The organism is Nonomuraea sp. NPDC003560, from assembly GCF_042878785.1.
Taxonomy (GTDB): domain Bacteria; phylum Actinomycetota; class Actinomycetes; order Streptosporangiales; family Streptosporangiaceae; genus Nonomuraea.
The window spans coordinates 111252-167864 of sequence record NZ_JBIAOF010000011.1; the positions used below are offsets into that span (position 1 = coordinate 111252).

A 56613-nucleotide genomic window follows, 5' to 3' on the forward strand; every position below is an offset into this window, starting at 1 on the left:
CGTCTCCACCCGCACGTGGGAGGTCGTCGACGGCCGGGTCGAGCGCTACGAGGGCGGCTACGCCGCGTACGTGCTGGCCAAGGCCGAGCGGGCGCGCATCGCGCAGGCGGCCGAGGAACGCCGCCAGAACCTCATGCGCAAGGAGATCGCCTGGCTGCGGCGCGGTCCGCCCGCCCGCACGTCCAAGCCGAAGTTCCGGATCGACGCCGCGCAGGCCCTGATCGCGAACGAGCCGCCGGCGCGGGAGACCGTCGAGCTGATGCGGTTCGCCGCGGCCAGGCTCGGCAAGACCGTCTACGACCTGGAAGACGTCACCCTGCACGCGGGCGGCCCCGGCGACGGGCCGCTGGTGCTCGATCACTGCACGTGGCAGTTCGGGCCGGGCGACCGGATCGGTCTGATCGGCGTCAACGGGTCGGGCAAGTCGTCGGTGCTGCGGTTGCTCGCCGACGGCGTCCAGCCGGACTCGGGCCGGGTGATCCGCGGCAAGACCGTACGTCTGGCGCATCTGTCCCAGGAGTTGACCGAGCTCGACCCGTCGCGGCGGGTGCTGGAGTCGGTGGAGGAGATCCGCAAGTACCTCCAGCTGGGCAAGCGGGAGTGGACGGCGTCCCAGTTGCTGGAGCGTCTGGGCTTCAAGGGCGACGCGCAGTGGAAGGTCATCGGCGACCTGTCCGGCGGCGAGCGGCGGCGGCTTCAGCTGCTGCGCCTGCTGATGGACGACCCCAACGTGCTGCTCCTCGACGAGCCCACCAACGACCTCGACATCGAGACGCTCAACGAGCTCGAAGACCTGCTGGACGGCTGGCCGGGCACGCTGATCCTGGTGAGCCACGACCGCTACTTCCTGGAGCGGGTGACCGACCGGTGCGTGGCCCTGCTGGGTGACGGCAAGCTGGTGATGCTGCCGGGCGGGGTCGACGAATACCTCGAACGCCGCAGCGCCGGCACGGCGGTGACCGCCCGGATCGGCAGCGCGCCTGCCCCGGCGTCCGGTGCTCCGGCCCCGGTCGCGGCGTCGTCGGGCGCGCAGCCGGAGACCGGGCTGTCGGCCAAGGAGGAACGCGAGCTCCGCAAGGAACTCAGCCGCCTGGAACGCCAGCTCGACAAGCTCGGCGACCAGGAGGCCCGCCTGCACGCCGCCATGGCCGAAGCAGCCAGCGACTACGCCAAGCTGGGCACCCTCGACGCCCAGCTCCGCGACGTCCTGGCCCAGAAGGACACGGTCGAGGCGGAATGGCTCGAAGTGGCCGACCGCCTCGGCGACTGACCCTCGCCACGCTCTCGCGCGCGAGGGTCCGCGCCGGTTCGACGGCCACGGGAGAGGCGGCGTCGGCAGACTGGCCCGTCGGCAGACCGGCCCGGCGCGGTCGCCGGTGCGGGCCGCAAGGCAGTGGCCGACGTGGCGGCCTCAGTCGCCGGGCCTCCGTCGCCGGGCCTCAGTCGCCGGGCGGCCGTGGCCCTGAGGTCCCCGAAATGGGTGCCGCCCGCCGGAAGAGCGTGCGTAAAAGCTCGTAGAGGGGTTATTGGGGGGAGTCGAAGGGGGCGAGGAGCAGGCGGAGGAGGGCGGCGAGGGAACGCTGGTCGGCGGGTTGGAGGCCGGAGAGCAGGTCGCGCTCACGCCGCAGCAGGTCGGCGAACGCCGCGTCCACCCGCGCCACCCCCGTGTCCGTCAGCGACACCAGCACGCCGCGCCGGTCCTCGGGGTCGGGCCGCCGTCGCACCAGACCCGCCTGCGCGAGCCGGTCGATGCGGTTGGTCATCGTCCCGGACGTCACCAGTGTGGCCCGTAGCAGGGCCCCGGGGCTCAGCTCGTACGGCTTCCCGGCCCGCCGCAACGCGGTGAGCACGTCGAACTCCCAAGGTTCCAGATCATGTTCGGCGAACGCCGCCCGCCTGGCGCGGTCGAGATGTTTGGCCAGCCGTGACACCCTGGAGAGGACCTGGAGGGGCTCGACGTCGAGATCGGGCCGCTCGATCCGCCATGCCGCGACCAGCCGGTCGACCTCGTCATCCTGTGGCGTCATGACACAGAGTCTACTGTCTTGACATCGAGATATCTCTCTCGATATCAATTATCTCTATGTCAAGAGATATCTGGGACCCGGTGACCTACGCCGTCTACGCCGACGAGCGGTCGCGGCCGTTCATCGAGCTGATATCCAGAGTCGGTGCGGTGGCTCCCGATTATGTCGTGGACGCGGGCTGCGGCAGCGGCGAACTCACCGTCATGCTGGCCGAACGCTGGCCGGACGCCACCGTCGAGGGCTTCGACGCCTCGCCTGCGATGATCAGCAAGGCTCGCAAGCTCACCGGCTCGGTGCATTTCGCCGTGGCCGACGTCGACACCTGGCACCCCGACCGCCCCATGGACGTGATCGTCTCCAACGCCGTCCTGCAGTGGGTGCCCTCCCACCACGGCGTGCTCGAACACTGGCTGGAGGAGCTGGCCCCCGGCGGCTGGCTGGCCTTCCAGGTGCCGGGCAACTTCGACGCCCCGAGCCACGTCGCCATCCGCGAGCTGTGCGCCTCCCGCGCCTGGTCCGACCGGCTCAGCGACCTCAACAGGACCAACCCGGTGGACGACCCGATCCAGTATCTCGACTTCCTCAACGACGGCGGCTGCCAGGTGGACGCCTGGGAGACCACGTACGTGCACCTGCTCCAGGGCGAGAACCCGGTCCTCGACTGGGTCTCCGGCACGGCCCTGCGCCCGATCTTCGACCGGCTCGACCCGGCGGAGCAGCGGCGGTTCAAGGCCGACCTGGCCGGGCCGCTCGCCGAGGCCTACCCGGCCAGAAGCTACGGCACCCCCTTCCCCTTCCGCCGAATCTTCGTAGTCGCCCAGAAATGACCGGGGCCCAGAAACGACCGGGCCCGGAAACGACCCGTGGAGACCCAAAGATGACGATCAAATCCCTGCACCACGTCCAACTCGCCGCGCCCAAAGGCAGCGAGCCCGAGCTGCGCGCCTTCTACGGCGACGTGCTCGGCCTGCGCGAGGTCCCCAAGCCGCCGGAGCTGGCCAGACGCGGCGGCGCCTGGTTCCGCGGCGACAGCGTGGAGATCCACCTCGGCATCGAGGACGACTTCAGGCCCGCGCGCAAGGCCCACCCGGCGTTCCTGGTCGAGGACCTCGACGCCTACGCCGCCAGGATCCCCGGCGCGGTGCCCGACGACCTCTTCCCGGGCTACCGCCGCGTCTACGTCACGGACCCCGTGGGCAACCGCATCGAGCTCCTGCAGGCCGTGTGATGTTCACCTGCAGGTGGCATCATGGTCCGATATCGGACACTTGTGAGGTGCAGTGGGCATCGAGATCGAGGACAAGTTCGACGTTCCGACCGACTACACGATCCCGGACCTGAGCGGCCTGGCCCAGGTCACGGGCCCGCGCAGTCATCAGCTCGTGGCGCTCTACTACGACACGGCCGACCTGCGGCTGGCCGCGCGCGGCGTCACGCTCAGACGCAGGCGCGGCGGCGACGACGCGGGCTGGCACCTGAAGCTGCCCAAGGCCAGGGGCGTGCGCCAGGAGATCACCTGCCCGCTCACCCGCAGCACCAAGGTCGTGCCGCCGGAGCTGGCCGAACTCGTCCGGGCCTACGCCAGGGGCGCGGAGCTCCAGGTGGTGGCCGAGCTCGACACCCGACGCAGCGTCACCCTGCTGCACGACGGCGGCACCCGGCTGGTCGAGATCGCCGACGACCGGGTGAAGGGCACCGACCACCGGGACGGCAAGGTGCTGCGGTGGCGCGAGGTCGAGGCCGAGCTGCTGGCCGAGGATCGGCGCGACCTGCTGGCCAAGGTGGGCAAACGGCTGCGCAAGGCCGGGGCGAGCCCGGCGGGCAGCGCCAGCAAGCTCGCCCGGCTCCTCGAACCCGCCCCGCCCGCCAGGGCCGCCACCGAACCCGGCACGGCGGGCGAGACCGTCATCGACTACCTGTCGGGCCAGGTCGCCGCCCTCCTCAGCCAGGATCCGCGGGTGCGCAGGGCCGAGGAGGACGCCGTCCACCAGATGCGGGTGGCCTCGCGCAGGCTGCGCAGCGCGCTCAAGGCGTTCAAGTCGGTGGTGACCGGCACGGAGCAGGTCCAGGAGGAGCTGCGCTGGCTCGGCACGGTGCTCGGCGAGGCCCGCGACCTGGAGGTGATCAGGGCCAGGTTCGCCGGGGAGCTGTCCGGCCTCGCCCCCGAGCTGGTCACCGGCCCCATCCAGACCCGGCTCGGCGCGGACCTGCGCGTCCGCGAGCAGGAGGCGTACGAGCGCATCAAGGACGCGCTCAGCGGCGACCGCTACTACACCCTCCTGGACGCCCTCGACGCCCTGATCGCCACGCCCGAACTGGGCAAGGCCGCCGCCAAGCCGGCGAAGGACAAGCTCACCGCCCTCGCCGCCGCCGGCTGGGACCGCGTGACCAGGGCGTACGAGGTAGCCCAGGCTACTGAGGACCCCGGACGCCGCGAGATCGCCCTGCACGACGTCCGCAAGGCGGCCAAACGCGCTCGATACACCGCCGAAGCCCTCGAACCCACCCTCGGCAAGGGCATGGCCAGGCTGGCCGAGCTGGCCGAGAACGTCCAGGAGGTGCTGGGGGCGCACCGGGACGGCGTGGTCGCCCAGGAGACGCTGGCCAAGGAGGCCGAGGGCGCCCGGCAGGCGGGCGAGGACACCTTCACGTACGGGCTGCTGATCGGGATCGAACGCAACACCGCCGAACGCGCCGAGGCCGATTTCCCCAGAGTCTGGGCGGAGACCGTGAAGGCGGTTAAGAAGGTTCTATGACGAACCTTCCGGCAATACCCTTCGCGCGCAGCGACCCCCTCGACGTTCCGTCGGCCTACCGGGAGCTGCGGGCGAGGGAGGGCATCGCGCGGGTGCGCACCTCGGTGGGCGACGAGGTCTGGCTGGTCACCGGCTACGAGCAGGCGCGCAGGCTGTTCACCGACAGCCGGCTGGGACGTTCCCACCCCGAGCCCGAGCGGGCGCCGCGCGTGTCGAACTCGGCCCTGCTCGGCGGGCCGCAGGGCGAGGCCGCCACCGAGAAGGCCGACCACGAGCGCCTGCGCAGGCTGTTCGCGCCCTCCTTCTCGGCCCGGCGGATGAGGCGGCTGGCCGGCGAGGTCGGCGTCCTGGTCGAGGAGCGGCTGGATCGCCTGGCCGGGCTGACGCCGCCGGCCGACCTGCATGCCGAGCTCTCCTTCCCGCTGCCCGTGCTGGTCATCTGCCGGCTGCTCGGCGTCCCGTACGAGGACAGGGAGTACTTCAGCGGCGTGTCCGCCCGCATGGCCGACCTCCAGGACGAGGCGGCCGGCGTCGCGGCACGGGCGGAGCTGAGCGCCTACATGGCCGGGCTGATCGCCCGCAAACGGCACGAACCGGCCGAGGACGTCCTGTCGGACCTGGCGGGCGAGCTGGACGACGACGGCAAGATCGCCGAGCTGGCCGCCGGTCTGCTGTTCGCCGGGCACGAGACCACCGTCAACCGCATCGACCACGGCGTGCTCCTGCTGCTGGCCAACCCCGGCCAGCTCGACCTGCTGCGGTCGGACCCCGGGCTCGCGCCCGCCGCGGTCGAGGAGATCCTGCGCATGGCCGTGCCGAGCCTGCACGGCCTGCCCAGGTACGCCCACGAGGACATCGAGATCGACGGCCGCACGATCCGCCGCGGCGAGGCCGTCGTCCTCAACACCGGCGTGGCGAACCGGGACGAACAGGTCTATCCCGATCCCGACACCTTCGTCATCGGCCGTCCTCCGGCCGACCCGCATCTCGCCTTCGGGTACGGCCCGCGGTTCTGCATCGGCGCGAGCCTGGCCAGGGTGGAGCTGGAGGCGGTGTTCAGCCGGCTGTTCCAGCGGCTCCCCGGACTGCGCCTGGCCGTCCCCGTCGCCGAGCTGCCGCGCAACGAGGGCAGGATCACCCAGGGGTTCGCCCGTCTGCCGGTCACCTGGTGAGCCGTCAGGTCGCGTAACGCTCCACGCCGACGACGTGCCCGCCGACCCGGTGCAGCACCGCGAACGCGCCCTTGCGCAGGTGCACGTCCTTGCCGCTCAGCGCGTGGATCAGGTGTGGCAGGACCTTGCCGTGGCTGCACACGGCGGCGGGCACGGCGAGGTCGCCGACCAGTTCCGGCGTCTTGTGCGGGTCCTGGCCCTCCTCGCTGAGCAGCGGCTCGGTCCTGATCTCGGCCCTGATCTCGGCCGCGTACGGCTCCAGCGTCTGGACGCACCGCCGGCTGGGCGAGCTGACCAGCAGCTCGGGCCGGTACGCGGGCAGCGCGGTGGCCAGGGCGGCGGCCTGGGAGCCGCCGTGGTCGTCCAGCGGGCGCAGCGCGTCGTCGCCGTCCCACCGGCTCCTGGACCCGGCCGTGGCGTGCCGGACGAGCACCAGCGGCACGGTCGCGAGCGGCGCGGCGGCCAGGGCGCGCAGCAGCCCGGCGTCCCACTCGTAGGTCAGCAGCTCGCGAGCCCGGTCGACGGGCAGCCAGCGCAGCCCGTCGACCTCGTCGCCCGGCTCGAAGCCGGCGTCGGAGGCGACCCGCGCCGTCCAGTAGTCGACGCGCTTGAGCCGGCCGCCGCTGAGGTAGTGGATCGGCGGCAGGGCCCGGCCCAGGACGGCCGTCAGGCCGGTCTCCTCGGTGACCTCGCGCAGGGCGGCGGCGATGACGTGCTCGCCGCTCTCCAGCTTGCCCTTGGGGAAGGTCCAGTCGTCGTAGCGCGGGCGGTGGATCACCGCCACCTCGGGGCTGCTCTCCGCGCCCCTCCAGACCACGGCTCCGGCGGCCCGGAGCAGGTCAGTCGTCAACGGTCCTCCATCGCCTGGTGCCCACGAGATGGCTCTGCAGGTCCTCGCCCTGGTGGCGGATCCAGGTGCCGTCGGAGTTGAGCCACCACGCGTTCGTGGTGTCGGCCATGGCCAGGTCCATCAGCTCGATCAGGTACGCCTTGTGCTGCTGGGAGGTCACCTTGACCAGCGCCTCGACCCGGCGGTCGAGGTTCCTGCGCATCAGGTCGGCGCTGCCGATCCACACCTCGGGACGCCTGCCGAGGCCGAACTCGTACACGCGGGAGTGCTCCAAAAAGCGCCCCAAAACCGACCTTACGCGGATATTTTCGGACAGATTGGGGATTCCGGGGCGAAGGATGCAGATTCCGCGCACCCACAGGTCCACCGGCACCCCCGCCCTGGACGCCCGGTAGAGCGCGTCGATGATCGGCTCGTCCACCAGCGAGTTCGTCTTGATCCTGATCCGCGCCGGGCGGCCCGCCTGCTGGTGGGCGATCTCCCGGTCGATCCTGGCCAGCAGGCCGCTGCGCATCGAGTGCGGCGCGACCAGCAGCCGGCGGTAGGCCGAGTGGTTGGAGTAGCCGGTCAGGTGGATGAACAGGTCGGTGACGTCCTCGCCCACCAGCGGGTCGGCGGTGAGCAGGCCGAAGTCCTCGTACTGGCGGGCCGTCTTGGGGTTGTAGTTGCCGGTGCCGATGTGGCAGTAGCGGCGCAGCTCGCCCGAGGGCTCCTGCCGTACGACGAGGGCCAGCTTGCAGTGGGTCTTCAGGCCGACCACGCCGTAGACCACGTGGCAGCCGGCCCGCTCCAGCTTCCTGGCCCAGGAGATGTTGGCGTGCTCGTCGAAACGGGCCTTGATCTCCACGACCACGACGACCTGCTTGCCCGCCTCGGCCGCGTCGATCAGCGCGTCGACGATGGGGGACTCGCCGCTGGTCCGGTAGAGGGTCTGCTTGATCGCCAGCACCCGAGGGTCGGCCGCGGCCACCTCGATGAAACGCTGCACGCTGGTCGCGAACGAGTCGTACGGGTGGTGCAGCAGCACGTCGCGCTCGCGCAGGGTGGAGAAGAGGTCGTCCTCGGCGTTGATCACCTCGGCCGGCACGAACGGGCGGAAGCTCAGCTCGCCGCGGTCGAGGTCGGCGATGGCGTGCAGGCCGGTCAGGTCGAGCGGGCCGGGCAGCCGGTAGATCTCGTGCGGGGCCAGCTCCAGCTCCTCGATGAGCGGGGCCAGCACCTCCGGCGTGATCGTCTCCTCGACCTCCAGCCGCACGGGCGGCCCGAACCGCCGCTTGAGCAGCTCCTTCTCCAGCGCCTGCATGAGGTTCTCGGTGACGTCCTCGTCGACGTCGAGGTCTTCGTTCCTGGTGACGCGGAAGACGTGGTGCTGGAGGATCTCCATGCCCTTGAACAGCTGGCCGAGGTGCGCCGCGATGACGTCCTCCAGCGGCACGAACCGGTCCTTCGACGCCGGCACGAACCGGGGGAGCTGCGAGGGCACCTTCACCCGCGCGAAGACGGTGTGGTCGGTGATCGGGTTGCGCACCAGCACGGCCAGGTTGAGGCTGAGCCCGGAGATGTAGGGGAACGGGTGCGCCGGGTCGACCGCCAGCGGCGTCAGCACCGGCCTGATCCGCTCCCTGAACAGCTTGCGCAGCTCCGTGCGCTCCTCGCGGCCCAGGTCGTCCCACCGGACGATCTCGATGCCCTCGGTCGCGAGCTGGGGGCAGACGCGGTCGTGGAAGGCGGCGGCGTGCCGCTTGGCCAGGGAGTCGGCGATCGTGGCGATCCGGGCCAGCTCCTCGCGCGGCTTCAGCCCGCTCTTGGTGCGCAGCAGCAGCCCGGTGGCCATGCGCCGCTTGAGGCCGGCCACCCGTACGCGGAAGAACTCGTCCAGGTTGCTGGCGAAGATGGCCAGGAAGCGCACCCGTTCGAGCAGCGGGATCGACGGGTCCTCGGCCAGTTCGAGGACGCGCTCGTTGAACTGGAGCCAGCTTTCCTCGCGGTTGAGGAACCGCTCCTGTGGCAGGGGCAGGTCGTTTCCCGATTGCAGCGGTTCCGCGGACATATGGCCTATATTGCCCCGATTGGTTGAACGGAACGTTAACGTAGCCGCAACGAACTCACTCTGGCTGTTCGGCCTGCTCCAGGCGTGCGGCGCGCTCGGCGAGCCTGGCCTCCCGCTGACGGATCTTCTCCTCGCGCTCGCGGGCCTTCTCCGCCTCCTTCAGCAGCCGCTCGCGCTCCTTCAACTCTCGTACCCGGGCTTTCTCCGCGTCACGCAACTCTCGCTGGCGAAGCTTCTCGGCTTCCTTGAGCTCCTTCTCGCGGGCCTTCTCGAATTCGCGCAGATCCTTGTCGCTGACGCGCGGTTTGGCGGCGGCTGCGGCCTGGTTGCGGGTGGCCACCGAGATGACCGGGCTCGGGTTCAGCCCGGTCAGTCCGTTCCACGCCAGGTTCACCAGGTGCGCGGCGACCTCCTCGCGGCCCGGCTTGCGCACGTCCAGCCACCACTGGCCGGTCAGCGCGACCATGCCGACCAGCATCTGGGCGTACATCGGAGCGAGCTTGGGGTCGTAGCCGCGGCCGGCGAACTCGTCGGCCAGGACGTCCTCGACCTGGCTGGCGATCTCGCTGATCAGGCTGGCGAACGTGCCCGTGCCCGAGGCCGCGTGCGAGTCGCGCACCAGGATGCGGAAGCCCTCGCTGCTCTCCTCGATGTACTGGAGCAGGGCCAGGGCGGCCCGCTCCAGCTTGATGAGGGAGTGGGAGGCGGCGAGGGCCGAGGTGATCATGCCCAGCAGCTTCTGCATCTCGCGGTCGACGACGACCGCGTAGACGCCTTCCTTGCCGCCGAAATGCTCGTACACCACAGGCTTCGACACCTGCGCGGTGGCGGCTATCTCCTCTATAGAGGTCCCGTCGAACCCCTTCTCGGCGAACAGCGTGCGGCTGATCCGGATCAGCTGCTCTCTGCGCTCTCTACCGGACATGCGCCTGCGAGATCGGGGTTCCGTCACGGGTTCCATAATGACGGCCACGGACGAATGGCCGTTCATCGGCTGATTCTCGTCAGGCAATGCGCTTCGCCGCCAGGCGTTCTGGCGTCGGCCAGCGCACGTCGTACACCCAGCCCGCCCGTTCGAACAGGCGGATCAGGCCGGCGCTGAGGTCGATCTGGCCCTTGAGCGCGCCGTGCCGGGCGCAGGTGGGGTCGGAGTGGTGCAGGTTGTGCCAGGACTCGCCGAAGGACGGGATGGCCAGCCACCAGACGTTGCGCGACTTGTCACGCGTCTGGAAGGACTCCTCGCCGAAGACGTGGCAGATCGAGTTGATCGACCAGGTCACGTGGTGCAGCAGGCCGATGCGGATCAGCGAGCCCCAGAACAGCGCGGTCAGGCCGCCCTGCCAGGACCAGGTCAGCAGCAGGCCGAGCACGCCGGGCAGCAGGACGGAGACGAGGGCCAGCGTGGGGAACCACTTGTGCAGCTTCTGGATGTCCTCGTCCTTGCACAGGTCGGGGGCGTACTTCTCGCGGTTGGTGCGCTCGCTCTCGAACAGCCAGCCCATGTGGGCGTACAGCAGGCCCTTGGACATCGACCTGAAGCCGGGGCCGAAGCGCCACGGCGAGTGCGGGTCGCCCTCCTTGTCGGAGAACTTGTGGTGCTTGCGGTGCGTGGCCACCCAGTCCAGCACGGACATCTCCAGCGACAGGCTGCCCGCGATGCCCATCGCGATCTTCAGCGGCCGCTTGGCCTTGAACGAGCCGTGCGTGAAGTAGCGGTGGAGCCCGACGGTGACGCCGAGCCCGGAGACGACGTAGAAGACGAAGGCGATGACGATGTCCGTCCAGCCGAGTCCCCATCCCCAGGCCAGCGGGACCGCCGCCGCGAGCGCGACCAGGGGCAGTCCGACCACGAGTGCGAACGTGATGATCTCTGCCCTGGACTTCGGTTCTTCTTCGAAGTCGGGCTTCGGGGCGGGGGAGGAACGCTCGGCGAGAACGGTCATGGGCTACCTCCAACGACATGTATGAGGATGATTGTCCAGGCTACGCCACCGTAACCTACGCCATCGTAAGTAAGGAAGCCCTAAGTGTGGATGTCGCTTAGCTGACGGCCGGCGCGCCCAGGTGAGTGGGTTTCGTGGCTTGCGGCTTTTGGGGTGGTCTGTTATATGGCCAGCGCGCCGACTACCCCCGCGTGTCCCCGGTATTCGCGGCACTGGAGATGTGCGAGAGAATTGGGGGCGCATACGCCCGTGCGGGCTCGGTATCGTAGGGCTGTGTGTCGGACGCCACGGCGTCCGGTCCGTCCCGGATCGTCTAATCGGCAGGACAAGTGGTTTTGGTCCACTTTGTAGGGGTTCGAGTCCTCTTCCGGGAGCCTTGACAGCCATCCCGCGACTCCCCGCGCGAGAGAGTTCCGAACCGGGCAGGTATCCTCACGGTGTCGGGAGGGTTGCGGCGCGGTAGCCGCGCCGACGACCCTGATCCGTCCAGTCACAGGGAGCCTCAGTCCGTGAGTGTGCCGCGCCCGGCAGCCGTCATCGTCCTCGCCGCGGGCGAGGGCACCCGGATGAAGAGCCAGACCCCGAAAGTCCTCCACGAGCTGTGCGGCCGCGCGCTGGTCGACCACATGCTCGCCGCCGCCCGCGACCTCGATCCCGAGCGGCTCATCGTGGTCATCGGCCACGCGCTCGAACAGGTCGGCGGTCATCTGGCCGCCACCAGCCCCGACGCGCGCGCCGTCGTCCAGCGTGAGCAGCGCGGCACCGGCCACGCCGTCCGCACCGTGCTCGAAGAGGTCGGCACGATCGCCGGCACGATCCTGGTCACCTACGGCGACGTGCCGCTCATGCAGGCCCGCACGCTCGCCACGCTGCTGGCCAAGCACGCCGCCGACGGCAACGCGGTCACCGTGCTGACGGCCGAGGTGCCCGACCCGACCGGCTACGGCCGGATCGTCCGCGACCCCTCCGGCGCCGTGCTGGAGATCGTCGAGGAGAAGGACGCCGACGACGAGCAGCGCGCGATCAAGGAGATGAACTCCGGCATCTACGCCTTCGACGGCCTGCTGCTCGCCGACGCCGTCAAGCGCGTGTCCACCGACAACGCCCAGGGCGAGGAGTACCTCACCGACGTCCTCGGCATCCTGCGCGGCGACGGCCACCGGGTCGGCGCCTGCGTGGCCGCCGACTACGTCGAGGTCGAGGGCGTCAACGACCGCGTCCAGCTCGCCTTCGCCCGCAAGGTGCTCAACCAGCGGCTGCTGGAGCAGCACATGCGCGCCGGCGTCACCGTCGTCGACCCGGCCACCACGTGGGTCGACGTGGGCGTCGAGATCGGGCCCGACGCCGTCGTCCACCCCGGCACCCAGCTCCACGGCCGCACGGTCATCGGCGCCGGAGCCGAGGTCGGCCCGGCCACCACGCTGACCGACACCCGCGTCGGCGAGCGCGCCGTCGTGCGCAACGCGGTCTGCGACGGCGCCGAGATCGGCCCCGAGGCCAACGTCGGCCCCTACGCCTACCTGCGCCCCGGCACCGTGCTCAGCCGCAGGTCGAAGGCGGGCACGTTCGTCGAGATGAAGAACACCAAGGTCGGCGAGCGCTCCAAGGTGCCCCACCTCACCTACGCCGGCGACGCCACCATCGGGGAAGACGTCAACATCGGCGCCTCCACCGTCTTCGTCAACTACGACGGGGTCGACAAACACCACACCACCGTGGGCGACGGCGCGTTCGTCGGCTGCGACACCATGCTCATCGCCCCCGTGACGATCGGCGAAGGCGCCAACACCGCGGCCGGGTCCGTGATCGTCAGCGACGTACCCCCAGGGGCGATGGGCGTGGCCAGGGCGCGACAGCGCAACATCGAGAAATGGGTCCTGCGCAAGCGCGCGGGCACCAAGTCGGCCGCCGCCGCCGAACGGGCGCTGGCCGAGCGAGCACAGCAGGAGAACGAACAGTGACCAGCATCAAACAGCCGGGCGAGAAGAACCTCATGCTCTTCTCCGGCCGGGCCTATCCAGAGCTGGCCGAAGAGGTCGCCGAGCACGTCGGCGTCTCACTCACCCCCACCAAACTGATCGACTTCGCCAACGGCGAGATCTACGCCCGCTACCTGGAGTCCGTCCGCGGCTGCGACGCGTTCGTGATCCAGAGCCACACCGGTCCCATCAACAAGTGGATCATGGAACAGCTCATCATGGTCGACGCGCTCAAGCGGGCCTCGGCCAAGCGCATCACCGTGGTCATGCCGTTCTTCGGCTACGCCCGCCAGGACAAGAAGGGCCGCGGGCGCGAGCCCATCACGGCCCGGCTGATGGCCGACCTGTTCAAGACCGCCGGCGCCGACCGGCTCATGTCGATCGACCTGCACACCTCGCAGATCCAGGGCTTCTTCGACGGTCCCGTCGACCACCTGTTCGCGATGCCGGTCCTGGAGAGCTACCTGAAGAACAAGCTCGACCTGGAGAACACGACCGTCGTCTCGCCCGACACCGGCCGCGTCCGCCTGTCCGAGCGCTGGGCCGACACCCTCGGCACGCCCCTGGCCTTCATCCACAAGCGCCGCGACCTCGACGTGGCCAACTCCGTGAAGGTCAGCGAGGTCGTCGGCAAGGTCAGCGGCCGCACCTGCGTGCTGATCGACGACATGATCGACACCGCCGGCACGATCTGCAAGGCCGCCGACGCCCTCTACGAGCAGGGCGCCACCAACGTCATCGTCGCCGCCACCCACGCGGTCTTCTCCGACCCCGCCGTCGACCGGCTGAAGAACTCGCGCATCTCCGAGGTCATCGTGACCAACACGCTGCCGCTGTCGGAGGCCAAGCGGTTCGACAAGCTGACGGTGCTCTCGATCGCGCCGCTCATCGCCCGCGCCGTCACCGAGGTCTTCACCGACGGCTCCGTCACGAGCCTGTTCGAGGGCGACACCTGAGCGAGTAAGCTGTACGGGTTGCGCTCGTAACGCCTTCCGCTAGGGCGGGTGAGGGGGAGCGCGCCACAATCCGATCTCTGCATCCCTAGGAGATGTCATGTCTGAAGTACGTATCGCCGCCGAGCCGCGCACGGTGTTCGGCAAGGGCGCCGCCCGCAAGATCCGCCGCGCCGACAAGGTGCCCGCCGTCCTCTACGGGCACGGCATCGACCCCAAGCACCTGACCCTGCCCGGTCACGAGGTGCTGCTGGCCCTCCGCACGCCCAACGTGCTGATCCGCCTCCAGGGTGACGGCGTCGACGAGCTGGCCCTGCCCAAGGGCGTGCAGCGCGACCCGATCAAGGGCTTCGTCGAGCACGTCGACCTGCTCCTGGTCAAGCGCGGCGAGAAGGTCACCGTCGAGATCCCGGTCACCACCACCGGCGACGTCAACTCCGAGGGCCTGCTCGACCAGCAGCTCGTCTCGGTGGCCGTCGAGGCCGAGGCCACCCACATCCCGACCGGCGTCGAGGTCGACGTCGAGGGCATGGAGGTCGGCACCGTGATCACCGCCGCGCAGCTCGACCTGCCGTCGGGCGCCACGCTGGCCGCCGACCCCGAGGCCGTGGTCCTCCACGTCATCGCCAAGCCGACCGAGGAGCCCGCCGCGGAGGCCGCGGAGGCCGCCGAGGGCGAGACCGCCGAGGCCGAGGGCGAGGGCGAGAGCGCCGAGGCCGCCGCCGAGTAAGCACGTACCGCGAAAACGGGGGTGGCGCGAGGCCGCCCCCGTTCCGCTGTAAGGGGAGCGCACATGGACCGCTGGCTGATCGTCGGACTGGGCAATCCGGGGCCCGAATACGCGGGTAACAGGCACAACGCGGGCTTCATGGTGCTCGACGAGCTGGCCGCGCGGGCCGGCGGGCGCTTCAAGGCGCACAAGAGCAGGTCCGAGGTGCTGGAGACGCGGGCGGCCGTGCTGGCCAAGCCGCTGACGTACATGAACCTGTCGGGCGGGCCGGTCAAGGCGCTCGCCGACTTCTACAAGATCGGCCCCGACCGGCTGATCGTCGTCCACGACGAGCTCGACGTCCCCTACGGCGCGCTGCGGGCCAAGCTCGGCGGCGGCGACAACGGCCACAACGGGCTCAAGTCCATCACCAAGGTCCTCGCCACCCGCGACTACCTGAGGGTGCGCTTCGGCATCGGCCGGCCGCCCGGCCGCATGGACCCGGCCACCTTCGTGCTCCGCGACTTCGCCACCGTCGAGCGCAAGGATCTGCCCTTCCTCGTCGACCGGGGCGCCGACGTCGTCGAGTCGCTCATGGCCCGTGGCCTGGAAGCCACCCAGAACGACTTCCACCGGGCTGATCTCCACATTTCCGGCCCTCCGCGCTGATCGCCGCATAGAACCGTTCGCCGCCTGTCGCGCCGCACGCGCGGCTAGCATCGGTGACTGTCCGTTCGGGAACGGGCACACAGAGGCGTGCCACCGCCCGGAGCGACGGCGGGAGCGGAGCGGGGGAAGACGGCATTTGGCGACCGAGGCCGCCTCACGGAGTGAGGCAGGAGAGCCCGTGAAGTCCGGCGAGGCCCTCTCGTGGCGGGTCAGCCCGGTGACTCCGGCGTGGATGCGTTCCTACCGGTTCCGTGCCGTGGTGGGCGATCTGTGCGGGGCGGGCATCGGGTCCGCCGCCGCCTTCTGCGGCAGGTTCGGCGGGTTCACCCCTTACGTGCTGCCGTACCTGCTGGTCAGCGTGGCGCTGCCGTGGGTGTGGATCTGCGCGGTCGCGCTCAACCGGGCCTACGAGCCCCGCATGATCGGCGTCGGCTCCGAGGAGTTCCGCCGCGTCGTGCACGCCGGCGTGGCGCTGACCGCGGCCACCGCGATCGGCTCGTACGTCACCAAGACCGACGTCGCCCGCGGCTACGTCGTGCTCGCGCTGCCCCTGGTCACGCTGCTCACGCTGGTCGCCCGCTACCTGCTGCGGCGCTCGCTCAACCGGCGCAGGGCGGCCGGGGCCTGCATGCGCCGGGTGGTCGCGGTCGGCCATCCGGCCTCGGTCGCCGAGCTGGTCCACCTCTTCCGCAGGGAGCGCCACCACGGCATGGACGTCGTGGCCGCCTGCCTGCCCTACGGCGAGCCGCCCGGGGTGCTGACCGAGGTGCCCGTCGCGGGCGACTTCGGCGACGTGCCGCTGGTCGTCGACCAGCTGCGCGCCGACACCGTGGCGGTGCTGGCCTGCCCCGAGATGGACGGCGACGCGCTGCGCCGGCTGGCCTGGCGGCTGGAGCGCACCCACACCGAGCTGGTCGTCGCCCCCGCCCTGATGGACGTCGCCGGCCCGCGCACGATGATCCGGCCGGCCGCCGGGCTGCCGCTGCTGCACGTCGAGCACCCCGAGCTGACCGGCGCCCGGCAACTGGTCAAGAACGTCTTCGACCGCGTCGTCGCCGCCGCGCTGCTGGTGCTGCTGTCGCCGCTGCTGGCGGCCCTGGCCGTGGCCGTGCGCGGCACGAGCCCGGGGCCCGCGCTGTTCCGCCAGACCCGCATCGGCAAGGACGGCAGGCCGTTCACGATCCTGAAGTTCCGTACCATGCGGCGCGGCTCGGAGCAGCAGAAGATCACTCTCGTCAGCGACCACGACGGCGTGCTGTTCAAGATCCGCAACGATCCGCGCGTGACGCCGCTCGGCACGCTGATGCGCCGCCACTCCCTCGACGAGCTGCCCCAGCTCATCAACGTGCTGCTCGGACACATGTCGCTCGTCGGCCCCCGCCCGCCCCTTCCGGAGGAGGTGGCGCGCTACGGTGACGACGTGCGCAGACGGCTTCTGGTGCGTCCGGGGCTGACCGGGCTGTGGCAAGTGAGCGGACGATCTGACCTATCGTGGGAGGAATCCGTCCGTCTCGACCTGCGTTACGTGGAGAACTGGTCCCTCACGCTGGACCTGCAGATCCTGTGGAAGACTTGGTCGGCCGTCGCCCGCGGGCAAGGAGCATATTGATGACGATTCGCGACGACCACGCCGTGGCCGGCGACCTGGCGACGGAGGCGGGCGAGAGGCTGCTGCAGGTCCGCGAGCGCACCGGGTTCGGCGACTCCGCGGCGCTGCGCGCGGAGGGCGACCGGGCCGCGCACGTGTTCCTCATGGAGGCGCTGGCACGGTTGCGTCCCAGTGACAGTGTCCTGTCCGAGGAGGCCACCCGCGAGGAGCGGCTCGACCCGCGCCGGCTGGGCGCCGAGCGCGTGTGGATCGTCGATCCCCTCGACGGCACGCGCGAGTTCTCCGAGGAGGGCCGGTCCGACTGGGCGGTGCACGTCGCGCTGTGGGAGCGCGGCAAGCTGACCGCGGGCGCCGTGGCGCTGCCCGCGCAGGGCCGTACGCTGACCACCGCCGAGCCACCCGCCCTGCCGGCCTTCGAGAAGGGCCGCTTCCGCATCGCGGTGAGCCGCACCCGTCCGCCGGAGTTCGTCCAGAAGCTGGCCTACCTGCTGGGGGCCGACCTGGTGCCGATCGGCTCGGCGGGGGCGAAGATCTCCGCGGTGCTCACCGGCGAGGTCGAGGCGTACGTGCACGCCGGCGGCCAGTACGAGTGGGACTCCGCGGCCCCCGTGGCCGTCGCGCAGGCGGCCGGGGCGTTCGCCAGCCGCGTCGACGGCTCGGAGCTGACCTACAACCAAGCCGACCCGTCACTACCGGATATCCTGGTTTCCCTACCGGAGCTGGCGACATCCCTGCTCGCCGGAATTCGGGACCTGCACCGCTAACCGCCGGAGGAAGCGCCCATGCTCCAGCGCGACTACACGACGTCGCAGCTCGACGTACTCGAAGCCGAGGCCATTCACATCATGCGCGAGGTGGCGGCGGAGTTCGAGCGGCCGTGTCTGCTCTTCTCCGGCGGCAAGGACTCGATCGTCATGCTCCGCATCGCGGAGAAGGCGTTCTGGCCCGCGGCCATCCCGTTCCCGCTGATGCACGTCGACACCGGGCACAACTTCGACGAGGTCATCGAGTTCCGCGACCGCCGTTCCGAGGAGCTGGGCGCGCGCCTGATCGTGGCCAGCGTGCAGGAGTCGATCGACAGCGGCCGGGTGGTCGAGGAGACCGGCCGGCGCGCCTCGCGCAACCGCCTGCAGACCACCACGCTGCTCGACGCGATCGAGGAGCACGAGTTCGACGCCGTCTTCGGCGGCGCCAGGCGCGACGAGGAGAAGGCCCGCGCCAAGGAGCGCGTGTTCTCCTTCCGCGACGACTTCGGCCAGTGGGACCCGAAGAACCAGCGCCCCGAGCTGTGGAACCTCTACAACTCCCGCATCCGCAAGGGCGAGCACATCCGGGTCTTCCCGCTGTCCAACTGGACCGAGCTCGACATCTGGGACTACATCCGGCGTGAGGGCATCGAGATCCCCTCGATCTACTTCTCGCACACCCGCAAGGTGTTCGAGCGCGACGGCATGTTGCTGCCCGACTCCGACGTCGTGTCCCGCGGCGACGACGAGCCGCTGTTCGAGGCCGTCGTGCGCTACCGCACGGTCGGCGACATGACCTGCACCGGCGCCGTACCGTCCACGGCCGCCACGGTCGAGGAGATCATCGAGGAGATCGCGGCCACCCGGATCACCGAGCGGGGGGCCACCAGGGCCGACGACCGCTCGTCCGAGGCCGCCATGGAAGACCGCAAGCGAGAGGGCTACTTCTGATGGACATTCTCCGCTTTGCCACCGCGGGAAGCGTCGACGACGGCAAGTCCACCCTCATCGGACGGTTGCTCTTCGACTCCAAGGCCATCTTCGAGGATCAGCTCGAAGCGGTCGAGCGCACCTCCCGCGACCGCGGCACCGAGTACACCGACCTGTCGCTGCTGACCGACGGCCTGCGGGCCGAGCGCGAGCAGGGCATCACGATCGACGTGGCCTACCGCTACTTCGCCACGCCCAAGCGCAAGTTCATCATCGCCGACACGCCCGGCCACATCCAGTACACCAGGAACATGGTCACCGGCGCCTCCACGGCCGACCTGGCGATCATCCTCATCGACGCCCGCAAGGGCGTGCTGGAGCAGTCGCGCCGGCACGCGTTCCTGACCTCGCTGCTGCGCGTGCCGCACCTGGTGCTGGCCGTGAACAAGATGGACCTGGTCGACTACTCGCAGGAGCGGTTCGAGGAGATCCGGGAGGAGTTCACCTCCTTCGCCTCCAAGCTCAACGTGAGCGACCTGACGTTCATCCCGATCTCCGCGCTCAACGGCGACAACGTCGTCTCGCGTTCGGAGAACATGCCCTGGTACCTCGGCACGTCGCTGCTCCACCACCTGGAGAACGTGCACATCGCCTCCGACCGCAACCTGGTCGACGTGCGCTTCCCCGTCCAGTACGTGATCCGTCCGCAGAAGGCCACCGACCACGCCTTCCACGACTACCGCGGCTACGCGGGCCAGGTCGCGGGCGGGGTGCTCAAGCCGGGCGACGAGGTGACCCACCTGCCGTCCGGGCTGAGCACGCGGATCGCCTCGATCGACACGTTCGACGGGCCGGTGGAGGAGGCGTTCCCGCCCATGTCGGTCACGCTGCGCTTCGAGGACGACCTCGACATCTCGCGCGGCGACATGATCGCCAGGCCCAACAACCAGCCGCACGCGGCCCAGGAGCTGGAGGCCATGGTCTGCTGGATGGCCGACGGCCTCAAGCTGACCCCGCGCACGAAGCTGACGATCAAGCACACCACCCGCACGGCGCGGGCGCTGGTGCGCGACCTGCACTACCGGCTCGACGTCAACACGTTGCACCGGGACGAGGAGGCCACCGCCCTCGGCCTGAACGAGATCGGCCGGGTCTCGCTGCGGGTCACCCAGCCGCTGTTCGTCGACGACTACGCCCGCAACCGGCTGACCGGCGGCTTCATCCTCGTGGACGAGGCCACCAACGGCACGGTCGGCGCCGGCATGATCATCGACGCCAGCTGAGCGTCCCAGAACGGCCCGGCGACACCACGCCGGGCCGTTCGCCGTTTCGGTAGATCTTTGCGGGGTTTCCTGACCATCTGATTACCCTCCGCGCTAGGGTCGTCGCGTTCCGTGTTGGCGACGTGTGAAGGCCCTCCCCCTGTGACCGACCGCGCATCCGCCACCCGAGTGATCTTCCTCGGTGGCCTCGGCCGTAGTGGCACCACTCTGCTGGAGCGGCTGCTCGCCGAGCTGCCCGGCGTCGTGGCGCTCGGCGAGGTGGTCCACCTGTGGTCGAGGGGCGTGCTGGCCGGAGAGCCGTGCGGCTGCGGTGCCGCCTTCGCCGCCTGCGACTTCTGGCGGCAGGTGGGCCGGGCGGCGTTCGGCGGATGGCGGCCGTCGGTGGCCGAGCGGGTGCTCGCGTTGCGGCAGCGGGTCGATCGCACCCACCGGATGGGGCGCATCGCGCATCCCGACCTGGCCGAGTACGCGCGGGCCTACCGGAGGGTCTACGAGGCGACCGGCGCGCCCGTCGTGATCGACTCCAGCAAGCACGCCTCCCTCGCCCACTGCCTGGTCGCGGCCGGCATGGACGTCCGCGTCGTGCACGTCGTCCGGGATCCGCGGGCGGTGGCCCACTCCTGGCGCAGGACCGTCGAGCGACCCGAGGACGGGCGTCCCATGACCCGCTGGGGGCCGCTGCGCACGTCCCTCCACTGGACGGCCCAGAACGCCGGTCTTGAGCTCCTGGCCCGCCAGGGGGCCCGCGTGACGCGGGTGCGCTACGAGGACCTGGTCGCCGACCCGGAGCCCACGCTGACCGCGCTGGCCGGCTTCCTCGGGCTCGACGTGCCCGGCCTGCCGTTCCTGGAGGGCACGACGGCGCGGCTCGGGCCGGCGCACACCGCGTCCGGCAATCCGATGCGGTTCCAGGTCGGGGGGATCCGGCTGCGGTGCGACGACTCGTGGCGTGCGGGGCTGCCCGTCCGGGACCGGCGGCTGGTCGCCGCGCTCACCTGGCCCCTCCGCGTCCGGTACGGCTACCGGGAGGTCGCCGCGTGAGCGCGCCGCCGTCCGTGGGGGTGGTGATCCCGACCCGCGGCGACCGGCCCGAGCTGCTGCGCGAGGCCGTGGCGGCGGTGCTGGCCCAGGACTATCCGGGGCGGCTGGCCGTGGTCGTGGTCGACGACGGCGGGCGCGGGCGCCCGGGGGCGGAGCTGGGCGTGCCCGTCCTGGCCAACCGGCGTGCCCCTGGGCTGCCGGGGGCGCGCAACACCGGCATCGCGGCCCTCGACACCGATCTCGTCGCCTTCTGCGACGACGACGACCTGTGGCTGCCGGGCAAGCTCGCCGCCCAGGCGCGGGCGCTGGCCGTGACCGGGGGCGAGTTCGCGAGCTGCGCCATCGAGGTCGAACACGGGGGGCGCCGGGTGGCCAGGCTCGCGGGCGCCGACACGGTGACCGCGGCCGACCTCCTGCGGTCGCGCATGGTGATGGTGCACTCCTCGACGTTCCTGTTCCGGCGCGGGGCCCTGTGGGCCGACGAGAGCGCCCCCGGGGGCCAGAACGAGGACTGGGACCTCGCCCTGCGCGCGGCCCGGCGGCGGCCGATCACGCACGTCGACCGGCCGCTCGTCCGCGTGCGGTGGGGTGGTTCGTCCTACTACGCGGCCCGCTGGGCGGACCGGATCGCCGGGCTCGACTGGATGCTCGACCGCCATCCCGAGCTGGCGGCCGACCGGCGCGGCGCGGCGCGGGTCTACGGCCAGCTCGCCTTCGCGTACGCGGCGCTCGGGCGGCGGCGCGCGGCGGTGCGGTGGGCGGTGCGCGCGTTCGGTGCGCGGCCGGGTGAGCCGCGGGCGCCGATCGCGCTGGCCGTCGCGGCGGGGATCGTCCCGGCCGCGACCGTGCTCGGGCTGCTGCACGGACGGGGGCACGGCATATGACCCCGCCCAGGACCCGCATCCCCGCCGTCCCCGGGCAGCGCCCGTCCACCCCGAGCCCCGCTTCAGACTCCCCGCCCGCCCGCGGCCATGCCGCCGAGGCCGCGTCCGCCCGGACCTACGCGTCGGGGGCCGGGCATGCCGCCGAGGCCGCGCGGGCCCGCGCCGCCGGGTCGCCCGTGGTCGGCCGGGGCCGTGGCGCCGAGCCGGGGGCTGCGCGCCCCCTCCCGTCCGAGCGCCCGGCGGGTCGTGGGCCCGCCGAGGCCGGGCATCGAGGACGTGCCGGGGAGCGCGTGCGGGTCGGTGGCGTCGGGCTGGACGTCGTCACCGAGGCCGACGTGGTGCGCTGGGTGGCGGCCGAGGCCGCGGCCGGACGGGGCGGCCGCATCGTGACGCCCAACGTCGACATCTGCCGGGCCGTCGCCCGCGACCCCGCCCTCCAGGAGCTCGTGGGCTCGGCCGAGATCGTGGTGGCCGACGGCATGCCGCTGGTGTGGGCGGCCAGGCTGCTCGGCACCCCGCTGCCCGAACGGGTCACCGGCGCCGACCTGATCTGGTCGCTCAGCGAGGTGGCCGCGGCCCGCAACTGGCCGGTCTACCTGCTCGGCGGGCCGCCGGGGGTGGCCGAGCTGGCCGCCGACGAGCTCAGGAGCTGCCGTCCCGGGCTGAAGGTGGCGGGGGTGCACGCGCCGCCGTACCGCTTCGACGACACGGCGGAGGGAAGGGAGCGGGTGCGGCGCCGGGTGGTCGCGGCGCGGCCCCGCCTGGTGTTCGTCGGGCTGGGCTTCCCCCGGCAGGACCTGCTCATCGCCGAGCTGCGCGAGGAGCTGCCGCAGGCGTGGTTCGTGGGCTGCGGGGCGGCCATCGCCTTCGCCGCCGGCACGGTCCAGCGGGCGCCGCGCTGGATGCGGCGGGCCGGGCTGGAGTGGGCGTTCCGGCTGGTGAGCGAGCCCGGCCGGCTGGCGCGGCGCTACCTCGTGGACGACCTCCCCTTCGCGGTACGCCTGCTCGCCGGCTGCCTGCTGACCAGGCTCAGGCGGTGAGGGCCCGGACCCGGGCCGCCTCCGCCGGGGTGAGCCCCCGGGCCGCCGTGGCGAGGGCGTGACGGGAGTCCATCGGACGGAAGGCCGTACGGGACAACCCCGACCAGGCGAACGCCGCCGACCGGCGGGACGGCGTGGTGCAGGCCCGGACGATCCGGCGTTCGGCGGACGGTGACCACGGCAGCCCCGCATGGGCGTAGAGACCCCGGAAACCGGCGACCGGATCCTCGGCCAGCGACTCGTACGAGGCGACCAGGACGCCGGGCGTGGCGGCCAGCACCGACCGCGCGGCCCGCCACAGAGCGGCGGTCGTGGCCAGGTCGTCGGCGGAGCCGAGCAGCCGATGCAGGCCCAGCAGCCCGGGATGGTCACGGACGAGCAGCGGCTGGCCGAGCAGGTCGCCGACGTCGAACCGCCACCCGAGACGACGCCAGCTCGCCACGAACGACACCGGATCGCGGACGAGGACGATGACCGCGCACCCCAGCCGCCGGGCGAACCAGCCCGCCGACAACACCGCGAACGGGTCGTCGAGCAGCGCCCGCCGCCCGGCCAGGCGGCCGAACGCGAACGCGGTGCCGTAGCGCGCCAGCCGGGCCAGGTCGTAGGGGGAGCGGTTGGCGCGCAGCTCGGCGAGCCAGTGGTAGCGCAGGGCGACCGTGTCGCGGAAGGCGGGCAGGAAGTCGGCGGCGTTGTCGTCGCAGATGTACTGGAACCGGTGGGCGACCTCGGCCCGCAGCACGCCGGGGCAGCGGCCGGGCGGGTGCTGCGGGTTGAGCGGCTCGTTGACGTAGACCAGGCCGCCGCCGGCGGTGAGCATCTTGCCGGCCCAGCTCGTGCCGCTCCTCGGCAGGCCGGTGACCAGGACGGGCGCGCTCATGCGGCCGCCGCCCAGGTGCGCGGGCGCAGGGCGGGCAGGGTGTGGCGGCCGAACGGGCGCAGGCCGTAGCGGTGGTGGAGCTGCCACAGCGGCAGCAGGTTCTTCACGATCACCCCGGCCGACCAGCCGACGACCGCGCCGAACGCGCCGTGGGAGGGGATCAGGGCCAGGTCGAGCGCGACCGTGCAGGCGACCGCGGCCAGCAGGTTGAGCAGGCTGGCCAGGGTGTGGCCGGCGGCGGTCAGGACGACGTCGACCATGCCGCAGGCGGAGGCCACCAGCATGGTCCCGGCCAGGACGAGGGCGATGGGGGCGGCGGCGCCGTACGCGGGGCCGAAGACGCGCAGCAGCCACGGCGCGAGGACGGCGTAGCCCAGCCACACCGGCCAGGTCAGCAGCACCAGCCAGATCGTGGTGGCCTGGTACAGCTCGCGCGCCCGGCCGAGCTCCCCGTCGGCGAGCGCCCGGACCAGCCGCTCCTGCACGGCCTGCGCCAGCCCCTGGTTGGCGAGCTGCCCGACGACCCGGAACCGGGTGGCGGCCGTGTAGACCGCGGCCTGGGCCGGCCCGCCGAGCAGGGCGACGACCACGATGTCCAGCCGCTGGAACACCGCCTGGATGGCGCCCGCGGCGGACCGGGGCGCGGTGTACCGCCACAGGTCACGCCCGGTCCCCGGCAGGTACGGCGTGCGCGGCGCCCGTCCGCGCAGGTCGGCGAGGGCCAGGACGAGCAGCGGCAGGAAGGGCAGCGCCCAGGCCGCCGGCAGCCACTGCGGCGCGTGCGCGAGCGCCGCCCAGGTGACGAGCACGAGCTGCGCGGCGGGCAGCAGCACGCCGTCCAGCAGCACGGTGGGCCGCATCGAGCCGAACCCGCGGGTGGCGGCCAGCGCGATGTCGCCGAGCACGATGACCGGCAGGGCCCAGGCCAGCAGCCCGATGCGCGGCTCCAGCAGCACCCCGGCCGCGCAGGCGGCCAGCGCGCACGGCACCATGGCCGCCCGGAAATAACCGGAGATACCGCGATAGCCGTACGTCCTGGCCCGCGCGATGAAGTACACCAGGCCGTTGCCGGCGTCCAGTTTGGCGATGCCGGCCGCCATCAGGGCCAGGGCCGTCACGCTGAAGAACGCCCCCGCCTGCGCCGGGCTGAACGCCCTGGTCACCACCACGGCCACCAGGAACTGCGCCAGCGCGCTCACCCCGGCCCCGGTCAGCCCGGCGATCCCGCGCCGGACCATCACCGGCGCCACGACGGCTCACCGCCCAGCCAGCGCGTCAGCCGCGCGTCGTAGGGCTCGAAATGGTCCCTGAGCGCCTGTTCCAGCACCCGGGGCACGGGCCGGGGCAGCGGCCGGCCGTTGTGCCGCTCGAACGTCGGATAGCCCAGGTGCGGCACCGTCAGGAACTCCAGCACGCGGTCGTAGGCGGTCTCGGGCTCGGCGAAGAACCGGTGGCTGTCGAGCACCAGGATCCGGTCACGGCCGAAGAGCGGTTCGAGGCGGTCGAGCTGGTCGGCGTACCGGCCGCGGGCCAGGTAGGCGTGGTGGCGGTGGGAGTGGTGCTCGGAGAACGGCGACACGCGCAGGCTCTCCTCGGCCCCGGCCAGCCGCTCGGCCTCCAGCTCAAGGGCGGATTCGAGGTGCGACTCGGACTCGAAGCCCCTGGCCAGCTCGTGGGCGTGGGCCGAGCAGGCCCGCTCGACCGGGTCGCGGACCAGGACGATCAGCTTGACCCCGGGCAGGTCGGCGGCGATCCGCTCACCGGCCAGCGGATGGAACAGGTAATAGGGGGACGACTCGAACGCCTGGGTGCGGCCGCCGTACCGGTGGGCCAGCAGCGCCGCGCCCGCACGCAGCGGGAAGTGCGCCTGGTACCAGGCCATCGGCCGGTGGTAGCCGACGTCGAAGTAGTGGACCCCCTTGTGCAGGACGGGCTTGAGCAGCAGCGGGTGCTGGGCCAGCGCCCGGTAGAGCGAGGTCGTGCCGCACCGCTGCGCCCCCACGATCAGGAACGACGGCAGCACCCGCGCGCTCGACGTGAACCGGCCCGCCAGGCGCGAGAAGGACAGCACCGGCCGCTTCATCGTCCTCATGGCAGCAGCTCCTCGTGGTCGACGGCCGGGTTGAGCCAGGTCTCGGGCGGGCCGAGCGGGCAGTGTCCGTCGGCGGCGTGCCGGTCGGCCAGCACGATGAGGTAGCGCAGCGCCGTCCGCCTGGCCTCGGCCGACGACAGGCCGAGCGGGGCCAGCTCGCGGGGCGCCCTGGCCACGCAGGCGCGGGCCGCCGTGGGCGGGTCCATCCTGCGCAGCGCCCGCTGGAAGAGGTGGTGCGCGGCGTCGAGGCCGTAGGGGACGCCGGTCTCGTACCGCTCCCAGTCCCAGACGAGCAGCCGGCCGTCGGCGGAGGGGCAGATGTTCCACGGGGACAGGTCGCCGTGCCAGGCCGGGACCGGGCCGCCGGTGGCGGCGATCTCCATGATGGCGGCGTTCAGCAGGGCCGGGGGCACCCGGCGGCGCCGTACGGGCAGCGGCGAGAGCGCCAGCACGGGCAGGCCGCGCCACTCGCCGTGGTGCAGCACGTCGGGCACGACGACGGTCTTCAGCGGCGCCGCGGCCAGCCCGCGCAGCGCGGCCGCCTCGCGGCCGACCAGCTCGCGGGCGAGCGGGCTGTCGCCGACCTTCACGTACGCCAGCAGCCGCCCTCCGGTACGGGCCTCCAGGACGGGCTTGCGGTTGGGCCGCAACGCCGGACGCACGTGGAGCACGACCTCCACGGGCGCGTCGAAGACCTCGCCCAGATAGGCCGCGACGGACCCCTCCAGCGGCACGGTGACCGCGCCCCCCACGTGCCACCAGCGCCGCGGGGCCAGCCGGCGGGGCAGCACCCGGTGCGGCAGCACCGAGTACGGCCGCGGCGACCCGGTACCGGGGAACAGCAGGCGCACGGTCTCGCGGAGGTATCCGAGCCGCGCGGAGGCGTCCTTCATGCGTTTCTCCACAGCAGGGCGAACGAGATGAGATAGAGGCTCAGCGGCGTCACCAGGCCGTCGTAGACGAACATGTAGAGCAGCACGAGACCCATCACCAGCACCCCGGCCAGCCCGATCGGGGAGCGGTCGGCCCAGTGGCGGCGGATGGCGCCGAGGAAGAACGCCACGTAGAGGGCGGCGCCGGTGAAGCCCTGGGTGATCAGCAGCAGCCAGAGCTGCCCGTCGCTGCCGAGCGGCGGGTGCCCGCAGGCCGCGCACCACTGGGTCTTGCCCGTGGTGATCGAGCGGTGGTTGCCGAGCGAGTTGCGGGTGTTGCCGTAGCCGATGACCGGCGAGTGGCGGGCCGCGGCGACCGTGGCGGTCATCGTGAAGGCCCTGACGTCGTTGGAGTGCGGTTTGTCCAGCCGCTGGGCGAACACCGAGGCCAGCGGGCTGAGCGCGAACACCACCAGCCCGGCGGCCACCGCCCCGCACAGCACGATCCTGGTCCGGCCCGCCACCCGCACGATCAGGTACGCCACGGCCAGCCCGAGCCCGATCCACAGGCCGCGGTTGAGCGAGTACACGACCGGGACGGCGGCCAGGGCGATCACCAGCACCGCCAGCACCCGGCGCCGGCGCCCGCCGTACGTCCACCAGCCGACGACGAACCAGATCAGCAGCACCGACGCGTTGCTGCCCCACGCGTTGGCCCACTCGAAGGGCGCCTCCGGCCTGGGGGAGGAGTAGCCGAGCACCTTCTGGGTCTGGGCGGCCGTGGGATGGATGAGGTTCTGGACGAAGGAGTTCTCGCTGATCCAGCCGGGCAGCAGCAGCTCGACCGGCGAGGTGAAGGCGAAGTGCGGGACCAGGACGCCGAGCAGGCCGCCGGCGACCGTGGTCAGGAACAGCACGCCGAGCCAGCGCACCAGGCGCAGCTGCGGCAGCTCGCGCTCGGTCAGGTTGCCCAGGTAGAGCACCATGACCAGGACGGACACGTACAGGGCCAGGCGCATGGCCCAGCCGATCAGGCGGCCGGCGCTGAACCCGCCGTACGTGCCGGGCGGCAGCTCGTCCAGCATCATCGCGCTCAGCAGGTAGCCGGCCAGCAGCAGCAGCCACAGGCCGAACCCGTGGGGGACCCGGACCGGCCGGCGCCGCCACAGGATCACCGCCATCGGCACCGCCAGGACGATCACCGACAGGCCGCCGAACCCCAGCGCCCACCAGATCGGGTAGCCGAGCAGGAGCGCCGCGATCGGCCAGGCTGGTCCTGTCACGGCTGCTTGCGCTGCCGGTGGTGGAACGACTGCATGGGCGTGGTCTCGGCAGCCAGGCTCACCTCCAGCTCGCCGGTGGCGACGAGCTTGCCGAGCGAGGTGTGGGTGCGCGGCTCCAGCAGCGGGACGAACCCCGGCACCGCGTCGGTCGCCGTCACCACGCCGACGACCGGCACGTCGTGCCGCTCCAGGTGGCGGGCGGCCGCCGTCACCTCCGGCGAGGTGACGCGGCCCAGCCCGACCAGCAGCAGCGCCGCGTCGGCCCGCGCCAGGTCGCGGACGTCGGAGCCGTCGAGCACCGACAGCGGCGCGCTGATGGCCAGCGGCTCGGCCAGCGAGGAGGCGTAGAGGTCGGCGGGCAGCGACCGGACCAGCAGCCGCTGGCCGGGGCAGGCCGCGACCACGGCGCAGGCCAGCTCGTGCAGCACGCCGTGCTCGCGGGAGGCGGACAGGTCGGTCAGCACGGGCAGCCCGGTCAGCCGCTCGACGTCGGCGGCCGTGCGCAGCCGGGTGTCGAGCCGGTCGCGGGCGTAGGCCGCCGCCGCGCCGAGCAGCAGGCCGGCCATCAGACCGGTGCCGAGGTAGAGCGGCAGGCTGGGGGAGCTCGGCCGGGTCGGCGGCAGCGCCTCGCTGATGACCGAGCCGGGGGTCACCGCGATCGTGCGCAGCGCGTCGTACTTGAGCGTCAGGCTGGCGGCCTGCCGGTTGAGCACGCTCTGGCGCTGGGTGGCGATGGCGTGCTCGGCGCTGCCCTTGGGCAGGCGGCCGACCTCTTTGATGGCCGCGTCGAGGCCGGTGTTGACCTGCTTGAGCTTGGCCAGCACCGCCTGCTGCCGCTCGGCCGTCGCGGCCTGCGCGCTCTCGCGCCTGTTGGCCAGGTAGGCGTCGGCGTAGGCCCGCGACTGCGCGGCGGCGGCCACGGGATCGGCGTCGGTCACCGAGACCCACAACACGGCCGAGTTGGGCGGGACGGAGACCTCGACGGGCTGCGGCGCGGTGATCCGCAGGGCCTGGGCCACCCGCGCCGAGACGACCGCCGACTGGGCGATCTGGGCCTCGGTGTCGAGGTTGAGCGGCTCGCGCTGCCGGTTGCTCACCTGGTTGCCCTGGTCTTGACCGTCGACGGGCGTGACCAGGACCTGGGTGATCGCGGTGTAGGCCGGCGGGGTGGCGCGCAGCAGGGCGAGCCCGGCAGTGCCGCCGACCACGACGCAACCGACGAGCAACAGCCACCGCCTGCGCAGCAGGGAGAGGTGCTCGTCCAGGTCGGCGCCCGGACGGCGCGCCTGGAAGTCCGGCGACGGGCTCATGGGGACGGTCTCCTGGAGGGGATGCGCGCTGTCGCGGGTGGGCAACGCTGCGTCACTCGGCGCAGTGTGCGCCCACTATAGGCCGGACGGATATTACCCAAGTCGAATACTGAAGATTTTTTCCGGTACGGCCGCGAAGATGCCCCTTTTTAAATGGATATTTCCAGAAAATTTGGGTGGCGGGCCGTGGGCCGTGAGCTGGGCAGACCAGCACACTGGCTGAAGTTCGAGGAATGGCATGGCAAGGTTCAGGTTTGATAGGCGGGGGTCCGTCGACAAGGGGGTTGGAAGGCGTTGCAGCTTCGGGGCTTTTCTCATTTCGCGTCTTTCGCGATGAAGTGTCACTTCGCGTCTTTCGCGATGAAAACCGCAATCACCTGCGCGGTGCTCGCCCTCCTGGCCGCCTGCTCGACGGCCGAGGGCACGCCCGCCCGGGTCGACACCAGCACGGCCGAGCTGGCCGGCGCGCCCTCCTGCGCGGTCACCGCCAGGCTCATCCCCTCCTGCGGCGCCTGGTGGGGCGTGGCGCCCGAGGTCTTCACCGGCGCTCCGGTGGCCGAGGCGCTGCGCGGGGCCGAGTCGCGCATGGGCGCCGGCGCGGACGTGCTGCACGTCTACCATCGCGGCAGCGAGCTGTTCCCGACCCCGCAGGAGATCGGCCTGGCCCGCGACCCGGGCCGGCCCCGGCTGCTCATGATCAACTGGAAGCCGTCGCTCGACCGCACCTGGGCCGACATCGCCGACGGCGCCCTCGACCGGCGGATCGACCGCCTGGCCGACCACCTCAGGCGCACCTTCCCCGAACGGTTCTTCCTCACCCTCCACCACGAGCCGGAGAACGACGTCGACGCCCGCTCGGGGTCGGGCATGCAGGCCGGCGACTACGCGGCGATGTTCCGGCACGTCGTGCTCAGGCTGCGCGAGCGCGGGGTGAAGAACGCCGTGACCGTCATGACGTACATGGGCGCGCCCAACTGGGCGGCCAAGCCCTGGTTCGAGGATCTCTACCCCGGTGACGACGTGGTCGACTGGGTGGCCATGGACCCGTACGCCGACGACCGGGTGCGCGACTTCGACGGGCTGGTGAACAAGACCCGCAAGGAGTACGGGCGCTGGCCGGGGTTCTACCGGTGGATGCAGGCCCGCTTCCCCGGCAAGCCGGTCATGGTGGCCGAGTGGGGGGTCTTCGAGCGGCCCGCCGACCGGGCCTTCAAACGGCGCTTCTTCGAGTCGGTGCTGAGACAGATCAAGCGGTATCCGCAGATCAAGGCGTTGCTGTACTTCGACTCGCCGCAGGCGCCGCGCGGCAACACGAGCTTCGACTCCGATCCGGGCGCGGCCCGTGCCTTCACCCAGCTCGCCCGCGACCGCTACTTCCGCTCGACCCGCGTGCCGCGGCCCTAACGCCGCGCCGCCTGGGGAGCCTCGACGGCCGCGGCCCCCTCGCCGCGCCGGGCCAGGCCGCCGGCGCGCAGCCGCCAGCCGGCGAAGGTGACCGCGCAGGCGGCGACGAGCAGCCAGACGGTGACGGCGTTGCCGACGTCCAGGAGCTTGAGCGCCGAGGCGAGCAGGACGATCGCCAGCAGGGCTCTGATCAGCCCGCCCGGGGCGCGTGAGGAGATCCGCGCGCCGAGGTAGACGCCGGGGATCGAGCCGATCAGCAGCGAGAGCGTGAGCTCCAGCTTGAAGTCGCCGAACATCAGGTGGCCGAGCGCGGCCGCCGCGACCAGGGGCACGGCCTGCACCAGGTCGGTGCCGACGAGCTGGTTGGCCTTGAGCGCCGGATAGAGCACGAGCAGGGCCACGATGATCAGCGAACCCGATCCCACGGAGGAGACGCCGACCACGAGCCCGCCTACCGTACCGACCAGTAGGGTCGGAATTGGGCGCACGACGATCTCATGGGCGTTCGACGAGCCGCCCCGCGCGCCGAGCCAGCCCTTGACCGCCATGCCGGCGACGGCCAGCAGCAGCGCCACGCCCAGCGCGTACTTGACCGCGTCCGTCACGGCGAACGCGCGGGCCAGGAACACCCCGCAGAACGCGGCCGGCACCGACCCGGCGCACAACCAGCCGACCAGCCGCAGGTTGACCGTGCCCCGCCGCAGGTGGACGACGCTGCCGACCGGCTTCATGACGGCCGAGGCGACCAGGTCGCTGGAGACCGCGGCCAGCGGCGGCACGTTGAAGAACAACATCATCATCGGGGTCATCAGGGCCCCGCCGCCCATGCCGGTCAGGCCGACCACGATCGCGACGACGAAGGACCCGGCGACCAGTGCGAAGTCGATCAACGTACCCACCCTCCGGACTGCAGCGCCCCCAGGACCTGGGAGACGGCCGCCTCGATCGAGATGTGCGTGGTGTCGATCACCAGGTCGGCGTCGTCCGGCTCCTCGTAGGGGTCGGAGACGCCAGTGAACTCGGGGATCAGGCCGGCGCGGGCCTTGGCGTACAGGCCCTTGCGGTCGCGCCGCTCGCACTCCGCCAGCGGCGTGGCGACGTGCACGAGCAGGAAGTCGGCCCCGACGGACTCGACCGTCTCGCGCACCTCCTCGCGGGTGGCGGCGTAGGGGGCGATGGGGGCGCAGATCGCCAGGCCGCCGTGGCGGGCGGCCTCGGCCGCGACGAAGCCGATGCGCCGGATGTTCAGGTCGCGGTCGGCCTTGGAGAAGGTCAGGCCCTTGGACAGCAGGTGGCGCACGACGTCGCCGTCGAGGTAGGTGACGGTGCGGGTGCCGAGCTCCAGCAGGGCGTCGCGCAGGCCGCGGGCGATGGTGGACTTGCCCGAGCCGGACAGGCCGGTGAAGAAGACGACCAGGCCGCGGCGGTGGGGCGGGCCGGGGAGCGTGACGGGCTCGGGGCCCGCGTAGTGCTCGGTGGCGCCGTAGGCGGTGGCGACGTGCTCGCGCAGTTCGAGGTCGATCTCCGGCTCCGCGCGCGGCGCCAGCGGGACCGGGATCACGAGGGTGCCCTCCGGCAGCTGCGCCTTGGCGCGCAGCGCGGCGCGGACGACGCCGGGGCCCGCCTCGCCGTACGAGAGGGGGAGCAGCACGATCACCGCGTCGAGCTCCTTCGCGGTGGCGGTGATCTCGGTGAGGTCGTCGAGCGGCCCGCGCATCGTGACGACCAGCGCGGGCCGGCCGCCGAGCTCGGCCCTGACCTCGGCGGGCGTGCGGCGCAGCCGGGCGAACGGGCCGTGCTCGGGCGCGCCGAGCGCCTTGAGCGGGCCCGAGGTCAGGCCGTCGGCCTCGCGCGCGGTCACGGTGAGCACGGCCAGCGGCAGGCCCTCGGGGTCGAGCAGCCGCACCTCGTCGCCGGGCGAGACCTCGGCGGGCAGGTGGAGGGTGACCGGCGCGGGCCAGGGGGTGCCGTCGGCGAGCGTGCCGCGCTCGTGCACGGCGTGCACGTCGTCGTGGCCCAGGAAGCCGGTCAGCGGCTCGAACGCCCCGGACAGCAGCAGCTCAAGGTCGGCCAGCTCGTGCGCGTCCGGGGTCCACTCCACGGTTCCGACATCCCAACTATTCCGATTGAATTGGTAGGAAAGGAGTCTAGTCGCTCGGACCGTCCTGTCGCTAGAGCAGCCGGGCGAAGTGATGCTGGGGCTTCCTGATCACCATCGTGATCTCGTCGTGGGAGGCGGGGTAACGCCCGCCGCTCAGCCGGTCGACCAGCGCGACGGCGGCGGAGCCGAGCCGGCCGGCGCGGGCCGGGCCGCTGACCCGGCGCTCGTCGTCGGTGATCATCAGCCCGCGGCTCAGACAGAACGCGTGCATGCCGTCGCTGGAGGCCAGCGGCTCGTAGACGACGGGCAGCGGGCCCGGCGTGCCGGGGGTGACCAGCGTGCGCCACAACGCCCGGCGCAGCCACGACGGCGTGAGACGGTCGAGCAGCCCGTAGGCCGACTTCCTGTCGCGCATCCGCAGCAGCACCAGGCCGCCCGGTCGCAGCGACTGGAGCAGGCGGTCGAACACCAGCTCGGCGTGCTGGACGCGTTCGAGCAGGAACGACAGATGGATCACGTCGTAGGCGCGGTGCTGGAGCGGCACGCAGCGCAGGTCGCCGAGCGACCAGGCCACCAGGTCGGCGCGCTCCTCCACGACGTCTCTGATGACCGGGTGGTCCTCGTCGGCGCCCGTGGCCCTGGCCTCCAGCGGCTCCACGTCGAGCGGCTCGTCGTGGGCGCACCCCGCGACGAGTATGTCGAGCCGCCGGCTGTACCGCCCGGCCCAGTGCTCGCGGATCCGTTGACCGAAGAGGTCGCCTCGCTGGGCGACTGATCGCACCTCAGACATGTCACCTACAGTAATCAATCGAGCCGTCTCGGTTACGTACTTCCCTGCTAGCGTCCTGCCCCGTGGACGGGCAGGTTTACGTGGGGAACGCCAATATCGACGCGGCCGGCGACCGGGGCTGGCTGCTCGGTCACTTCAAACCCTTCGGCGACCCAAGACACAGTGAGGAAGTCGAGATCAAGTGGGGCGTGCACCCGGCGGGCGACGAGCGCGCCCAGTGGGTCAGGGGCGAGGAGCGCACCGCCCTGCTCGTCCTGATCAGCGGCCGGTTCCGGGTGGAGCTGCCGGGCCGCGGCGTGCTGCTGACCGAGCCGGGCGACTACGTGGTCTGGGGCAAGGGCGTGGACCACTCGTGGGTCGCCGAGGAGGAGTCGGTGGTGCTCACCGTACGCTGGCCGTCGGTCCCCGGTTACCGGGTGCCGCACCCCGAGTAGGCTGGGTGGAGACCCCCGCGACCTGACCCGGCCGGGGGTAGTTGTGTTGCCGTCGTGGGGCTGTGGGCGTATCTGATGAGTCTTTCCGGACTGCTTGACCTTGTGGCCCTGGGGGCCGGGGCCGACCCGAAGCTGACCGCCGCGCTCGAAGAGGGCGGCGACGTCTCACTGATCGCGCCCTCGGCGCTGCGGCCGTTCGGCGTGGCCGCGCTGGCCGCGCACGATCAGCGCACCGTGCTGGCCGTCACCGCCACCGGCCGGGAGGCCGAGGACCTGGCGGCGGCGCTGACGAGCCTTCTTGAGCCGAGCTCGGTCGCGGTGTTCCCGGCCTGGGAGACGCTGCCGCACGAGCGGCTCTCGCCGCGCAGCGACACCGTGGGTCAGCGCCTGGCCGTGCTGCGCAGGCTGGCGCACCCGGTCAAGGGCGACACCGCCGCCGGGCCGCTCGGCGTGGTGGTCGCCCCGGTCAGGGCGCTGCTCCAGCCGATCGTCAAGGGGCTCGGCGACCTGGAGCCGATCAGGCTGCGGGCGGGCGACGACGCCGACCTCGACGAGGTGGTCGAGCGCCTGGTCACCAACGGCTACCACCGGGTCGACATGGTGGAGAAGCGCGGCGAGGTGGCCGTGCGCGGCGGGCTGCTCGACGTGTTCCCGCCCACCGAGGAGCATCCGCTGCGGCTGGAGTTCTGGGGCGACACGGTCGAGGAGATCCGCTGGTTCAAGGTGGCCGACCAGCGCTCGCTGGAGGCGGCCGAGGACGGCCTGTTCGCGCCGCCGTGCCGCGAGCTGCTGCTGACCGGCGAGGTCAGGGCGCGGGCGCGGGAGCTGGCGCAGGAGCATCCGGCCCTCGCCGAGGTGCTCGACCAGCTCGCCGACGGCATTCCGGTCGAGGGCATGGAGGCGTTCGCGCCGGTGCTGGCGGGGGAGATGGACCTGCTGCTCGACCACCTGCCGGTCAGGTCGGCGGTGTTCGTGTGCGACCCCGAGCGCATCAGGGGCCGGGCAGAAGAGCTCGTACGCACCTCGCAGGAGTTCCTGGAGGCGTCCTGGATCAACGCGGCGGCCGGCGGCGAGGCGCCGATCGACCTGGGCGCGGCGGCCTTCCGCACGCTGGAGGAGATCCGCGGCCACGCCGACGCGCTGGGCCAGCCGTGGTGGACGATGGCGCCGTTCGGCAACGGCGTCGAGCTCGACGCCCATGACTCCGAGGCCTACCGGGGCGACACCGCCAAGGCGCTGGCCGACATCAAGGGCTGGCTGGCCGAGGACAAGGCGGTCGTGCTGCTCAGCGAGGGCCACGGGCCCGCCGAGCGCATGGTCGAGCTGCTCAAGGGCGTCGACGTGCCCGCGCGGTTGCAGCGTTTCCTGGACAAGGCGCCCGAGCCCAAGGTCGTGCACGTCTCGACCGGCCTGATCGAGCACGGGTTCATCACGCCGCGCCTGGCCGTGCTCACCCACCTCGACCTGGTGGGCCAGAAGGCGTCCACCAAGGACATGCGCCGGCTGCCCTCGCGCCGCCGCAACATGGTCGACCCGCTCCAGCTCAAGGTCGGCGACCACGTCGTGCACGAGCAGCACGGCGTCGGCCGCTACGTCGAGATGGTCCAGCGCACGGTCCAGGGCGCGACCCGCGAGTACCTGGTCATCGAGTACGCCAAGGGCGACCGCCTCTACGTGCCCACCGACCAGCTCGACGAGGTCACCCGCTACGTCGGCGGCGAGGCGCCCACGCTCAACCGCATGGGCGGCGCCGACTGGGCCAAGGCCAAGTCCAAGGCCAAGAAGGCGGTCAAGGAGATCGCCGGCGAGCTGATCAGGCTCTACTCGGCCCGCATGGCCTCGCCGGGCCACGCCTTCGGCGCCGACACGCCGTGGCAGCGGGAGATGGAGGACGCCTTCCCCTACGCCGAGACCGGCGACCAGCTCGAAGCCATCGACGAGGTCAAGCGCGACATGGAGCGCGGCGTCCCGATGGACCGGCTGATCTGCGGCGACGTCGGCTACGGCAAGACCGAGATCGCGGTGCGGGCGGCGTTCAAGGCCGTCCAGGACGGCAAGCAGGTGGCCGTGCTGGTGCCGACCACGCTGCTGGTGCAGCAGCACATGTCCACCTTCACCGAGCGGTTCTCCAGCTTCCCCGTCGCGATCAAGCCGATCTCGCGCTTCCAGACCGACGGCGAGGTCAAGGGCACGCTGGAGGGGCTGCGGTCGGGCGCGGTCGACGTGGTCATCGGCACCCACCGGCTGTTCAGCCCCGAGGTGCGCTTCAAGGACCTCGGGCTGATCATCATCGACGAGGAGCAGCGCTTCGGCGTCGAGCACAAGGAGGCCATGAAGCACCTGCGCACGCAGGTCGACGTGCTGGCCATGTCGGCCACGCCGATCCCGCGCACGCTGGAGATGGGCCTGACCGGCATCCGCGAGATGTCCACGATCCTCACGCCGCCGGAGGAGCGGCACCCGATCCTCACCTTTGTGGGGCCGTACGAGGAGAAGCAGATCGCGGCGGCGATCCGGCGCGAGCTGATGCGCGACGGCCAGATCTTCTTCGTGCACAACCGGGTGGCCTCGATCAACCGGGTGGCGGCGCGGCTGCGTGAGCTGGTCCCCGAGGCGCGCATCGCGGTCGCCCACGGCCAGATGAACGAGCACCAGCTCGAAAAGATCATGGTCGGCTTCTGGGAACGCGAGTACGACCTGCTCGTCTCCACCACGATCGTCGAGTCCGGCCTCGACGTGCCCAACGCCAACACGCTCATCGTCGACCGGGCCGACAACTACGGCCTGTCCCAGCTGCACCAGCTCAGGGGCCGGGTCGGGCGAGGCAGGGAACGCGGTTACGCGTACTTCCTCTACCCGCCGGAGAAGCCGCTGACGGAGACCGCGCACGAGCGCCTGGCCACCATCTCCCAGCACACCGAGATGGGCGCGGGCATGTACGTCGCGATGAAGGACCTGGAGATCCGCGGCGCGGGCAACGTGCTCGGCGCCGAGCAGTCGGGCTTCATCGCGGGCGTCGGCTTCGACCTCTACGTGCGCCTGATGGCCGAGGCCGTGCAGGAGCAGAAGGCGAAGCTGTCCGGGGCCGAGGTCCAGGAGGAGCAGCAGGACGTCAAGGTCGAGCTGCCCATCAACGCCCACATCCCGCACGACTACGTCACCTCCGAGCGGCTGCGGCTGGAGGCGTACAAGCGCATCGCGGCCATCACCGCGCCGATCCACATCGACGAGGTCCGCGACGAGCTCACCGACCGCTACGGCAAGCCGCCGGTGGAGGTGGAGAACCTGCTGGAGGTGGCCCGCTTCCGGATCAAGGCGCGCTCGGCCGGGCTCACCGACGTCACGCTGCAGGGCCAGAACATCAAGTTCGGCCCGGCACGGCTGCGGGAGTCGCAGCAGGTCAGGCTCGACCGGCTGTACAAGAAGGCGGTCTACAAGCAGGCGGCCGAGACGCTGCTCGTGCCGGTGCCCAAGACCAAGCCGCTGGGCGGGCAGCCGCTGCGCGACCTGGATCTGCTCAAATGGTGCGGCGACCTGGTCGAGGCGATGTTTCTTGAGCCCGCGCGGGTAAGCTAAGCGCGGTTTTTGTTCGGAAAGGGACGCATGTGAAGTCGATTCGAGTGGCTGTGGCCGCCGGTGCGGTAGGACTCGCCGCGCTGACCGCCTGCTCTTCGCCCATGGAGGCCGGAGCCGCGGCCGTGGTCGGGAGCGAGCGCATCTCGGCCCGCGACCTGACCAAGAACGTTCAGGAGTACGAGGCCGCCCTCAAGCGCGCCAACGTCTCGGCCGAGCAGCTCGGGGTGCCCGTCACCCAGTTCGTGCTCTACCGGATGGCGAACGAGAGCGCGTTCAGGCAGCTCGCGGCCAAGCACAACGTGCAGGTCAGCGAGAGCGAGGTCGACAACGCGCTCAAGGACCCGGGCCAGTACCAGTCGCCCGAGATCAACCTGATCGCCAGGGGCGTCAGCCCGGCCGACGCGCGTGGCTACCTGCGCGCGGAGCTGGGCGCGGTCAAGGTGCGCAACCAGCTCGGCGGCGCCCAGGACCAGGCCGCGCAGGAGAAGTTCGTCAAGGAGCTGACGAGCATCAAGCCGGTCTACAGCCCGCGTTACGGCGAGTTCAGCCAGCAGGGCTTCGTCGATCCGGGCCGGTTCGGCAAGTCCTCCCAGCAGGCGCAGCAGCAACAGCAGGGCTAGCCCGATGCCGCTGATCGTCGTCACCACCTCGCCCAGGGTCGCGCCGGGCCTGCTGAGCGACCAGGCCTGGCAGGCGCTGCGCTCGGGGCCCGTGCTGACCGGCTCCGCCGGTCATCCGCAGCTCCCCTACCTGGCCGCCGCCGGGATCGAGGCGGAGGTCGTCGTGCCGGACGCGGTCGCGCTGTCCAGGCGGGCGGTGCGCGAGCGGGTGGTCTGGCTCGCCGGTGACGACGAGGACTTCATGCGCGCGATCGGGCGCGCGGCCATCGCGCTCGACGAGCCGCCGCTCATCGAGGTCGTGCCCGGTTCGTACGACCTGCCCGGCTCGCGGGTGCTCGACCTGGTCGCGGTGATGGACCGGCTGCGCACCGAATGCCCGTGGGACCGCAAGCAGACGCACGAGTCGCTGGTGCCGTACCTGCTGGAGGAGTCGTACGAGGTCCTGGAGACGATCGAGCAGGGCGACTACCCGGCGCTCCGCGAGGAGCTCGGCGACCTGCTGCTCCAGGTGGTCTTCCACGCCCGCGTGGCCGAGACGTTCGACATGGACGACGTCGCCGCGGGGATCGTCGAGAAGCTCGTCCGGCGGCACCCGCACGTGTTCGGATCGGTGCGGGCCGAGAGCGCGGACGAGGTCAACGACAACTGGGAGGCGATCAAGGCGGCCGAGCGGGCGGCCAAGGGCGGCGAGTCGTCGGTGCTCGACGGCGTCCCCATGGGCCAGCCCGCGCTCGCGCTGGCCGCCCAGCTGCTGCGCAGGGCCGAGCGGGCCGGTGCGCCCGAGGCGCTGGCGGCCGCGATCGGCCAGGGGGTGGCGCGCGAGCTGTTCGACCTCGTACGCCGGGCGCAGGAGGCCGGGCTGGACCCCGAGGCCGAGCTGCGCGCCGCGGCCCGTGCCTACCGCGACCGCGTACGCGCGTGGGAGTCCAACGCCTGACCGCCCTGGTTGTCGGAAGAAGTCACCCAATGCCAGGATCCTCGGGGGCTTGAACCGGCGAGCCGAGGGGGACTGGTGGTGGAGCTGAGACCGCTGCGCTCGGGGGAGCCGCGGGAGGTGGCGGGCTACCGCCTGCTCGGCCGGCTGGGCGACGGCGGCCAGGGATCGGTGTTCCTCGGCCGCGACGCGGGCGGCGGCCACGCGGCCGTCAAGGTGCTGCATCCGCGCCTGCTGGGCGACGAGCGGGCCACCCGCCGGTTCCTGCGGGAGAGCACGACCGCCGCCAAGGTGGCCGGCGCGCGCACGGCGCGGATCTACGGCAGCGGGCTGGCCGAGGGGCGGCCGTACATCGTCAGCGAGTTCATCGACGGGCCGTCCCTGCACGACCTGGTCCTCGACGGCGGCCCGCTGACCGGCGGCGAGCTGGACCGGCTGGCGGCCGGCACGATCACGGCCCTGACCGCCATCCACGGCGCGGGCATCGTGCACCGCGACTTCAAGCCGAGCAACGTGCTGATGGGCCAGGACGGCCCCCGCGTGATCGACTTCGGCATCGCCAAGGACCTGGACGTCTCCACCACGGCGAGCAGCGTCGTCGGCACGCCGGGGTACATGTCGCCGGAGCAGATCGCGGGGGAGAGCGCGACGGCCGCCTCCGACGTCTTCAGCTGGGCGGCCACCATCGGGTTCGCCGCCACGGGGGAGCCGCTGTTCGGCCGGGACTCGATCCCGGCCGTGATGAACCGGATCCTGCACGCCGAGCCGGATCTGCGCGAGGTGCCCGAGCCGCTGCGCGCGGTGCTGGCGGCGTGCCTGGCCAAGGAGCCGCGGGCGCGGCCGTCGGCCGACGACGTGCTGGCGCGGCTGCTGGGCCGTACGGCGCCGCGCGGGCACGTCCGCGGGCATGTCCGTGCGGACGTCGGCGGGCGCGTCGGCGGGCACGTCCGTGGGCGGGCGCGGCCCGGGGCGGGTGAGGTGCGGGAGGCGCCGTCCGGCGGGCGTCCGGTGACGCGGCGGAGGTGGGCCGCCGCCGGGGTCGGCGTGCTCGTCGTCGTGGGGGTGGTGGCCGGGGCGTTGTGGCGGAACGCCGGCCTGCCCTCCGGCGGCGGGGACGGCGGGCAGGCGGGGGCGTTCGGCGTCGAGCTCGGCCCCGAGTTCGGGCCCGAGCCGGGGGCCCAGGTGGCGGCGATGGCCATCGGTCACCACAAGGGCGCGCCCGTCGTCGTCTACGCCGAGCGGGCGGGCAACTCGATCGAGGTGTGGGACCCGCGTGCCGGCGAGCCGCTCGACCGGCTCGCGAACGCCGGCCCCACGCCGGTGCGCTCGCTGCTGCTGGTCCCGGTGGGCGGCCGGCAGACGGCGGTCTGGACGGGCACGGACGGCGCCGTGCGGCGCTGGCGCATCGGCGACGCCCGCCCCGGCGCGTGGCACTCGGTGTGCCCGTCGGAGGCCCGCCTGGCGCCCGGCCAGTGGCGCAAGCAGCCCGCGGTCGTGATCGGCTGCCGCGACGGCCGGGTCGTGACGCTCGACCTGGCCTCCAACCGCGTCGTCGCCAGCACCAGGGCCGCCGCCGGCCCGGTCACCGCCCTGGCCTGGGACGAGGCCACCGGCAAGGCCCTCGTCGGCACCGGCCGGGGCCTGGTGGGCGCGGCCGGCGGGCTGCTCGGCGAGGGCAAGGGCGAGGTGCGCTCGGTCGCCGCGTTCGGCGACGGCCACGCCGCCGTCACCACGGGCCGCTCGACCGCCGTGTACGACCTGGCCAGCGGCGCCTTCGTGCGCGGCTTCACCACTGGCGCGGCGGGCGCCGGCGTCACGGCCGCGGGCGGCCGCCGGATGATCGCCGGCGGCGGCGACGGTGTCACCGTCTGGAACGCCGACCGCGGCGAGCGGCTGGGCGGCCTCGCGCCGGGCAGGAAGGTCACCGCCCTGGCGGTGGGCGACGGGCTGCTGGTCGCCGCGACCGGCGGCCGCCTCCAGGCCTGGAGCCTGTCCCCGGCCAGCTGACCCACGGCGGGCCCGAGGCTCGGTGGCCGGACCGTGCCGTACCGGTGGGCCGGGGTACCGATAGGCTCTGATGGCATATTGCCTTTCGATTTAGGAGCGCAACCCGTGGCTACCATCGAGGTCGTTTACGCTCGCGAGATCCTCGACTCCCGGGGCAACCCCACGGTCGAGGTCGAGGTCGTGCTCGACGACGGCAGCAGCGGCCGCGCCGCCGTGCCGAGCGGGGCGTCCACCGGCCAGTTCGAGGCGGTCGAGCTGCGTGACGGCGGCAAGCGCTATGGCGGCAAGGGCGTGGAGAAGGCCGTGCTCGCCGTGACCGACGAGATCTTCGAGGAGATCAACGGGGTCGAGGCCGAGGACCAGCGCATCATCGACCAGATCATGATCGACCTCGACCGCACGCCCAACAAGGCCAAGCTGGGCGCCAACGCCATCCTGGGCGTCTCGCTCGCCGTCGCCAAGGCCGCGGCCGACAGCGCCGACCTGCCCCTGTTCCGCTACGTCGGCGGCCCCAACGCCCACGTGCTGCCCGTGCCGATGATGAACATCCTCAACGGCGGCGCGCACGCCGACACCAACGTCGACATCCAGGAGTTCATGATCGCGCCGATCGGGGCGGAGACGTTCCGCGAGGCCGTGCGCATGGGCACCGAGGTCTACCACGCGCTCAAGGGCGTGCTGAAGGAGAAGGGCTACGCGACGGGCCTGGGCGACGAGGGCGGCTTCGCCCCCAACCTGCCCTCCAACCGCGACGCCCTCGACCTGATCCTGGTCGCGATCGAGCGGGCCGGCTACGTGCCGGGCGAGGACGTGGCGCTGGCCCTCGACGTGGCCGCCTCCGAGTTCCACAAGGACGGCGTCTACACGATCGACGGCAAGGGCGTCTCGGCGCAGGAGCTCATCGCCTTCTACGCGGACCTGGTCGCCAACTACCCACTCGTCTCCATCGAGGACCCCCTCGACGAGGAGGACTGGGAGGGCTGGAAGGCCATCACCGAGGCCCTCGGCGACAAGGTGCAGCTGGTCGGCGACGACCTGTTCGTCACCAACCCCGAGCGGCTGGCGCGCGGCATCGACGAGGGCACCGCCAACGCCCTGCTGGTCAAGGTCAACCAGATCGGCACGCTGTCGGAGACCCTTGACGCCGTCGACCTGGCCCACCGCAACGGCTACCGGTGCATGATGAGCCACCGTTCCGGCGAGACCGAGGACACGACGATCGCCGACCTGGCGGTGGCGGTCAACTGCGGCCAGATCAAGACCGGCGCCCCGGCGCGGTCCGACCGCGTGGCCAAGTACAACCAGTTGCTGCGCATCGAGGAGCTTCTCGACGACGCCGCCCGCTACGCGGGTCGCGCGGCTTTTCCGCGGTTCCGGCGCTAGTTTCGACTGACGGTCCGCGGCCTGGGAAGGTCTGACGGCCGCGGGCCGTACGTCGAAGGGGGTGTGCAGCATTGGCGAAGAGGCCGCAGCTGACCGGGCGGGCCGCCATCCTCGCGGTCGTGGTGTGCGCGATCGCGATGAGCCTGGCCTACCCTGTGCGCGAGTACATCAGCCTGCGCCGCAGCATCGCCGAGCTGCAGGCGGAGAAGGCCAGGGTCGAGGCCGAGCGGCAGACGCTGCTGGCCCGCGACCGGCAGAGCGACGATCCCAACTGGATCAAGCGCACCGCCAAGGAGCGGCTGCACTTCTGCGGCCCCGGCGAGAAGTGCTATGTGGTGATGGAGCCCGAGAAGGGCAAGGAGCAGACGGCCGTGAAGCAGCCCGTCGAGGTGCCGCCGTGGTACCAGACGCTGTGGGAGTCGGTGGAGGCCGCCGACAAGGGCACGGGCCGCAGAGCGGTGGAGAGCAGCAGTGGAAAGTGACGACGTCGAGGCGGTCCAGCGGCAGCTCGGCCGGCCGCCCAGAGGGCTGCGCGGAGTGGCCCACCGCTGCCCGTGCGGCAACCCCGACGTGGTGGAGACCGCGCCGCGGCTGCCCGACGGGTCGCCGTTCCCGACCCTGTACTACCTGACCTGCCCCAAGGCCGCCTCGGCCATCGGCACGCTCGAAGGCTCCGGCCTGATGCGCGAGATGCAGGCCAGGCTGGCCAGCGACCCCGACCTGGCGGCCGCCTACCAGGCCGCGCACGACGACTACGTCGCCAGGCGCGACAAGGCGGCCCACGACGAGGGCATGGAGCCGCTGCCCCGCGACATGCAGAGCACCGGCGGCATGCCGCTGCGGGTGAAGTGCCTGCACGCCCTGGTGGCGCACGAGCTGGCGGTGCCGGGGAGCAACCCGTTCGGCAGGGAGGCGCTCGACGCGCTCCCCGACTGGTGGAGTGACGGACCATGCGTGTAGCCGCCATCGACTGCGGCACCAACTCGGTGCGCCTGCTCATCGCCGACGTCCGCGACGACACGCTGCACGACGTCGAGCGGCGGATGGAGATCGTCCGGCTGGGGCAGGGGGTCGACCGCACCGGCATGCTGGCGCCCGACGCGCTGGAGCGCACGTTCAAGGCGATGCGTTCCTACCGGGAGCTGATCGACCGGCACGGCGCGGTCGCGACCAGGGTGGTGGCCACGAGCGCGACCCGCGACGCGGGCAACCGGCAGGAGTTCGCCGACGGCGTCCGCGAGATCTTCGGCGTGACGCCCGAGGTCGTGACGGGGGCGGAGGAGGCCGAGCTGTCGTTCAGGGGGGCGACCAGGGGCCTGCTGCGCATCTCGCCGGAGACCGAGATGCCGCAGGGCCCGCTGCCGCCCTACCTGGTGGTGGACATCGGCGGCGGTTCCACGGAGTTCGTGGTCGGCTCCGAGCACGCCGAGGCCGCGCTGTCGGTGGACATCGGCTGCGTCCGGCTGACCGAACGCCACCTGAGGGACGCCGGCGACCCGCCGCCGGCCCCGGCGCTGGAGGCCGTCGTCGCCGACATCGAGGCGGCCCTCGACCGGGTCGAGGAGGCGGTGCCCGTCGAGCGGGCGCACACGCTGGTCGGCCTGGCGGGCTCGGTGACCACGATCGCGGGCATCGCCCTCGGCCTGCCGGCCTACGACTCCGAGCGCATCCACCACTCCAGGATCACCGCCGAAGAGGTTCACGAGGTGACGCGGCGGCTGCTGGCGATGACCCATGGTGATCGCGCGCGGATTCCGGTGATGCATCCTGGGCGGGTTGACGTGATTGGCGCCGGTGCGCTAATTCTTGACCGGATCGTGCGTCGTTTTGCGTTTTCGCAGGTCGTCGTCAGCGAACACGACATCTTGGATGGAATCGCCTGGTCTCTCGCCGGCCGAGATAGCCAAATCCGGACATTTCCGATCTATGACCCGTGTTGAGCGTGCAATCACTATTGTGATTAGGTAAAGGCGCAAAACGGGGGCTTTGCCATATTGCTGTGCACGGAAGGTGACGGCGTGGCGACCGTTCCCGAGCGCGTCTTTTCCCTCACGGAATGGAGCACTCTCACATGATGTCTGTTGGGTTGGCACGTAAGGCGGCGGCGTTCGGCGCCTCCGCCGCCGTGCTGGCCGCCATGGCAGCGGGCCTGGTAGCCAGCCCCGCTCAGGCGGCGACCTCGGCCGCGGCCGGCAAGGCCGGCACGGCCACCGCGGCCAAGTCCTCCAAGGTCTCGGTCACCGCACCGAAGGCCGCCGACCAGGACTACCAGGGTTCCTGCCCGGTCAAGGTCAACTTCTCGGCCAAGATCAACGTCCCGGTCAAGGGCAAGACCGAGCTCGCCTACCGTTGGCTCCACGGTGACGGGTCCAAGGGCAAGGTCCAGGTTGTCAAGCTCAAGGGCCACGGCACCAAGTCGGTCACCGTCAAGGAGTCGGTGACCTTCAAGGGTGACGTCAAGGGCTGGGAGGCCGTCCAGGTCCTCGGTCCGAAGAAGGTCACGTCCAAGAAGGGCTACTTCTCGGTCTCGTGTGTCGACCTCGGTGGCGTCCGTACGGACAAGGACGTGTCGGTCTCGGCTCGCGCCTGGGCCAACCCCTCGTCCTACGAGGGCGTCTGCACCCTGGGTGACAAGATCGACTTCACCGGTCTGATCAGCGTCAACCACCCGACCTGGGTCCGCTACCGCTGGATCCTGAACGGTGAGGTCGTCGACCACGGCAAGGTCAAGGTCTGGAACAAGCGCAAGGTCGGCTTCGGCATCTCCCCGCGTCACAGCCAGCGTGGCTGGGCGCAGCTGGAGATCGTCGGCCCCGACGACGCCCTGTCCAACCGCGCCTACTACAAGGTGTGGTGCAAGGACTCGACCCCCGCTCCCGCTGTCAAGGTGTCGGCCACCAACCTGGTGACGGCCACCAACCACAACGGCTGCAAGGTCGGCGCGCACGCCACGGTCAGCGCGACCGGCGCCGCGCGCGTCCAGTACACCTGGGCGGTCAACGGCCAGTCCGTGGCCAAGGGCGAGAGCCTCTTCGCGGGCAGCGGTTCCAAGACCGTCGAGCTCTCCGAGCAGGCGCTGACCGGCGAGGCCGCCAAGGGTGGCAAGATCACCCTGACGGTCACCGGCCCGAACAACAACGACTCGATCACGCAGTCGTACGCGGCGTGCGAGGCTCCCAAGCCCACCGCGTCCGTGTCGGCCGTGTCGGTCTCGGGCACCCGCACCGACATGTGCAAGGACAACCGTGGTCCCGGCGTGGACTTCTCGGCCACCCTGCACAGCACCGGCCCGACCACCGTCAAGTACTACTGGGTGGTCGACGGCGTCAAGGACGTCAACGTCCTTGAGCGTCAGGTCAACGGCGACCTCGCCGTGACCTGGGGCGTCGGTGGCACGCACAACAGCAAGGAGACGAAGGGCACCATCGAGCTCGTCGTCGTCAGCCCCAACGCCGCCTCGTCGGGCGTCGCCAACTACTCGGCGACCTGCCCGAAGACCGACGCCTAAGCTGATCATGTGACCGGGCGGCACCCTTCCGGGAGCCGCCCGGTTCTCTTGTTGCCACTACTGCGCATAGCGCAGTACTCTGCTTCGCGTGGATAGCAGCCAGTTGCTCAAGGGCGTGCTCGACCTGGCCGTGCTGGCCGTGCTCGCCGAGCGCGACGGCTACGGCTACGACGTCGTGCGCCGGCTCAGGGAGGCGGGCCTGGAAGAGGTGGGCGACGCCTCCGTCTACGGCACGCTGCGCCGCCTGTTCAAGGCCGGCGCGCTCAACTCCTACGTCGTGGCCTCCGACGAGGGCCCCCACCGCAAGTACTACGGGCTCAACGAGGTCGGCCGCACCCTGTACGCCACCTCCGCCAAGCGGTGGGCGTCGTTCGCGGCCACCATGGATTCCCTGCTCAAGGAGGGCCACGCATGACCACGCCGGAACAGTACGCGCAGGCCGTCCGCGACGCCCTGGCCGGTCACCCCGACCGCGAGGAGCTGATCGAGGACCTCGACGACCATCTGGCCGAGATCGCGGCCGAGTCCGACCTGCCGCTGGAGGATCGGCTCGGGCCGCCCGCCGCGTACGCGGAGGAGCTGGTGGCCGCCTATGGAGGGCGTCCTCAGAGCCGCCGGAGTCGCCGTCCGCGGCCGCGCGTGTGGGCGGCGCGGGCGCATGCCGGGCTGCTGCGGCACAAGCCGTACCGGAGCTTCGTGGCCTTCCTGCCCGAGCTGCGGCCCGGCTGGTGGGTGCTGCGCGGCTACCTGCTGGCCATGCTGCTGCTGGCGATCACGGCGGGCGGCGGCGTCGTCCCGGGGAACCTGGCGGAGTGGGCGCTCGTGGCGGTGGCGGTGTGGGTCTCGGTGTGGTTCGGCCGGGCCCGCGGGGGGCGCTTCGCCGCGCTGCTGGCCACGGGCGTCAACGTGCTGGCGGGGCTGGCGCTGCTCGCCGGCATGGCGACGGTCTCCGACCGGGACGACCAGCCGGTCGCGATGGCGGCGCCGGCCGACGTGATGCTGGTCGGCGGCGGCCTCGACGTCTACAACATCAAGCCGTACGCCAAGGACGGCAGCCCGCTGACCGACGTCTACCTCTACGACCAGGACGGCAAACCGATCACGGTCAGCCCCGAGGACCACGGGTACATGGTCGACCGGTCCTGCGGCGAGCCGGTGCTCAACCGCTACCCGCTGCCGCTGGTCCAGCAGCAGGAGATGATGGCCGACAACGGCATGCCCACGGCCGCGCCCGCCGCGTGCCCGACGGCCTCCACGGCGCCCCTGGCCCCGTCGGCGACGCCGGCGCCGACCGCCACCGCCACCACACCCGTGCCCGGGAAGACGAGGTGATCGGGCACCATCGGTGTCATGAGCTTCGTACCACCCGGCACCGGCTGGCCCGGCGATCCCGCCACCCCTGACACCCCGGTGGCCCATGACCCCGCGGACGTGCGCCGTCTCGCCTCCACCACCGGCACCCTCGCGGAGCTCACGGCCGCGCAGTCCGTCTGCCGCGCCTGCCCGCGTCTGGTGGAGTGGCGCGAGGAAGTGGCGCGCGTGCGGCGGCGCGCGTTCGCGGACGAGACGTACTGGGGCCGTCCCGTCCCCGGGTGGGGGGCCGAGCGGCCGAAGGTGCTGCTGGTCGGCCTGGCCCCGGCGGCCCACGGGGGCAACAGGACGGGCCGCATCTTCACCGGCGACCGCAGCGGCGACTGGCTGTTCGCCTCGCTCCACCGCTGCGGCCTGGCGGCCAAGGAGACCAGCACGTACGCCGGCGACGGCCAGGAGCTCATCGACACCAGGGTGCTGGCGTCGGTGCGCTGCGCGCCTCCGGCCAACAAGCCCACGCCGGAGGAGAAGGCCACCTGCTTCCCGTGGATGGCGCGGGAGGTGGCGATGGTGGCGGGGAGCGTACGGGCGGTGGTGGCGCTCGGCGGGTTCGCCTGGCAGGCCATGTGGCCCGCGCTCAAGGACGCCGGCTACGAGCTGCCGCGCACCCGCCCCCGGTTCGGCCACGGCGTCGAGGTCGAGGTCCGGCACGACGCCGCCCCCGTCACCCTGATCGGCTGCTACCACCCCAGCCAGCAGAACACCTTCACCGGCCGCGTCACCGCCCAGATGCTGGACGACGTCTTCCTCCGGGCCAGGTCACTGGCGGTGTGACGCGTCCCACCATCCCAGGGTTGGACTCTCCGGAAGGGCCCGACGTAAGCTTGTGAATGCTTTCACAAGCATTCCACGAGGGATGGGGCCTCAGGATGAACAAGCACATCTTGATCGTCGGCGGCGGGTACGTCGGCCTGTACACCGCGCTCAGGCTGCAGCGCAAGCTCCACCGCGAGCTGCGCGGCGGCGAGGCGCGCATCACGATCATCGATCCCCAGTCCTACATGACCTACCAGCCGTTCCTGCCGGAGGCGGCGGCGGGCAACCTCTCGCCCAGGCACATGGTGGCCCCGCTGCGCCGGATCCTCCCCAAGGTGCGCATACTCAACGGCACGGTCACCAAGGTCGACCACGCCGAGCGCGTCGTCACCTTCCAGCCCGCCGAGGGCGAGCCGCGCCAGGTGGCCTACGACGTGATCGTGATGGCCGCCGGGTCGATCTCGCGTACGCTGCCGATCCCCGGGCTGACCGACATCGGCATCGGGTTCAAGACCGTCGGCGAGGCCATCGCGCTGCGCAACCGCGTGCTGCACCTGCTCGACGTGGCAGAGTCGACCGTCGATCCCGAGGTGCGGCGCAGGGCGCTCACGTTCGTGGTGGTCGGGGCCGGCTTCGCCGGCGTGGAGGCGCTGGCCGAGCTGGAGGACATGGCCAAGGACTCCACCCGCTACTACCGCAACATCACCCCGGCCGACCTGCGCTGGGTCCTCGTCGAGGCCACGAACCGGGTGCTGCCCGAGGTCGGCCCCGAGATGGGCAAGTGGACGCTGGAGCAGCTGCGCGAACGCGGCATCGAGGTCAAGCTGGACACCAGGCTGGAGTCGTGCGAGGGCGGCCACGTCGTGCTCAGCGACGGCACCGAGTTCGACGCCGAGACCCTGGTGTGGACGGCGGGCGTCAAGCCGAGCCCGGTCGTCAACGACAGCGACCTGCCCCTGGACGAGCGGGGCCGGATCAAGACCACCGCCGCCCTGACCGTCGCCGGCACCCGCGACGCCTTCGCCGCCGGCGACGCGGCCGGGGTGCCCGACGTGACGAACCCGGGCCAGTACTGCGCACCCAACGCCCAGCACGCCGTGCGCCAGGCCAAGGTGCTGGCCGACAACATCGTCCGGCACCTGCGGGGCGAGCAACTGGTCGATTACCGCCACAAGTATGTCGGATCGGTCGCCGGACTGGGCCTGCATCAGGGCGTCGCCAATGTCTATGGCGTCAAGCTGCGCGGTTTCCCTGCGTGGTTCATGCACCGCACCTACCATCTGTCGCGGGTGCCGACGCTGAACCGCAAGGTCCGTGTCGTCGTCGACTGGACCCTGGCCCTGTTCTTCAAGCGAGAGACCATCTCGCTGGGTGAGATGGAGCATCCGCGCGACGGGTTCAGGGCCGCGGTGGCGACGACCCGCCGCTAGCCCAGATACGGCAGCGCCCCGGCGAGCATCGCCGGGGCGTTTTCGGCACCCCTGGACAGAAATGCGGAAGGGGTACCACGGGTGGGGCTCTCAGCGGTGACCGTGCTCGGTGTGGACCGGCCCGGCGTGATCGCCGCCGTCACCGGTTCGCTGGCCGACTGCGGCGCGAACATCCAGGACTCGACCATGACGCTGCTCGGCGGGTACGTGGCGATGATGCTGCTGGTCTCCGGCGACCTCGACTCCGCCGAGCTGACCAAGCGGCTCGGCGCGCCCGAGCTGGTGGTCTCCGCCTCGGCGATCGAGGCGCGGCGGCACTTCTGCGACGACGGCGGCGGCCTCGGCTACGTCCTGACCGTGCACGGCCCCGACCGGCCGGGCATCATCTCGGCCGTCAGCGCCGTGCTGGCCGCCGACGGCGGCAACATCACCGGCATGAGCACCCGGCTCACCGGCCGCCTCTACGTGCTCATCGCCGACGTCGAGCTGCCCAAGGACGTCGACGTCGCCGCCCTCATGCGCCGGCTGGCGGCGGTCGGGGCCGGGCTCGACTCGGAGATCACCTTCCGTCCCGTCGAGCCGGACCTGCTGTGACGGGCGCCAGAGGCACCCCGCGCCAGGTGCTCGGCGCGCCGCACCCGGCGCTGTCGGCCAGGGCCGAGCCGGTCGACCCGGCGGCCCCCGAGACCGTGCGGGCCGCGGCCGACCTGCTCGCCACCCTGCGCGGGGAGACGGCCATGACGGGGCTGGCCGCCCCGCAGATCGGCCTGAGGTGGCGGCTGATCGCCTTCAACGCCTGGGCCCACCCCCGGGCCCGGTCATGGGCCGGGGAGCTCGTCCTGGTCAACCCTCGCCTCACGAGCGCCTCCCACTGGGACGGCGGGCGCGAGGGGTGCGCGTCCATCGCGGGGCTCATGGCCGACGTGCGACGGGCGACGCGTATCACCGTACATGGGCATTTGCCGGGCACAGGGGAGCCGGTCGTCATCGAGGCGGACGCCTTCGAGGCCCGCTGCATTCAGCACCAACTGGACCATCTGGACGGTCTACTCTTCTTGGACAGAGTGCCAGGGGCGCTATCACTTCACCGCAGACTTCACAGTTGTGACGCCTGATGCGAAGTTGTGCTCCTCGGAAGCATGGTCCGTTTCGTATGATTGCGGCGCCCCCGTAGCCCAATGGCAGAGGCAAACCCCTTAAAAGGGTTGTAGTGCGGGTTCGAATCCCGCCGGGGGCACCATTCTTAAGTGTCCCCGACCTGGGGTTTTCTCCGAGTGAAGCGCCTTGTCGCATCCGGTGGTTCACTACTGCTGTCAACCCGTCACACAATGCTTCCAGTCGTTTGCCGGGAAGACCCGGTCCGGTGAGGCATCCGGAAGATTCCGTTTTCATCACGAAACCCAACAGAACCCGGTTTCCATTGGTTGCGACGCAGTTACTCGCCCCCCGGCCGCCGGCCCCGGACGGCCGTCCCGGGCTCGGGAACTCGCGCGAGGTCACGTTCGTTGTCCTCGCTGCCGAAGTCCCCCCGACGAACTTCGATCTGAGCGTGAGTTGACCTAGGTGCCGCCAGGCCCCGTAGGCTCGGCGCCACAGGAGGCAGCGATGGAGAGCAAGAACCCCGTATTCGGCAGGGCGCGCCAGCAGCGCGCGGGTTGGGCCGGCCCGGCCCCGTCACCCGACACCCTGCGGAACATGTACGACGCCCCGTCGTACGCACCCCCGGCCCCGCCCGCCTACCGGGCGATGACCCTCGACGACGTCGTCGTCCGGGGCTTCCTCACCCTCGGAGCGCTCGTCGTGGCCGCCGCCGCGACGTGGGTGCTCAACGTCCCCCCGATGGTGGCCGTCGGCGCCGCCGTCGTGGCCCTCATCCTCGGCCTGATCGCCTCGTTCACCCAGAGCACCAACCCGGCGCTCATCCTGGGCTACGCGGTGTTCGAGGGCGTCTTCCTCGGCAAGATCAGCCAGCTGTTCGAGGGCGCCATCAGCGGCATCGTCTTCCAGGCGGTGCTCGGCACGGCCTTCGCCTTCGGCGCGGTGCTGACCGTCTACTCGCTGCGGGTCGTCCGCGTCACCCCCAAGCTGGTCAGGTACGGCATGGCGGCCGCCATCGCGGTGGTCGGGCTGGTGCTGGTCAACCTGCTGGTCGGCATCTTCAACGGCGTCGGGCTCGGCCTGCGCACCGACAGCCCGCTCGGCTACATCTTCAGCATCGTCATGATCCTGATCGGCTGCTTCTTCCTGCTCCTCGACTTCGACTCGATCGAGCAGGGCGTGCGCCAGGGCGTCCCGGACAAGTTCGCCTGGCAGTGCGCGTTCGGCCTCATGCTGAGCCTGGTCTGGATCTACCTTGAGGTGCTCCGCCTCATCAGCTATTTCACCGGCGACGACTGATCGTTCATCTCCTGGGGGCCTCGCCGTAACCGGCGGGGCCCTCTCTTTGTGCGACCGGAAATCTACCTGCCGTCACAGAATGATGCCTGGCCGGGGGGTTGCCATTCGCAGCGCGGTGTTGCAGTGTCGAGCAAAGGACCTTAATCCGCGGAGGTGCCCATGTCCTTGAACCACTCACCGGAGACGCAGACGAAGCTCATCGCAAGGGTCCCCACGATAACGGGACGCGAACTCCCCGAGTGGTTCCAAGCCATCGACAACGGCCCATCCTTCCTGAGGTGCGACGAGCGGGCCAACTGGCTCGCCGACGAGCACGGGCTGACCCACGGCTACGCCGCCGCGATCGTGCTGGAGCACGAGCGGCACCGCCGTACCCGAATGGGCTTGATGTAGAGCCCTTCCCCATCCCCGCGCCCGTGCTCCGAGCACGGGCGCGGCATCATGAACACATGGATCTGGACAAGGCGCTCGGCTTCATCGAGACCCACCACCACGCAGTCCTGCTCACCAGCCGTCGCGGAGGGCACCCGCAGATGTCGCCGGTGCTGGCGGGCGTGGCCGGCGGGCACATCGTCATCAGCACCCGCGAGACGGCGATGAAGGTGCACAACATCCGCCGGGATCCCCGCGTCTCGCTCTGCGTGCTCGCCGACGGCTTCTTCGGCGAGTGGCTCCAGGTCGACGGCACGGCCGAGATCGTCTCGCTGCCGGAGGCGATGGACCAGCTCGTCGCCTACTACCGGGACATCTCCGGCGAGCACCCAGACTGGGACGCCTACCGCGAGGCCATGGTCAGCGAGCGGCGCGTCATCGTCCGCGTCACCCCGCTCCAGGCCGGCCCCGACCGCCAGGGCTGACCTCCGGGACGCGAACGGCCCCGCGCGGCCGGGAGGGCCGGGCACGGGGCCGCCGAGCACGATCTAGGACAGGCGCTCCAGCACCATCGCCATGCCCTGGCCGCCGCCCACGCACATCGTCTCAAGGCCGAGGCTCTTGTCGTGGTGGCGCAGGCTGTTGATCAGTGTCGAGGTGATGCGCGCCCCGGTCATGCCGAACGGGTGCCCGACGGCGATGGCGCCACCGTTGACGTTGAGCCGGTCGAGCTCGATCCCGAGGTCCTGGTACGACGGGATCACCTGCGCCGCGAACGCCTCGTTGATCTCCACGAGGTCGATGTCCTCGATCGCCATCCCGGCCCGGGACAGCGCCTGCTTGGACGCCTCCACCGGCCCGAGGCCCATGATCTCGGGCGACAGCCCGCTGACGCCGGTGCTGACGATCCGGGCCAGCGGCGTGATGCCCAGCTCGGCCGCCTTGACGTCGCTCATGATGACCAGGGCCGCCGCGCCGTCGTTGAGCGGGCAGCAGTTGCCCGCGGTGACCGTGCCGTCGGGGCGGAAGACCGGCTTGAGCCCGGCCACCCCCTCGTACGTGGTGCCGGCCCGGGGGCCGTCGTCCTTGCTGACCACGGTGCCGTCGGGGAGCGTGACGGGGGTGATGTCCTTCTGCCAGAACCCGTCGGCCAGCGCCTTCTCGGCCAGGTTCTGGGAGCGCACGCCGAACTCGTCCTGCTCGCGGCGGCTGACGCCCTTGAGCTGGGCCAGGTTCTCGGCGGTCTGTCCCATGGCGATGTAGATGTCGGGGACGGCGCCGTCCTGGCGGGGGTCGTGCCAGGTGCGGCCGCCCTCGGCCGCCTGCTTGGTGCGGGCCGTCGCGTCGAGGAAGAGCGGGTTGTGGGTGTCGGGCAGCGAGTCGGAGTTGCCCTTGGCGAAGCGCGAGACGGTCTCGACGCCGGCCGAGACGAACACGTCGCCCTCGCCCGCCTTGATCGCGTGGAAGGCCATCCGCGTCGTCTGCAGCGAGGAGGAGCAGTAGCGCGTGACGGTCGTGCCCGGCACGGTGTCGAGCCCGAGCAGCACCGCCACCACCCGGGCCATGTTGAAGCCCTGCTCACCGCCCGGCAGGCCACAGCCGAGCATGATGTCGTCGATCGTGTTCGGGTCGAGCTGGGGCACCTTGGCCAGCGCCGCCTGGATCATCTGTACGGTCAGATCGTCGGGACGGATGTCCTTGAGCGACCCCTTGAAGGCTCGTCCGATCGGGGAACGCGCGGTTGCGACGATGACTGCCTCGGGCATGGCCCCTCCTTGTGTCCGGCGGTGATATTAGAACTATATTCCAGTCCTCCTCGCAAGCACCCCGGGGCCCCGCGTCAGCCGTACATGCCGGGGGCGGTGGCGGTGTGGTCGTTGACGGCGTGCACGGCGCCCTTCTCGTCGCGCCACAGGCGCCAGCCGTCCTGGCTGCCGGTGAACCAGGGCGGCGGGGCGTTCACGGGGGAGACGCGGGTGCCGGTGCCCAGGTCGTACTCGCAGACGGCGGCCGTGGAGTAGAAGCCGGGGGCCTGGCCGCGCAGCGGCAGCGGCTTGGGATCGGTGACGCAGAAGGACCAGCCCCGCTCCTCGCCCACCTGCGCGGGCTTGCCCGAGACCAGGTCGAAGGCGCTGCCCTTGGCGTCGTGCTTGAGGAAGCCCAGTTTGTCCATGCGGTCGGGGAAGGCCAGCCACCAGCCCGAGCCGGGGACGTCGGAGGCGGTGATCTGGCCGACCACCCGGCCGGTCTCGGAGTCGAGCCTGGCGAAACCGCCGTAGGCGCCCTGGCGGTCGACCGGGCGGACGACGGGCGCGTAGCCGGGGCTGCCGCTGGGATAGACGCGTACGACCGAGGGACGCATCCAGTTGACCGTGCCGTCGCTGATCCTGATGGAGAACAGCCCGAAGGTGGAGACCTTCTTCGTCTGGGGGTTGGTGTAGGGGGCGACGTAGCCGACCAGGTTGTCGCCGGTCGAGCCGAACGCCCACCCGCCCGACAGGTCGATGCCGGGCCCGAGCGCCTGCTCGATCGGCTGCTGCCACTGCAGCTTGCCGGTCTTGACGTCGTAGGACTCGATCATGGGGTTGGCGGCCATCCGCAGCAGCAGGACCCGGGCCGGGTCGGACCACTCGACCTCGGAGATGCCGGGCAGCCGCCACATCACCCGGCCGGTCGCCGGGTCGAGCACGACCATCCGGGCGTGGGTCAGGGCGGTGTGCTCCGACACGCACACGTAGGGGCCGCAGCGCTGCGGCCCGAACGTGGAGTGCATGGGCCTGGCCCACTTCTGCGCCCCGGAACGGGCGTCGCGGGCGATGAGGGTGGCGTTCCAGCGGCCCTTCTTCGCCGGATCGAGGGCCACGACCACCCCCTGGCCCTTGGCCGTCTCCACGACCGCGGGGGCGGAGACGCCCATGCCGGGCAGGCGGCCCGCCATGGTGGCCGGGTGCGCCCACAGGCGCCGGCCGTCTTCGAGGCCGAGCGCCACCGTCTCCAGCGTGCCGTCGGGCTTCATGGAGGTGGTGGTGACCACACCGGCCGCGGACACGATCCGGCTGACCGCGTTGACCTGGGTGTTCTGCCAGGAGGGGAAGTTCGCCGTGGCGGCGTCGCTGCCGGAGCAGGCGGTCAGGGCGAGGGTCCCCGCGAGGGCCAGGGAAGGTTTCATGAGGGGCCGGAGCACAGGCAATTCACTCCAAAAGAGGACGAGGAGTGACGGCTACGGCTCGGAGGGTGACCGGATCAGGCGACGGCGAACCCCCGGCGCGCACGATCACGCGTCGGTGGGATCGTCGAGCCGCCCGCCGGGCGCGCTCACGCGTCGGTAGGCGTCTCGCCGAGCCGCCGGCGGAACAGCGTGGCCCACTTGCCGTGGAGCCCCGTGGCCCGCCCGTCGACCCGGGTCGCGGTGACCTCGGTGCCGGGCTCCTCCGCGGCCGTTGCCGCCGCAAGGTAGATCGGTTGCAGTCCTTCGCCCCGCGCGGGCCGCGGCTCAGGCCACAGCCCCAACGCAGCGCACACCGACGGTAGCACCGCGTAAGCGGCCTGCGCGTAACCTCGGTCAGATGGATGGAATCGATCCGGTCCGAACATTTCTGTCGGATTTGTATCGAATTCCGGCCCCAGGACGTCGGCGAACGCCACCGTACGGCCGCCCGCGTCGACCACGGCGACGGTCTGGGCCGCCGCGAGCTGACGGCTCCACCGCCGGGTCACCCAGCGCAGCGGCTGGGCGATGGGCCGCACCGTGCCGAGGTCGGGACAGGTGCCGACGACCACCTCGACGCCCGCCTCGCGCAGCCGCCGCACCGCCTTGGCCAGATGGCGCACCGCCACGGCCGGCGGCGTCTGGGTGATGATGTCGTTGGCCCCCACGAAGATGACCGCCACGTCCGGGCGCATGGCGAGGGCGGCGTCCACCTGCTCGGGCAGCTCGGCGGAGGGGGCGCCCGACTTGCCCGCCACGAGCAGGTGCACCGGCCGCTCGGCCACCGCCGCCACGCCGTTGGCCAGCAGGACGGCCGGGGTGTGGCTGGGGTCGGTCATGCCCAGGCCCACCGAGGTGGAATCGCCGAGCATGGCCATCTTGAGGGGCTTGCCGCGGAAATCGCCGTAGACGCCGTCGGAGGGCGGTCCGTCCAGACCGTGGGGGCGGCCGATGGCCTTGCGCGCGAGCAGTCCCTCGGCGATCAACAGGCCGTACGCCGTGGCTCCCAGAGCCGTGAGCCCGCCACCTCCGAGCGCCGCCGCCATCGCGATCCGCCTGGCCGCGCGTGCCATGCCTGCTGCCCAGACCACGTAGTGCCCTCCCGGTCGAACTCGGCGGTAGCGTTTGCTTGAAAACTAGCCGAGGGCCTGCCACCCCCACTGGATCTCGGCCTCGGGCAAGCTGATCAAGCTTCGGCAAAGAAGGTGAACACCTCGGTGCGCGTTTACGATTCCCTGGTCGAT

At 71.6% G+C, this 56613-nt stretch carries 53 protein-coding genes, 2 tRNA genes and 1 pseudogene (2 of these 56 running past the window's edge); 39 read left to right on the forward strand and 17 right to left on the reverse strand.

Features of this window, described 5'->3' with window-relative positions:
- A protein-coding gene (locus tag ACFYUV_RS36065; protein WP_387676909.1) for an ABC-F family ATP-binding cassette domain-containing protein crosses the window boundary here: on the forward strand, window positions 1-1270 show its 3' portion. The gene continues 548 nt to the left of window position 1, outside the view; only the last 1270 of its 1818 coding nucleotides appear in the window; its start codon lies off the left edge, out of view; it ends in the stop codon at window positions 1268-1270.
- Between the two features lie 253 nt (window positions 1271-1523).
- Here the strand turns inward: ACFYUV_RS36065 and ACFYUV_RS36070 are convergent, their stop codons facing one another.
- Complete coding sequence (locus tag ACFYUV_RS36070; protein ID WP_352321957.1) at window positions 1524-2027, reverse strand: MarR family transcriptional regulator; 504 nt, start codon at window positions 2025-2027, stop codon at window positions 1524-1526.
- A 56-nt stretch (window positions 2028-2083) separates the two neighbouring features.
- On the opposite strand from ACFYUV_RS36070, the gene ACFYUV_RS36075 reads away from it, so the two are divergent.
- The 4 genes from ACFYUV_RS36075 to ACFYUV_RS36090 are packed head-to-tail and all read left to right on the forward strand — an operon-like array spanning window position 2084 to window position 5955.
- Window positions 2084-2854: a trans-aconitate 2-methyltransferase gene (locus ACFYUV_RS36075; protein ID WP_387676912.1), complete on the forward strand. Its 771-nt coding sequence runs from the start codon at window positions 2084-2086 to the stop codon at window positions 2852-2854.
- Window positions 2855-2904: 50 nt separating this feature from the next.
- Window positions 2905-3255 carry a glyoxalase gene (locus tag ACFYUV_RS36080; protein WP_387676915.1) on the forward strand — a complete coding sequence of 117 codons (351 nt, stop codon included), beginning with the start codon at window positions 2905-2907 and terminating at the stop codon, window positions 3253-3255.
- 52 nt (window positions 3256-3307) lie between these two features.
- Entirely contained in the window at window positions 3308-4783 is a 1476-nt protein-coding gene (locus tag ACFYUV_RS36085) for a CHAD domain-containing protein (protein WP_387676918.1), read from the forward strand.
- A complete protein-coding gene (locus tag ACFYUV_RS36090) occupies window positions 4780-5955 on the forward strand; it encodes a cytochrome P450 (protein WP_387676921.1) in 1176 nt (391 codons plus the stop codon). Before ACFYUV_RS36085 ends, ACFYUV_RS36090 begins: the two co-directional genes overlap by 4 nt.
- A 4-nt stretch (window positions 5956-5959) precedes the next feature.
- Here the strand turns inward: ACFYUV_RS36090 and ACFYUV_RS36095 are convergent, their stop codons facing one another.
- Genes ACFYUV_RS36095 through ACFYUV_RS36110 form a run of 4 tightly spaced genes read right to left on the reverse strand, consistent with a single transcriptional unit; the run spans window position 5960 to window position 10798 of the window.
- On the reverse strand, window positions 5960-6805 hold the full coding sequence (locus tag ACFYUV_RS36095; RefSeq protein ID WP_387676924.1) for an NUDIX domain-containing protein: 846 nt from the start codon (window positions 6803-6805) through the stop codon (window positions 5960-5962).
- Window positions 6795-8855, reverse strand: coding sequence for an RNA degradosome polyphosphate kinase (locus ACFYUV_RS36100; RefSeq protein ID WP_387676927.1), 2061 nt, complete (start codon window positions 8853-8855; stop codon window positions 6795-6797). The genes ACFYUV_RS36095 and ACFYUV_RS36100 overlap by 11 nt, the downstream gene beginning before the upstream one ends.
- A gap of 55 nt (window positions 8856-8910) precedes the next feature.
- Window positions 8911-9816 carry a TetR family transcriptional regulator gene (locus ACFYUV_RS36105; protein WP_387677467.1) on the reverse strand — a complete coding sequence of 302 codons (906 nt, stop codon included), beginning with the start codon at window positions 9814-9816 and terminating at the stop codon, window positions 8911-8913.
- A 43-nt stretch (window positions 9817-9859) separates the two neighbouring features.
- Window positions 9860-10798, reverse strand: coding sequence for an acyl-CoA desaturase (locus ACFYUV_RS36110; RefSeq protein WP_387676929.1), 939 nt, complete (start codon window positions 10796-10798; stop codon window positions 9860-9862).
- A gap of 302 nt (window positions 10799-11100) precedes the next feature.
- Between ACFYUV_RS36110 and ACFYUV_RS36115 the strand changes: the two genes are divergently transcribed.
- The 12 genes from ACFYUV_RS36115 to ACFYUV_RS36170 all read left to right on the forward strand — a co-directional run bounded on the left by ACFYUV_RS36115 (window position 11101) and on the right by ACFYUV_RS36170 (window position 22641).
- Window positions 11101-11172, forward strand: a tRNA-Gln gene (locus tag ACFYUV_RS36115).
- A 135-nt stretch (window positions 11173-11307) separates the two neighbouring features.
- On the forward strand, window positions 11308-12759 hold the full coding sequence (gene glmU, locus ACFYUV_RS36120; protein WP_352353030.1) for a bifunctional UDP-N-acetylglucosamine diphosphorylase/glucosamine-1-phosphate N-acetyltransferase GlmU: 1452 nt from the start codon (window positions 11308-11310) through the stop codon (window positions 12757-12759).
- Entirely contained in the window at window positions 12756-13733 is a 978-nt protein-coding gene (locus ACFYUV_RS36125; protein ID WP_352321976.1) for a ribose-phosphate diphosphokinase, read from the forward strand. The genes glmU and ACFYUV_RS36125 overlap by 4 nt, the downstream gene beginning before the upstream one ends.
- Window positions 13734-13830: 97 nt before the next feature.
- Window positions 13831-14460 (forward strand): 50S ribosomal protein L25/general stress protein Ctc, encoded by a 630-nt coding sequence (locus ACFYUV_RS36130; RefSeq protein ID WP_364337693.1) that lies wholly within the window; start codon window positions 13831-13833, stop codon window positions 14458-14460.
- A 63-nt stretch (window positions 14461-14523) separates the two neighbouring features.
- Window positions 14524-15108 (forward strand): aminoacyl-tRNA hydrolase, encoded by a 585-nt coding sequence (pth, locus tag ACFYUV_RS36135; RefSeq protein ID WP_352353028.1) that lies wholly within the window; start codon window positions 14524-14526, stop codon window positions 15106-15108.
- 232 nt (window positions 15109-15340) lie between these two features.
- On the forward strand, window positions 15341-16717 hold the full coding sequence (locus ACFYUV_RS36140) for a sugar transferase (RefSeq protein ID WP_387677469.1): 1377 nt from the start codon (window positions 15341-15343) through the stop codon (window positions 16715-16717).
- A complete protein-coding gene (locus tag ACFYUV_RS36145) occupies window positions 16717-17481 on the forward strand; it encodes a 3'(2'),5'-bisphosphate nucleotidase CysQ (RefSeq protein WP_387676933.1) in 765 nt (254 codons plus the stop codon). The genes ACFYUV_RS36140 and ACFYUV_RS36145 overlap by 1 nt, the downstream gene beginning before the upstream one ends.
- A gap of 18 nt (window positions 17482-17499) precedes the next feature.
- Entirely contained in the window at window positions 17500-18414 is a 915-nt protein-coding gene (gene cysD, locus ACFYUV_RS36150) for a sulfate adenylyltransferase subunit CysD (protein WP_387676936.1), read from the forward strand.
- Complete coding sequence (gene cysN, locus ACFYUV_RS36155) at window positions 18414-19676, forward strand: sulfate adenylyltransferase subunit CysN (RefSeq protein WP_352321986.1); 1263 nt, start codon at window positions 18414-18416, stop codon at window positions 19674-19676. Before cysD ends, cysN begins: the two co-directional genes overlap by 1 nt.
- A 141-nt stretch (window positions 19677-19817) precedes the next feature.
- Window positions 19818-20717, forward strand: coding sequence for a sulfotransferase family protein (locus tag ACFYUV_RS36160; protein WP_387676938.1), 900 nt, complete (start codon window positions 19818-19820; stop codon window positions 20715-20717).
- Window positions 20714-21601 carry a glycosyltransferase family 2 protein gene (locus tag ACFYUV_RS36165; RefSeq protein ID WP_387676941.1) on the forward strand — a complete coding sequence of 296 codons (888 nt, stop codon included), beginning with the start codon at window positions 20714-20716 and terminating at the stop codon, window positions 21599-21601. The genes ACFYUV_RS36160 and ACFYUV_RS36165 overlap by 4 nt, the downstream gene beginning before the upstream one ends.
- Window positions 21598-22641 carry a WecB/TagA/CpsF family glycosyltransferase gene (locus tag ACFYUV_RS36170; protein ID WP_387676944.1) on the forward strand — a complete coding sequence of 348 codons (1044 nt, stop codon included), beginning with the start codon at window positions 21598-21600 and terminating at the stop codon, window positions 22639-22641. The genes ACFYUV_RS36165 and ACFYUV_RS36170 overlap by 4 nt, the downstream gene beginning before the upstream one ends.
- On the opposite strand, the gene ACFYUV_RS36175 is transcribed toward ACFYUV_RS36170, so the two are convergent.
- From ACFYUV_RS36175 to ACFYUV_RS36200, 6 genes are read right to left on the reverse strand one after another with little or no spacing between them, the layout of a single operon-like run.
- Window positions 22631-23521, reverse strand: coding sequence for a sulfotransferase (locus ACFYUV_RS36175; RefSeq protein WP_387676947.1), 891 nt, complete (start codon window positions 23519-23521; stop codon window positions 22631-22633). The genes ACFYUV_RS36170 and ACFYUV_RS36175 overlap by 11 nt on opposite strands.
- Entirely contained in the window at window positions 23518-24771 is a 1254-nt protein-coding gene (locus ACFYUV_RS36180; RefSeq protein WP_387676950.1) for a lipopolysaccharide biosynthesis protein, read from the reverse strand. The genes ACFYUV_RS36175 and ACFYUV_RS36180 overlap by 4 nt, the downstream gene beginning before the upstream one ends.
- The gene (locus tag ACFYUV_RS36185; RefSeq protein ID WP_364337702.1) at window positions 24759-25613 is read right to left on the reverse strand and encodes a sulfotransferase; all 855 of its coding nucleotides are present in this window, start codon (window positions 25611-25613) and stop codon (window positions 24759-24761) included. The genes ACFYUV_RS36180 and ACFYUV_RS36185 overlap by 13 nt, the downstream gene beginning before the upstream one ends.
- Window positions 25610-26506 (reverse strand): hypothetical protein, encoded by an 897-nt coding sequence (locus tag ACFYUV_RS36190; protein WP_387676953.1) that lies wholly within the window; start codon window positions 26504-26506, stop codon window positions 25610-25612. Before ACFYUV_RS36190 ends, ACFYUV_RS36185 begins: the two co-directional genes overlap by 4 nt.
- Window positions 26503-27768, reverse strand: coding sequence for a hypothetical protein (locus ACFYUV_RS36195; protein ID WP_387676956.1), 1266 nt, complete (start codon window positions 27766-27768; stop codon window positions 26503-26505). The genes ACFYUV_RS36190 and ACFYUV_RS36195 overlap by 4 nt, the downstream gene beginning before the upstream one ends.
- Window positions 27765-29078: a Wzz/FepE/Etk N-terminal domain-containing protein gene (locus tag ACFYUV_RS36200; protein ID WP_387676958.1), complete on the reverse strand. Its 1314-nt coding sequence runs from the start codon at window positions 29076-29078 to the stop codon at window positions 27765-27767. Before ACFYUV_RS36200 ends, ACFYUV_RS36195 begins: the two co-directional genes overlap by 4 nt.
- A gap of 360 nt (window positions 29079-29438) precedes the next feature.
- Between ACFYUV_RS36200 and ACFYUV_RS36205 the strand changes: the two genes are divergently transcribed.
- Window positions 29439-30482 carry a glycoside hydrolase family 26 protein gene (locus tag ACFYUV_RS36205; protein WP_387676961.1) on the forward strand — a complete coding sequence of 348 codons (1044 nt, stop codon included), beginning with the start codon at window positions 29439-29441 and terminating at the stop codon, window positions 30480-30482.
- Here ACFYUV_RS36205 and ACFYUV_RS36210 read toward each other — a convergent pair.
- The 3 genes from ACFYUV_RS36210 to ACFYUV_RS36220 form a co-directional block, all read right to left on the reverse strand.
- Window positions 30479-31372, reverse strand: a complete 894-nt coding sequence (locus tag ACFYUV_RS36210) for a sulfite exporter TauE/SafE family protein (protein ID WP_387676964.1) — start codon at window positions 31370-31372, stop codon at window positions 30479-30481. The genes ACFYUV_RS36205 and ACFYUV_RS36210 overlap by 4 nt on opposite strands.
- Complete coding sequence (gene cysC / locus ACFYUV_RS36215) at window positions 31369-32583, reverse strand: adenylyl-sulfate kinase (protein ID WP_387676967.1); 1215 nt, start codon at window positions 32581-32583, stop codon at window positions 31369-31371. The genes ACFYUV_RS36210 and cysC overlap by 4 nt, the downstream gene beginning before the upstream one ends.
- 70 nt (window positions 32584-32653) lie before the next feature.
- A complete protein-coding gene (locus tag ACFYUV_RS36220) occupies window positions 32654-33373 on the reverse strand; it encodes a methyltransferase domain-containing protein (protein WP_358294524.1) in 720 nt (239 codons plus the stop codon).
- Between the two features lie 62 nt (window positions 33374-33435).
- Here ACFYUV_RS36220 and ACFYUV_RS36225 point away from each other — a divergent pair, with 62 nt between their 5' ends.
- The 20 genes and pseudogenes from ACFYUV_RS36225 (at window position 33436) to ACFYUV_RS36320 (ending at window position 52646) form a co-directional block, all read left to right on the forward strand.
- On the forward strand, window positions 33436-33807 hold the full coding sequence (locus ACFYUV_RS36225) for a signal peptidase I (protein WP_358294522.1): 372 nt from the start codon (window positions 33436-33438) through the stop codon (window positions 33805-33807).
- A 75-nt stretch (window positions 33808-33882) separates the two neighbouring features.
- Entirely contained in the window at window positions 33883-37383 is a 3501-nt protein-coding gene (mfd, locus tag ACFYUV_RS36230; protein WP_387676972.1) for a transcription-repair coupling factor, read from the forward strand.
- Window positions 37384-37406: 23 nt separating this feature from the next.
- Window positions 37407-38003, forward strand: a pseudogene (locus ACFYUV_RS36235) (SurA N-terminal domain-containing protein); the annotation flags it as partial.
- A 4-nt stretch (window positions 38004-38007) separates the two neighbouring features.
- Window positions 38008-38940 carry a MazG family protein gene (locus tag ACFYUV_RS36240; RefSeq protein WP_352353011.1) on the forward strand — a complete coding sequence of 311 codons (933 nt, stop codon included), beginning with the start codon at window positions 38008-38010 and terminating at the stop codon, window positions 38938-38940.
- 75 nt (window positions 38941-39015) lie between these two features.
- Window positions 39016-40944: a protein kinase gene (locus tag ACFYUV_RS36245; RefSeq protein ID WP_387676975.1), complete on the forward strand. Its 1929-nt coding sequence runs from the start codon at window positions 39016-39018 to the stop codon at window positions 40942-40944.
- 105 nt (window positions 40945-41049) lie between these two features.
- Complete coding sequence (gene eno, locus ACFYUV_RS36250; RefSeq protein ID WP_358294516.1) at window positions 41050-42327, forward strand: phosphopyruvate hydratase; 1278 nt, start codon at window positions 41050-41052, stop codon at window positions 42325-42327.
- A gap of 71 nt (window positions 42328-42398) precedes the next feature.
- Complete coding sequence (locus ACFYUV_RS36255) at window positions 42399-42809, forward strand: septum formation initiator family protein (RefSeq protein WP_387676979.1); 411 nt, start codon at window positions 42399-42401, stop codon at window positions 42807-42809.
- A complete protein-coding gene (locus ACFYUV_RS36260) occupies window positions 42799-43287 on the forward strand; it encodes a DUF501 domain-containing protein (RefSeq protein WP_352323567.1) in 489 nt (162 codons plus the stop codon). Before ACFYUV_RS36255 ends, ACFYUV_RS36260 begins: the two co-directional genes overlap by 11 nt.
- On the forward strand, window positions 43278-44267 hold the full coding sequence (locus tag ACFYUV_RS36265; RefSeq protein WP_387676982.1) for an exopolyphosphatase: 990 nt from the start codon (window positions 43278-43280) through the stop codon (window positions 44265-44267). Before ACFYUV_RS36260 ends, ACFYUV_RS36265 begins: the two co-directional genes overlap by 10 nt.
- A gap of 146 nt (window positions 44268-44413) precedes the next feature.
- On the forward strand, window positions 44414-45835 hold the full coding sequence (locus ACFYUV_RS36270) for a hypothetical protein (protein ID WP_387676985.1): 1422 nt from the start codon (window positions 44414-44416) through the stop codon (window positions 45833-45835).
- A gap of 88 nt (window positions 45836-45923) precedes the next feature.
- Window positions 45924-46250 (forward strand): PadR family transcriptional regulator, encoded by a 327-nt coding sequence (locus ACFYUV_RS36275; protein ID WP_352323564.1) that lies wholly within the window; start codon window positions 45924-45926, stop codon window positions 46248-46250.
- A complete protein-coding gene (locus ACFYUV_RS36280; RefSeq protein ID WP_387676988.1) occupies window positions 46247-47167 on the forward strand; it encodes a hypothetical protein in 921 nt (306 codons plus the stop codon). Before ACFYUV_RS36275 ends, ACFYUV_RS36280 begins: the two co-directional genes overlap by 4 nt.
- Before the next feature lie 18 nt (window positions 47168-47185).
- Complete coding sequence (locus tag ACFYUV_RS36285) at window positions 47186-47980, forward strand: uracil-DNA glycosylase (protein ID WP_387676991.1); 795 nt, start codon at window positions 47186-47188, stop codon at window positions 47978-47980.
- A gap of 95 nt (window positions 47981-48075) precedes the next feature.
- Entirely contained in the window at window positions 48076-49392 is a 1317-nt protein-coding gene (locus ACFYUV_RS36290; RefSeq protein ID WP_364337717.1) for an NAD(P)/FAD-dependent oxidoreductase, read from the forward strand.
- A gap of 81 nt (window positions 49393-49473) precedes the next feature.
- Window positions 49474-49986, forward strand: a complete 513-nt coding sequence (locus ACFYUV_RS36295; protein ID WP_387676995.1) for a glycine cleavage system protein R — start codon at window positions 49474-49476, stop codon at window positions 49984-49986.
- Window positions 49983-50507, forward strand: coding sequence for a peptide deformylase (locus tag ACFYUV_RS36300; RefSeq protein ID WP_358294502.1), 525 nt, complete (start codon window positions 49983-49985; stop codon window positions 50505-50507). Before ACFYUV_RS36295 ends, ACFYUV_RS36300 begins: the two co-directional genes overlap by 4 nt.
- Before the next feature lie 49 nt (window positions 50508-50556).
- Window positions 50557-50632, forward strand: a tRNA-Leu gene (locus ACFYUV_RS36305).
- Window positions 50633-50997: 365 nt separating this feature from the next.
- The gene (locus ACFYUV_RS36310) at window positions 50998-51789 is read left to right on the forward strand and encodes a Bax inhibitor-1/YccA family protein (RefSeq protein WP_387676998.1); all 792 of its coding nucleotides are present in this window, start codon (window positions 50998-51000) and stop codon (window positions 51787-51789) included.
- A 159-nt stretch (window positions 51790-51948) separates the two neighbouring features.
- On the forward strand, window positions 51949-52182 hold the full coding sequence (locus ACFYUV_RS36315; protein ID WP_352323556.1) for a DUF4287 domain-containing protein: 234 nt from the start codon (window positions 51949-51951) through the stop codon (window positions 52180-52182).
- Window positions 52183-52238: 56 nt separating this feature from the next.
- The gene (locus tag ACFYUV_RS36320) at window positions 52239-52646 is read left to right on the forward strand and encodes a PPOX class F420-dependent oxidoreductase (protein WP_352352999.1); all 408 of its coding nucleotides are present in this window, start codon (window positions 52239-52241) and stop codon (window positions 52644-52646) included.
- Between the two features lie 63 nt (window positions 52647-52709).
- Here the strand turns inward: ACFYUV_RS36320 and ACFYUV_RS36325 are convergent, their stop codons facing one another.
- The 3 genes from ACFYUV_RS36325 to ACFYUV_RS36335 form a co-directional block, all read right to left on the reverse strand.
- Window positions 52710-53927, reverse strand: coding sequence for an acetyl-CoA C-acetyltransferase (locus ACFYUV_RS36325; protein WP_387677001.1), 1218 nt, complete (start codon window positions 53925-53927; stop codon window positions 52710-52712).
- A gap of 74 nt (window positions 53928-54001) precedes the next feature.
- Complete coding sequence (locus ACFYUV_RS36330) at window positions 54002-55330, reverse strand: PQQ-binding-like beta-propeller repeat protein (RefSeq protein ID WP_387677004.1); 1329 nt, start codon at window positions 55328-55330, stop codon at window positions 54002-54004.
- Window positions 55331-55476: 146 nt separating this feature from the next.
- Window positions 55477-56460, reverse strand: coding sequence for an SGNH/GDSL hydrolase family protein (locus ACFYUV_RS36335; protein ID WP_352323552.1), 984 nt, complete (start codon window positions 56458-56460; stop codon window positions 55477-55479).
- Window positions 56461-56586: 126 nt separating this feature from the next.
- On the opposite strand from ACFYUV_RS36335, the gene ACFYUV_RS36340 reads away from it, so the two are divergent.
- Window positions 56587-56613, forward strand: the 5' portion of a protein-coding gene (locus tag ACFYUV_RS36340; protein ID WP_352323551.1) for a cystathionine beta-synthase. Its footprint extends 1344 nt past the window's final position; 27 of the gene's 1371 nt are visible here — the first part of the coding sequence; it begins with the start codon at window positions 56587-56589; the stop codon falls past the right edge of the window.

What these genes read in the sequence shown, in the direction of transcription:
- ACFYUV_RS36200 (WP_387676958.1), bottom strand. Translation starts at nt 29,078, where the DNA reads ATGAGCCCGTCGCCGGACTTCCAGGCGCGCCGTCCGGGCGCCGACCTG.
- ACFYUV_RS36330 (WP_387677004.1), bottom strand. Translation starts at nt 55,330, where the DNA reads ATGAAACCTTCCCTGGCCCTCGCGGGGACCCTCGCCCTGACCGCCTGC.
- ACFYUV_RS36285 (WP_387676991.1), top strand. Translation starts at nt 47,186, where the DNA reads ATGAGCTTCGTACCACCCGGCACCGGCTGGCCCGGCGATCCCGCCACC.
- ACFYUV_RS36325 (WP_387677001.1), bottom strand. Translation starts at nt 53,927, where the DNA reads ATGCCCGAGGCAGTCATCGTCGCAACCGCGCGTTCCCCGATCGGACGA.
- ACFYUV_RS36175 (WP_387676947.1), bottom strand. Translation starts at nt 23,521, where the DNA reads ATGAGCGCGCCCGTCCTGGTCACCGGCCTGCCGAGGAGCGGCACGAGC.
- ACFYUV_RS36090 (WP_387676921.1), top strand. Translation starts at nt 4,780, where the DNA reads ATGACGAACCTTCCGGCAATACCCTTCGCGCGCAGCGACCCCCTCGAC.
- ACFYUV_RS36190 (WP_387676953.1), bottom strand. Translation starts at nt 26,506, where the DNA reads ATGAAGGACGCCTCCGCGCGGCTCGGATACCTCCGCGAGACCGTGCGC.
- ACFYUV_RS36105 (WP_387677467.1), bottom strand. Translation starts at nt 9,816, where the DNA reads ATGGAACCCGTGACGGAACCCCGATCTCGCAGGCGCATGTCCGGTAGA.
- ACFYUV_RS36265 (WP_387676982.1), top strand. Translation starts at nt 43,278, where the DNA reads ATGCGTGTAGCCGCCATCGACTGCGGCACCAACTCGGTGCGCCTGCTC.
- ACFYUV_RS36220 (WP_358294524.1), bottom strand. Translation starts at nt 33,373, where the DNA reads ATGTCTGAGGTGCGATCAGTCGCCCAGCGAGGCGACCTCTTCGGTCAA.
- mfd (WP_387676972.1), top strand. Translation starts at nt 33,883, where the DNA reads ATGAGTCTTTCCGGACTGCTTGACCTTGTGGCCCTGGGGGCCGGGGCC.
- ACFYUV_RS36080 (WP_387676915.1), top strand. Translation starts at nt 2,905, where the DNA reads ATGACGATCAAATCCCTGCACCACGTCCAACTCGCCGCGCCCAAAGGC.
- ACFYUV_RS36170 (WP_387676944.1), top strand. Translation starts at nt 21,598, where the DNA reads ATGACCCCGCCCAGGACCCGCATCCCCGCCGTCCCCGGGCAGCGCCCG.
- ACFYUV_RS36240 (WP_352353011.1), top strand. Translation starts at nt 38,008, where the DNA reads ATGCCGCTGATCGTCGTCACCACCTCGCCCAGGGTCGCGCCGGGCCTG.
- ACFYUV_RS36185 (WP_364337702.1), bottom strand. Translation starts at nt 25,613, where the DNA reads ATGAGGACGATGAAGCGGCCGGTGCTGTCCTTCTCGCGCCTGGCGGGC.
- ACFYUV_RS36315 (WP_352323556.1), top strand. Translation starts at nt 51,949, where the DNA reads ATGTCCTTGAACCACTCACCGGAGACGCAGACGAAGCTCATCGCAAGG.
- ACFYUV_RS36290 (WP_364337717.1), top strand. Translation starts at nt 48,076, where the DNA reads ATGAACAAGCACATCTTGATCGTCGGCGGCGGGTACGTCGGCCTGTAC.
- ACFYUV_RS36070 (WP_352321957.1), bottom strand. Translation starts at nt 2,027, where the DNA reads ATGACGCCACAGGATGACGAGGTCGACCGGCTGGTCGCGGCATGGCGG.
- pth (WP_352353028.1), top strand. Translation starts at nt 14,524, where the DNA reads ATGGACCGCTGGCTGATCGTCGGACTGGGCAATCCGGGGCCCGAATAC.
- ACFYUV_RS36280 (WP_387676988.1), top strand. Translation starts at nt 46,247, where the DNA reads ATGACCACGCCGGAACAGTACGCGCAGGCCGTCCGCGACGCCCTGGCC.
- ACFYUV_RS36310 (WP_387676998.1), top strand. Translation starts at nt 50,998, where the DNA reads ATGGAGAGCAAGAACCCCGTATTCGGCAGGGCGCGCCAGCAGCGCGCG.
- cysD (WP_387676936.1), top strand. Translation starts at nt 17,500, where the DNA reads ATGCTCCAGCGCGACTACACGACGTCGCAGCTCGACGTACTCGAAGCC.
- ACFYUV_RS36100 (WP_387676927.1), bottom strand. Translation starts at nt 8,855, where the DNA reads ATGTCCGCGGAACCGCTGCAATCGGGAAACGACCTGCCCCTGCCACAG.
- cysN (WP_352321986.1), top strand. Translation starts at nt 18,414, where the DNA reads ATGGACATTCTCCGCTTTGCCACCGCGGGAAGCGTCGACGACGGCAAG.
- ACFYUV_RS36205 (WP_387676961.1), top strand. Translation starts at nt 29,439, where the DNA reads ATGAAAACCGCAATCACCTGCGCGGTGCTCGCCCTCCTGGCCGCCTGC.
- ACFYUV_RS36110 (WP_387676929.1), bottom strand. Translation starts at nt 10,798, where the DNA reads ATGACCGTTCTCGCCGAGCGTTCCTCCCCCGCCCCGAAGCCCGACTTC.
- ACFYUV_RS36130 (WP_364337693.1), top strand. Translation starts at nt 13,831, where the DNA reads ATGTCTGAAGTACGTATCGCCGCCGAGCCGCGCACGGTGTTCGGCAAG.
- ACFYUV_RS36075 (WP_387676912.1), top strand. Translation starts at nt 2,084, where the DNA reads ATGTCAAGAGATATCTGGGACCCGGTGACCTACGCCGTCTACGCCGAC.
- ACFYUV_RS36140 (WP_387677469.1), top strand. Translation starts at nt 15,341, where the DNA reads ATGCGTTCCTACCGGTTCCGTGCCGTGGTGGGCGATCTGTGCGGGGCG.
- ACFYUV_RS36145 (WP_387676933.1), top strand. Translation starts at nt 16,717, where the DNA reads ATGACGATTCGCGACGACCACGCCGTGGCCGGCGACCTGGCGACGGAG.
- ACFYUV_RS36320 (WP_352352999.1), top strand. Translation starts at nt 52,239, where the DNA reads ATGGATCTGGACAAGGCGCTCGGCTTCATCGAGACCCACCACCACGCA.